Genomic DNA, 57,671 nt, shown 5'->3' with positions numbered 1-57,671 from the left:
GTTCTGGCAGGAGACCACGATGCCGGTCGGGATGTGCGTGATGCGCACCGCCGAGTCGGTGGTGTTGACGCCCTGGCCGCCCGGGCCGGAGGCGCGGTAGACATCCACGCGCAGCTCGGACTCGTCGATGTCGACGTGGTCGGACTGCTCGACGACCGGGAGCACCTCGACGCCCGCGAAGGACGTCTGGCGGCGGCCCTGGTTGTCGAACGGGGAGATGCGGACCAGGCGGTGCGTGCCCTGCTCCACGGAGAGCGTGCCGTAGGCGTACGGCGCCTTGACGACGAAGGTGGTCGACTTGATGCCGGCCTCCTCCGCGTACGACGTCTCGTAGACCTCCGTGCCGTACCCGTGGCGCTCGGCCCAGCGCAGGTACATGCGCTGGAGCTGCTCGGCGAAGTCGGCGGCGTCGACGCCGCCCGCCTCGGCGCGGATGTTGACCAGCGCCTCGCGCTCGTCGTACTCGCCGGACAGGAGGGTGCGCACCTCCATCTCGTCCAGCGCCTTGCGGACGGACTCCAGCTCCGCCTCGGCCTCGGCGCGCGCGTCGGCGTCGCCCTCGGCCTCGGCGAGCTCGAAGAGGACCTCGAGGTCGTCGATGCGACCGCGCAGTGCCTCGGCCTTGCGCACCTCGGCCTGGAGGTGCGAAAGCCTGCTCGTGATCTTCTGCGCCGCCTCCGGGTCGTCCCACAGGGACGGGGCCGCGGCCTGCTCCTCGAGCACGGCGATGTCTGCCCTCAACTTGTCGAGGTCCAGGACGGCCTCGATCGACCCCATGGTCGAGGAGAGGGACTTCAGCTCTTCGGATACATCGACGACTGCCACGACACCAGCGTAACGGCTGCGTGCGACACCCCGGCCCGCCCGGCGGGACCTAGGGGGTGGAAGGGGCCGACTGGCGGGAGTCGCGGGGCGGCGCGGTGTCGTCGTCGCCGCTGGTCACCACGTACCCGCCGACCCCGGCGGCGGCCACCAGCGCGGCGGCGGCGATACCGAGCGTGATGCGGCGCTTGCGCACGGCCTCGGAGCGGTGGCGGGCCGAGCCGGGGCGCCGGCCGCCGGCCGGGCGGGGCGCGCGGGCGGTGCCCAGGGGCCCGCCGGAGAGCTCGTCCGGGGCCGGGACCCGCATGGAGGTGTGGGTGTCGCGGTTGGAGTCGGGGGACGAGCCCGGCACCAGGGGCACGGCGGCGCGGCGCGGCGCGTCGGTGAGGGTCGGGTAGGGGTCGTCCTCGTACGGCTCCGCGGACGGGTCGGCGTCCGGCTCGTCGACGTCCAGCGGCGGCATGCCGGCCACGAGCGGCAGCAGGTCGTGGAGGCGGGCGGCGAGCTCGGAGGCGCGCAGGCGGGAGGCCGGGGCCTTGGCCAGGCACTGGACGATCAGCTGCCACAGCTCGTCCGGGATGCCGGGGAGCGGGACGACCGTCTCGGTGACGTGGCGGCGCAGGACGGCCCCCGGATGGCCGCCGCCGAACGGCGTGAAGCCGGCGAGCAGCTCGTACAGGACGGTCGCGAGGGCGTAGATGTCGACGGCCGCGCGGGGCGGCAGTCCCTCGACGATCTCGGGGGCCACGTAGTCCGGCGTGCCGATGACGCGCGTGGTCCTGGTGCGTCCGGGGGTGTCGATCAGCTTGGCGACGCCGAAATCGGTCAGCAGGGCGGGGTGGGCGCCGCCGGGGCCGAGCGGGCCCTCCATGTCGAGCAGGATGTTCTCGGGCTTGACGTCGCGGTGGACGATCCCGGCGGCGTGCGCGGCGGCCAGCCCCTCGGCGACGTCGGCGGCGATCGAGACGGCCGCCTCGGGGGCGAGGCGGCGCTCGCGGTCCAGACGGGTGCGCAGGTCGGTGCCGCGCACCAGGTCCATGACGAGGGCGAGGTCCTTGCCGTCGACGACCAGGTCGCGGACGCCCACCACGCGCGCGTGGTCCAGCCCGAGCAGGGCGGTGCGCTCCTGGACGAAGCGGCCGACGAGTTCCTGGTCGGAGGCCAGGTCCTCGCGCAGCAGCTTGATCGCTACGGGGCCCTCCGGGCCCTCACCGAGCCACACCGTGCCGGCGCTGCCCCGCCCCAGGATCTGGTGGGCCGTGTACCGGCTGCCGATTTTCCGTGCCAAGACTGCTCCCTCAGCGGCTGGCGTTCCCGACCAAGTTACGCGGACGCGGGCGCCGGTACTCACTTCCGGGGGGAAATCGCCCCCGGAAGTCGACAAATCGGCAGAGTTACTGGGCGGGGGTCGAGGGCGGCGTCGGCGTGCCGCCGTCCCCGCCGAGCTGGGAGATCCAGTCGGTGACCGCGGACACGGCGTCCCCGATGGCCTGCCAGTAGCTCTTGCCCTGGGCGATCCAGTCCTGCAGCGGGGTCAGCTCCCAGATCAGCCAGCCCGCCACGAAGAGCAGGACGAGCGTGAACAGGCACCCCTTGAGGCAGCCCAGGCCGGGGATGCGCATCGGGTTGGCGCTGCGCCGGCGCGGCTCCCGCGGCGGGCGCGGGGCCTGCTGCGGGGGCTGCTGCGGCTGCGGGTGACGCGGCTGCGGCTGGTGGTGCTGCGGGGGCTGGGGTGCGTACTGCTGCTGCGGAGGGGGCGGCGGCGCGTACTGCGGGGGGCGCTGCGGCGGCCGCTGCTGGGGCTGGTGCTGCGGCGCGTACGGCTGCGGCTGCTGCTGGGGCGGCTGCGGCTGCGGGCGGCGCTGGGGGCGGCGGCGCAGCGGGTCCTGGCCGGGGTCGAGGTACTGGACCTGCGTCTGCTCGTTGCGGTCCCGGGCCGCGCGCAGCTGGGTCTGCCAGGGGTGCGGCTCCTCCGGCCGCGGCGGGCCGTCGGGGCCCGGCGGGACCGGCGGCATGACGGTGGTGGGGTCGGCGCCGCCCGCGCCGCTGGTCGGCATCACGCTGGTCGCGGCGTTGGGGTCGTACCGGCCCGCATCGCTCGGCAGCACCTGCGTGGGGTCGGCGGCGCCCGGGGTCTGCGGGACGGGGGCCGGCGCCGGGTCGGGCGCGAGCAGCGCGCCGACGCCCTCCGCGGCCTCGATCTGCGCGGGCGTGGCGTGCACGCCGATGCCGGCGGCGACCACGCGCAGGCCGCGGGCGAGGTTCTCGGCGCTCGGGCGGCGGTCCGGGTCCTTGCTCAGGCAGCGCTCTATCACCGTCCACAGCGGTCCGGGGACCGTGGAGGGCCGGCGCGGCTCCTCGCTGAGGTGGCGGTGCAGGACCTCCAGCGCGGTGCCGCCGGCAAACGGCGGGCGGCCGGTGACCAGCTCGTACAGCAGGATGCCGGCGCCGTAGATGTCCACGGCGGAGGTCTGCGGGCGGCCCTCGGCGGACTCGGGCGCGACGTACGCGGGCGTGCCGACGAATTCGTGCGTACGGGTCAGGCCGGGGCTGTCGGCGAGGCGCGCGATGCCGAAGTCGGTGAGCATCGGGTGCATCCGGCCGTCCCGCTCGGCCACCAGCACGTTGGCCGGCTTGAGGTCGCGGTGCACGATGCCGTCGGCGTGGCTGGCGGCGAGCGCGTCGGCGATCTGCGCGGTGAGCAGCGCCGCGGCGACCGGGGTGAGCGGGCCGTTCTCGCGGATGTAGCGGTGCAGGTCCGGGCCCTCGACCAGGTCCATCACGAGCGCGAGCAGGTCGCCCTCGACGACGAGGTCGCGGGTGCGGACGATGTTGGGGTGGGTGAGGCGGAGGAGGACGGAGCGTTCCCGCAGGAAGCGCATCACCACGTCCGCGTCGTTCGCGAGCTCCTCCTTGAGGACCTTGATCGCGACGGTCTCGCCGGGCTGGCCCGGCACGGCGGCCTCGGCGCCCGCCGTCTCCCTCTGGCGGGCTCGCCAGACGGTGCCCGTGGCGCCGCGCCCGAGCGGCTCCTCGAGCAGGTACTTGCTGCCTACCGGCCGCACGTCATGCGCTCCCTGCGATCGTGGTCCTTGCCTGGCCCGTGCCTCCCTCTCGGGCCCGCCCGGGTGTCCGACCCACTGTAGTGCCGCGGGGCGGCCCACCGGTCGGTCGTCTTCCGGTCTCGTACGGTGCCGAAGACGCACTCTTCCCGTCCATGGTTGCCACACATGATCCCAAGGCGGGCGCAAGCTGGCATTTTCCCGACCGGGGGTGAGCATTCAAGATCATTTGATGCCGGTTCCCGGGCGTGTTGTCCGTCGCAGGTGCGAGGATGCACCCAGCACTGAACCGGACGACGCGTCCGCAGTGGAGGGGGACGCCGGGCCGCTCCCTTCTCCTTGCCGGGCGCGCCGCGCAGAAGGGACCGCTGACGGCGATGCAGATCCGGCTGACCGTCCTCGCGGCGCCGCTCGGCGGCCAGACCGCGGGACGCGCCTGCGACGTGCTGGTCACCGCCCCGGCGGGGACCGCGCTGGCCGCCGTGGCCTCCGGGCTGGCCGCCGCCGTCGCCGGCCCCGACGTCTCCGGGTCGGTCGTGCTGTACGCGGGCGGGGAGCGGCTGGACGCGCAGCGCCGGGTGCTGGGCGAGCCGCCGCTGGTGGACGGCGCGGTGCTCTCCCTCCAGGCCCCGGCCGAGGACCACGCCCCCGCGGACGGCGCCGCGGTACGGCTCCACGTGGTCGCCGGACCCGACGCGGGCGGCGTCCACCTGCTGCACGGCGGTCAGATCCGCATCGGCCGCTCCGCCGACGCGGACGTCCCGCTGGACGACCCGGACGTCTCGCGCCTCCACTGCGCGGTGACGGTCGCCGAGGACGGCCGCGTCACGGTCGCGGACCTCGGCTCCACGAACGGCACCTCCCTCGACGGCACGGCCGTCGGCTCCCGCCCGGTCCCGCTGCGGCCGGGCGCCCTGCTGCGGCTCGGCGAGTCCACCCTGCGGCTGAGCGCGGGCGCCCCGGCGACCGCGCCGCTCCCGACCGCCCCCGACGGCGAAGGACACCTCCGCGTCCCGTCGCGCACGGCCCCGGCGCCCAGCGCCGGCTCCCCCGGTCCCGCCGCCGCGCCGGTCGGCGCTCCGTCCGCCGCGGCCGCTGCGCCCGCAGGGCCGGGCGGTCCTCCCGCCGCGATCGCCGGCCCCACCCGCAGTGCCGGCGCCCGCCCGGACACCGCGGAGCACGGCCCCCAGGCCCCGGCCGGCGGCGCCGGGCAGGCACCCGCCGGGGCGACCGGCCCGGCGGGCGGGGGCGACACCGCCACCCACGGGCAGGGCGCCCGCTTCCCGCACGCGCCCGCCGGCGCCGGGCCCGCCCCCGGGCAGGCGCCGACCGGCCCGGACGGCCTCCCCGGGGACGGGCGCGACACGGAACCGGCCGCCGGCAGGGGGGCCCGCAGACGGGGCATAGGCGCCTGGGCGCGGCGGCTCGCGGGCGGCCGCGGTGACGACGCCGCGGGCGCCGCGGCACCCGGGCTTCCCGAGGCGCGGGGCTCCCGCGCCGGCGGCGGCGAGACGTGGCCCGACCCCTCCGCCGTGCTGCTCACGGCGCTCGGCCCCGGGCCGAGGCTCTGGGAGCGGGGCCCCGGGCACCCCGAGGAGCTCGTCATACGGCTCGGCACGACCGACCGGGCCGACCTGCCGTCCGTACCCGTCACGGTCGGGCTGCGCGAGGCGGGGTCCCTCGCGCTGGCCGGGCCCCGGGCGCGGCTCATGGGCCTGGCCCGCTCCGTCGTGGCGCAGCTCGCCGCGCTGCACGCGCCCACCGATCTGGAGATCGTGCTGATCGGCAGCGCCGCCCGCAAGCGCGACTGGGCCTGGCTCGGCTGGCTGCCGCACCTGCGGCCGGCCCACGGGCAGGACTGCCGGCTGCTGCTGGCGTACGACCGGGAGCAGGCGGCCGCCCGCGCCGCCGAGCTGACACGGCGCCTCGACGACGGGCCGCTCGGTCCGGGATGGGCGAGCGCGGAGCGGAGGGCGGTCGCGGAGGCGGCCGAGCGGTACGACGGGCCGCGCACGGTCGTGATCGTCGACGGCGACCCCGGCTCCGCGGCGCTGCGCGAGACGTCCGCCCGGCTGGCCGGGGCGGGCGCGGCGGCCGGCATCCACCTCGTCTGTCTCGCCGAGACCCCGGCGGCCTCACCGCTCTCCCCGGTCGGCGCCACCTACGAGGCGGCGTGCGCCGCGTCCCTCGCCTTCCGCGAGTGCGGGGCCGTCGCCCTGCTGTCCGGTGATGTGGCGACCGCGCTGCGGCTGATGCGGACGGCGGGCGGGCAGCCCGCCGGGCACGGCACCGTCGGCACGGTCGACGCCGTCTCCCCCGCCTGGGCGGAGCGCTTCGCGCGGGCGCTGGCGCCGCTGCGCACCGAGGGGGCCGCGCCGCGGGGCCGGGCGGCCGCCACGGCGCTGCCCCCGTCGGCGCGCCTCCTCGACGAGCTGGGCCTGGCCCGCGCCACGCCCGCGTCCCTGCTGGCCCGCTGGGCGTCGGCGCCCGACGGTACGGCCGTGCTGGGCACGGGCCCGCGCGGCCCGCTCACCGTGGACCTCACCGCCGAGGGCCCGCACCTGCTGGTCGAGGGCCCGGCCGGCAGCGGCCGTACGGAGCTGCTGCGCGCGGTCGCCGCCTCGCTGGCCGCCGCCTCCCGGCCCGACCGGCTCGCGCTGCTGCTGGTCGACGGCGCGGGCGGTGAGCGCGGCGAGGGCCTCGCGCCCTGCATGGAGCTGCCGCACGCCACGGAGCACCTGGTGGCCGCGGATCCGGTCAGGATGCGGGCGTTCGCCCAGGCGCTCGGGGCGGAGCTGAAGCGGCGGGCGGAGCTGCTGGGCCGCCAGGAGTTCACCGAGTGGCACACCCAGCGGGAAGTGGCCGACCGCCTGATCGGTCCGCGCCGCCCCGCGGACGGCGAGCAGGCCGCCCGGGAGCCCCGCGATCCCCGCCCGGCCGACCGCCGGCTGCCCGACCCCCGCGCCGGCGACCCCACCACCGCCGACCTCGACGCCGCGGCGACGGGCGGCACCCTGCGCCTGCGTCCCACCGCGCGCGGCGGCGGGAACCCGGCGGACGTACCGCCCCCGCTGCCGCGCCTGGTCGTCCTGGTCGACGACTACGACGCGCTGGTGGCGCCGGCGCTCGGCAGCCCCGGCCGGCCGGCCGCCGGTTCGGTGGTCCGGGCACTGGAGGCGGTGGCCCGCGACGGCCACCGGCTCGGCGTGCACCTGGTGGCGTCGTCCGCCCGCCCCGACCGCACGGCGGACACGGAGCTGGCCCGCCGCGCCCGGCTGCGTGCCGTGCTGGACGCCCCGCCCGCCGCGCCCGGCCCCGACGACCCGGCGCCGGGACGCGGCCGGCTCGGGCACCCCGACGGGCGGGTGACGCCGTTCCAGACGGGCCGGGTCACCGGCCGCATCCCGCGCACCGCGACCCAGCGGCCGACCGTCGTCCCGCTGGACTGGGAGCGGATGGGCGACCCGCCGACCCGCCGGCCGGTGCGCGAGCTCGGCAACGGGCCGACCGACCTGGCGCTGCTCGCCAGCGCGCTGGACCGGGCGGCCCGCTCGCTCGACGCGGCCCCGATACCGCCACTGACGACTCCCAGCCATCGCTGACGTGACGTCACGAGCCGATCACGATGCGGCTCTTGACACGGCAGGCGGTATTGCGGCACCCGTGCACCCGGCGTAGACCTGACCTCACGGGACGCGTACGCGCACGGGTAAGTGCACGCAGGAGACGGGGCAGTGATGCGCACAACTCTTCGCACGAGCACACGCACGGCACGGACGACACGCACGGCACTGACGGCGCTGGTGGCCGCCGGAGCCCTCGCCCTCGCGGGCTGCGGCGACGGGGGCGGCGGGAAGGACGCCGGCCCCGGCGGGAGCAAGGCCCCGGGCGAACCGGCGGCGACCGTCGAACTGCCGAGGCTCGACGGCCGAAAGCTCCAGGTCGTCGCGGTCTGGACCGGCCCCGAGCAGGCGGCCTTCACCAAGGTCCTCGACGCGTTCGAGAAGCACACCGGCGCCGAGGTCGCGTACGTCCCGACACAGGACGCGATGCTCAACTACATCGGCACGAAGATCGCGGGCGGCGCCCCGCCGGACGTGGCGATGCTCCAGCAGGTCGGCGCGCTCCAGCAGGCCGTGGAGCGGAAGTGGGCCAAGCCGGCCGGCCCCGGGGCGAAGGCCCAGCTGGCCAAGAACTACTCCCGCGGCTGGCAGGACCTGGGCGCGGTCGACGGCACCCAGTACGGCGTGTACTTCAAGGCCGCCAACAAGTCGCTGATCTGGTACAACACCGCCGTCTTCGAGAACGCCGGCGTCTCGGAGCCGAAGACCTGGAAGGAGCTGCTCACCACCGCCGAGACGGTCTCCGCCTCCGGTGTGACGCCGTTCTCGGTCGGCGGCGCGGACGGCTGGACCCTCACGGACTGGTTCGAGAACGTCTACCTCTCGCAGGCCGGGCCGGAGAAGTACGACCGGCTCGCCCGGCACGAGATCAAGTGGACCGACCCGTCCGTGCGGCAGGCCCTCACCACCCTCGCCGAGCTGTTCGGCAAGCCGGCCCTGATCGCCGGCGGCGCGGACGGGGCGCTGCAGACGGAGTTCCCGGCCTCCGTGACGCAGACGTTCACCGGCGGCGACCGGCCCAAGGCCGGCATGGTCTTCGAGGGCGACTTCGTCTCGATCAACATCGCTCAGACCGATGCCAAAATCGGTACGGATGCGAAGGTGTTCCCCTTCCCCGCGGTCGGCGCCGAAGCCCCGGTGGTCACGGGCGGCGACGTGGCCGTCGCGCTGACCGACAACCCCGCGGCGCAGGCCCTGCTGACGTTCCTCGCCTCACCCGACGCGGCGCGGATCTGGGCGGGCGAGGGCGGCTTCATCTCCCCGAACAAGTCGCTGGCCCCGTCGGCGTACCCGAACGACGTGCAGCGCGACATCGCCAAGGCGCTCATCGCGGCGGGCGACGACTTCCGCTTCGACATGTCGGACCAGATGCCGCAGTCGTTCGGCGGCACCCCCGGCAAGGGCGAGTGGAAGGCGCTGCAGGACTTCCTGAAGAACCCGAAGGACATCGCGGGCACCCAGGCCCGCCTGGAGGCCGACGCGGCCAAGGCGTACCAGAACAAGGGCTGAGGCCATGGCAGCGCCCGCCACCGCCCCGAAGCGCACCCCCGCCCCCGGGCCCGCCCCCGGCCGCAGGAGCGTGACCGGCACCCGCAGGCTCGTCGCGGCCGGCTTCCTGCTGCCCGCGCTGCTGCTGCTCGGCGCGCTCGTGGTCTACCCGATCGCGTACTCGGTCCACCGGTCGTTCTTCGACCGCTCCGGCGACTCCTTCGCCGGGCTCGCCAACTACGTGGAGATCTTCACCGACGACACGATCCTCACCGCCGTGAAGAACAACGCCGTGTGGGTGGTGGTGGCCCCGACCGTCGCCACCGCCCTCGGCCTGATCTTCGCCGTGCTGACGGAGCGGGTCCGCTGGGGCACGGCCTTCAAGCTGGTCGTCTTCATGCCGATGGCGATCTCCATGCTCGCCGCGGGCATCATCTTCCGGCTGGTGTACGAGCAGGACCCCGACCGCGGCGTCGCCAACGCCGTCTGGGTGGGCGTGCACGACACGTTCGCCGAGTCGGCCGGCTACCCCGGGGCCCGCCCCCTGCCGGTCCACCCGCTCGAGGCGGCGGACGGCGGGGCGTTCGTCACGGACCGGCCGGTACGGGCCGGCACACCGGCCGAGCTGCCGCTGGTCGGCGTGGCACCCGCCGACATGCCGCAGGACGCGGAGCCCGCGACGGCGCCCCCGCCCGCCGCGGACGGCCGGGTCACCGGCACCGTGTGGCTGGACTTCACCCGGGGCGGCGGCGGCACGCCCAACGCCATCGACGCCCGGGAGCCCGGCCTGCCCGGCATCGAGGTGGAGGCCGTCAAGGACGGCCGGGTCGTCGCCACGGCCACGGCGGCCGCGGACGGCACCTTCAGCCTCCCCGCCGAGGCCGACGGCTCCCGTCTGCGCCTGCCCGGGTCGAACTTCCGCGAGCGCTACAACGGCGTCGACTGGCTCGGCCCGTCCTTCGTCACCCCGGCCATCATCGGCAGTTACGTGTGGATGTGGGCGGGCTTCGCGATGGTGCTGATCGCGGCGGGCCTGGCGGGCCTGCCGCGCGAACTGCTCGAAGCGGCCCGGGTGGACGGGGCCAACGAGTGGCAGGTCTTCCGCCGCATCACGGTGCCGCTCCTCGCACCGGTCCTCGCGGTCGTCCTCGTCACCCTGATGATCAACGTGCTGAAGATCTTCGACCTGGTCTTCATCATCGCGCCGGGATCCGTCCAGGACGACGCCAACGTCCTGGCGCTCCAGCTCTACCGCTCCTCCTTCGGCACGGACGCCCACCTGGGCGTGGGCAGCGCCATCTCCGTCCTCCTGCTGCTGCTGGTGATCCCGGTGATGTGGTTCAACATCCGGCGCATCCGGAAGGAGACGCGGCGATGAGCGGCCGTACCCGGCAGAGCCCGGCCACGCGCATCGCGGCCCGCGCCGCCGGGGGCGGGCTGCGCGTGTTCCTCGTCCTCGTCGGGCTGTTCTGGCTGATGCCGACCGTCGGGCTGCTGCTGTCCTCGCTGCGCGACCCGTCCGACATCAGCTCCTCCGGCTGGTGGCGGGTGTTCACCGCGCCCGCGCAGCTGACCACCGACAACTACGCCTCGCTGCTCGACAACGACACCATCACCGGCTCGCTCCTCTCCACCGTCCTCATCACCGTCCCGTCGACGGTCCTCGTCATCGTCATCGGGTCGTTCGCCGGGTACGCCTTCGCCTGGATGGAGTTCCCCGGCCGGGACTGGTGGTTCCTGCTCGTGGTGGGCCTGCTCGTCGTGCCCGTCCAGGTGGCGCTCGTCCCCGTGTCGGAGCTCTTCGGCGAGATCGGCATCTTCGAGACGACGCTCGGCGTGGTCCTCTTCCACGTCGCCTTCGGCCTGCCCTTCGCCATCTTCCTGCTGCGCAACTTCTTCGCGGAGATCCCCCGCGAGCTGCTGGAGGCGGCACGGCTCGACGGCGCCGGCGAGATACGGCTGTTCACGCGGGTGGTCATGCCGCTCGGCGGCCCGGCCATCGCCTCGCTGGGCATCTTCCAGTTCCTGTGGGTGTGGAACGACATGCTGATCGCGCTGATCTTCGCGGACTCCGGCTCACCGCCGATCACGGTCGCGCTCCAGCAGCAGGTACGGCAGTTCGGCAACAACATCGACGTCCTCGCGCCCGGGGCGTTCGTCTCGATGGTGATCCCGCTCGCCGTCTTCTTCGCCTTCCAGCGCCAGTTCGTGTCGGGGGTGATGGCCGGGGCGGTCAAATGACGTACAGGTCAGCGGCCGTACACCCGCATGTCCCCCGTATGCCACGGGACGCGTAACCCGGTCGGTCCACCGGAAGTTCCCGGGCCATGCCCCGGTTCAGCGTCATCGTCCCCGCGTACCACGTCCAGGCCTATCTGCACGCCTGCCTGGAGTCGGTGCTCTCCCAGTCCTGCGACGATCTCGAACTGATCGCCGTGGACGACTGCTCGCCCGACGGCTGCGGCGCGATCATCGACGAGTTCGCCGCCCGTGACCGCCGGGTCATCGCCGTCCACCTGCCGGAGAACTCCGGCCTGGGCCCCGCCCGCAACGCCGGACTCGCCCACGCCACCGGCGACTACCTGGTCTTCCTCGACGGCGACGACACCCTCGCCCCCGGTTCCCTCCGGGCCGTGGCGGACCGCCTCAAGGAGACCGGCGACCCGGACGTGCTGGTGTACGACCACGTCCGTACGTACCCCACCGGCGAGGTCGTCCCCAACGAGTTCCGCGCCCACCTCGCCGAGTCCGGCCCGGCGCCGTTCGTGCTCGCCGACCGCCCCGGGCTGCTGAAGGTGCTGATGGTGGTGTGGAACAAGGCGTACAAGCGGGAGTTCGTCGCACGCGAGGGCTTCACCTTCCCGCCCGGGTTCTACGAGGACACCCCGTGGACCTACCCGGCGCTGATGGCCGCCGGGTCGATCGCCACCCTCGACCGGGTGTGCGTGCACTACCGCCAGCGCCGTACCGGCTCCATCCTGAGCACCACGAGCCTGCGCCACTTCGATCTGTTCGACCAGTACGAGCGGCTCTTCGCGTTCCTCGACACGCGCCCCGAGCTGGCGTGCTGGCGCCCGGTGCTGCGCCGGCGCATGGCCGACCACTTCACCTCCGTCTTCATGGCCCCCGGGCGGCTGCCGCGCGGCACCCGCGCCGCCTTCTTCCGCCGCGCCAGGGCCCACTACCGCCGCCACCGCGCGGCCGGTGCCGCTCCGGCCCCGGCCGCCCGCGCGATCGCCGTCCCGCGGCTCACCACCCGCCTGCGCCACGCCCTGGTGCGGTTCGGCAGCCACCGCACCTACCGCGCGCTGATGGCCGCGCGCACGGCGAAGCGGCGCGCCGCGGCGGGCGGCCGCCGGGTCGCGGGGGCGGTGTGCGGCGCGCTGCTCCAGCTGCACTACCGCATCCAGCGGTGCCTGCCGGTGCGGGACGACCGGGCCGTCTTCAGCGCCTACTGGAGCCGCGGCTACGCGTGCAGCCCGGCCGCGATCGAGGAGCGGGTGCGCGAGCTGGCCCCGCACGTGCGCACCGCCTGGATCTGCGCCCCTGCGCACGCGCACACCGTGCCGCCGGGCACGCGCAGGGTGCGGCCCGGTTCGGCCGCGTACTGGACGGCCCTGGCCAGGTCCAAGTACCTGGTCAACAACGTCAACTTCGACCGGCGGATGGTCAAGCGGCGCGGACAGGTGGTCGTGCAGACCCAGCACGGCACGCCGCTGAAGCACATGGGCCTGGACCTGATGCACCGGCCGGCCGCCGCCCGCGGCATGGACTTCGCCGGGCTGCTGCGCGCCGTCGACACCTGGGACTACCTCGTCTCCCCCAACCGCCACGCCACGCTCGTGTGGGAGCGGGTCTACCCGGCCGGCTACCGCACGCTGGAGTACGGCTGTCCGCGCAACGACGTGTTCCAGCGGGCGGGGGCCGCCGACGTCGCCCGGCTGCGGGAGACGCTCGGCATCCCCGAGGGCCACACGGCGGTCCTGTACGCGCCCACCCACCGGGACTACGTGACGCCGCAGCCGCGCCTGCTCGACCTCGAGCGGGTGCTGCGGGCGCTCGGCCCGGGGTTCGTGATCCTGGCGCGCCCGCACCCGACCCACGGCGACGGTCCGCCACCGCCCGCCCACCCGCGGGTCATCGACGTCTCGGCCCACCCCTCGGTCGAGCAGCTGTGCCTGGCGTCGGACGTGCTGGTGACGGACTACTCGTCGCTGATGTTCGACTACGCCAACCTGGACCGGCCGATCGTGGTGCACACCGAGGACTGGGCGGCGTACGAGGCGGCCCGCGGCACCTACTTCGACGTGAGGTCCTTCCCGCCGGGCGCGGTGGCCCTCTCCGAGGACGAGCTGATCGACATCTTCGTCACCGGGCACTGGCGGGGCTCGCGCTCGGCGCAGCTGCGCGCCGCCTTCCGGGCGCGGTTCTGCCCGTACGACGACGGCGGTGCGGCCGAGCGGGTGGTGCGGCACGTGTTCCTGGGCGAGGACCCGCAGCGGCTGGCACCCGTCGTCCCGCTGGAGGAGCGCCGCCCGGCCCCGTCGATGGGCGAGGCGGTGTCGGCGCTGTTCCCGGCGCCCCGGTAAGGGCGCGCGACCCGGGCCCGGGCTCTCCCCGGGGGACCCGGTGGTGTGCTCCCGTCCCGCCGCCCGGCCGCCCGGCCCGGGGTCACGCCGCCCACGGCGACCCGGGCCTGGTCCGGGCGGCCAGGGACGCCTTCACCTCGTCGATGTCCACCACCCTCACCGTCAGCGCCATCGGGGTTTTCGCCGCAGCGCTCCTCACCGTGGTGGTCATGCGCGGCGGCCGGAACGCGGTCCCCGCCGAGCAGGCGCCGCAGGCCCCGGAGAAGGAGGCCGTACCGGCCGCGTGACCGGGGGCGTCACCTCTCTTCCGCACACACCGTTCCGCGCCGGAGGCCGGCACCCGCCCAGGGTGCCGGCCTCCCGCATAAGACAGCTCCTAGCCGCGTACGAGTGCCCGGGCGACCCGCCGTACCGCGCTGCGCCGCACCACCGGGGCCAGCAGCCGCCCCACGCTGCCGGCGGGCCGCCACCGCACCTGCAGCCGCCCCGCGCCGCGCCCCTCCGGCTCCACGGTGATCCGGTGCCGCGCGGGCCCCGTCACCTCGAACGGCGTGAAGTCCGTCGGCGCCAGCAGCACGCCCGTGCGGCTCGCACGCCCGTCCGTCACCTCCAGCACCGGGTGGCGCACGCCCCAGAAGCCGTGGACGGGCAGGGCCACGGCCGACAGGTCGAGCCGTGCGGTGCCCTCGAAGACGCCGCGCCCGGCCGGGTCCAGCCGTACCGGCACGGTCGTGCGCCGCCCGCCCGGCGCGAGGTGCAGGGACGCGGGCTGCGGCGCGAGCGGCAGGCGCAGCCCCGGGTCGTACGTCCGCACCGCCAGCTCCACGGCCGTGCCCGCGTGGACGAGCCCGGTGATCTCGTGCCGGAACCGGGCGGCGGCGAACGGGCAGCCCTCCAGGTCCAGTTCCGTCACGTCCAGGTCCTCGCGCGCCGCCGCGCCCACCGGCAGCGCGCTGCCCCAGTAGGTGCGGCCCCGCGCGGGATCCGTCACCGTCCCGCGCGGCCCCACGCCGTGGCCGAGGCCCCGGGCGGCCAGGCGCGCCTCCTCGTACCGGCCCTCGCGCAGCAGCCCGATCACGACCCGCTCGTCGCGGCCCAGCCGCGCGTACGCGGCGGCGCACAGCCCGTCCAGGTAGGGCACGGTCTCGGCGGCGAACCCGGCGACCCACGCCGGCTCGCGGTGGGGCAGGTCCCCCGCGTACAGCCGGAAGTCGTGCGAGAGGAACTTGAAGTCCTTCTCCTCCCGGACGGCCGCGGGGACGCCCTGCCCGTCCAGGAACGCGTCGATGAGCCGCGCGATCCGGATCCGGTCGCGCACGTTGGACATCAGGTGCCGCCGGTTGGAGATGGTCGCCGCCTCGCGGTCGGCGTGGGGGGCGATGTACCAGCGGTAGACCGGTTCGGTGATGACGGTGAAGGCGCGGGCGAGGGTGTACGCCTGGGCGGAGAAGAGCTGGTCCTCGTAGTGCAGGCCCTCGGGGAAGCGCAGGTTGTGCCGGTCGAGGAACTCCCTGCGGTACATCTTGTTGGTCGACAGCGGCTCGAAGAGCATCCGCGGCTCCTCCGCGATGCCGCGGACCGTGCGCCGGCGGCCGAAGAGCGGCGCCATCCAGGTGGAGGTGGCCCCGGTGTCGGTGCGCACCCGTTCCACGGCGCCCATCGCGAAGTCCGCCTCCGTCTCCCGGTGGGCGGCGAGCAGCAGTTCCACCGCCCGCGGGGGCAGTTCGTCGTCGCTGTCGAGGAACATCAGGAACGGGGCGCGGGCGATCTCCAGGGCGCGGTTGCGCGGCGCGGAGCAGCCGCCGCTGTTCTGCTCCAGGCGCAGCACGCGGATCCGGCCGTCCTTGGCGGCAAGCGCGGCCGCGACCTCGGGGGTGGCGTCCGTGGAGTGGTCGTCGCTGATGACGATCTCCAGGGCGCGGTGGGTCTGGGCGCGCACGGAATCGACGGCGCGCGGCAGCCGTGCGGCGTCGTTGTGGACGATGACGGTGACGGTGACGTCGGGGACGGTGGTCGTCATCGGCGCGCGGCCTCCTCGGGGGTGGGGGCGGGGGTGCGCCGGCCGACCGGCAGCACGGGCGGCAGGCCCTCCTCGCCCTCGCCCAGGAAGACGCGGCGTACGACGCGCTCGGCGGCGTGCCCGTCGTCGTACTCGCAGAACCGCAGCCGGAAGTCGTGGCGCTGTTTGCGGGCGGTCTCGTCGCACCAGGCGGTGGAGGTGAGGATGTCGGTGAGGTCGGCCTGGCCGCGGGCGACGGGGCCCGGGGCCTCGGCCGTCAGGTCGAAGTAGACGCCGCGGACGCGGGTGTACGTCTCCCAGTCGTCGGCGTGGATGACGATGGGCCGGTCGAGGTTGGCGTAGTCGAACATCAGCGACGAGTAGTCGGTGAGGAGGGCGTCGGCGGCGAGCGCGAGCTCCTCGACGGGGTCCCAGCCGGTGACGTCGAGCACCCGGGCGTGGCGCGCGCCGCCCGGCAGCCGGTCGTGGAAGTAGTGGCCGCGGACGAGCAGCACGGTGTCGTCGCCGAGCCGGTCGGCCAGTTCCGGCAGGTCCAGGCGGGGTGTCCAGCCGGCCTCGTGGTCGCGGTGGGTGGGGGCGTACAGGACGGCCCGGCGGCCGGGTTCGATGCCGAGGCGTGCGCGGGCGGCCAGGACGTCCTCGGCGGTGGCGCGGTAGTAGACGTCGTTGCGGGGATAGCCGTAGTCGAGGGACCGGTAGCCGGAGGGGTAGGCACGGGCCCAGGTCTCGGTGGAGTGGCTGTTGGCGGAGATGCTGTAGTCCCAGCGGTCGATGCGCTCCAGCAGCGACTCGAAGTTGAGGCCCTGGGCGGCGGCCGGGTGGTCGCGCTGGTCGACGCCCATGCGCTTGAGCGGGGTGCCGTGGTGGGTCTGGACGTGGACGCTGCCCGGCCGCTTGACCACGTCGTTCGGGAAGTTGACGTTGTTGACCAGGTACTTGGCGCGGGCGAGGACGTCCCAGTAGCGGGCGCTGCCGGGGACGACGTGGTCGGTGCCGGGCGGCAGCAGCGGGACGCGGTCCTCCTCGGTGATCCACACCTGGCGGATGTCGGGGGCGAGTTCGGCGAGCTCGGCGGCGATGGCGGCCGGGTTGCAGTGCACGCCGCGGCCCCAGTACGCGGAGAAGACCACGAGGTCCTCGTCCAGGCGGCGGCGCAGGGCCCGGTGGTAGCGGCGCCGGGCGCGTACCGCCGCGAGCCGCTCGGTCCCGGCCGCGAGGGTGGCCCCGGCGGCACGGCGCCTGTCGTTGGCGGCGCGCAGCGCCCGGTAGGGCAGGGCGGCGTTGCGGGCCAGGAGGTGGTGGCGCACGCCGTCGAGACCGCGCGGGAGGCGGTGGCCCTCGGGACGGAGGCGGGCCGCGTGGTCGGCGGCACGGCGGAAGTACTCGGGGACCAGGGCGGGGGGCAGTTCGTCGCGGCGGGCGAGCGTGGTGAGGTAGTCGCCGGTCATCCGGTCGTAGAGTCGGCCCAGCACGGCGGGCGGCGCGTCGCGGGCGATGGCCAGCCGGTGCAGCCGCTCGTACTGGGCGAAGGCGGCGAAGTGCCGCTCGGGGCCGGCGGCGCGCCGCTGGACGGGGCGGTCCTTGCGGTGGGTGAGCGCCACGGTGTCGCAGCAGGCGACGCCGCGGGCCGGCACCAGTACGGCGTACGCCAGGTACAGCTCGTCGTGGCCCTCGGTGGCGAGGAGTTCGGGGTGTGCGCCGAGGAGCCGGGCGCTGACGAGCCGGGCGCCGAGCACGGGCGCCAGGTCCAGCAGCGCGGGTTGCTCGGCGAGGCGGGCGGGGCCCGCCAGGCGGATGAGGAGCTCGGTGTCGCCGCTGGGTGCGGCGTCGTCCCACCAGTGCGCCACCCGGTGGTCGCACACCAGCACGTCGGGCGCGTCCGGCCCCTCCGCGGGCAGGCGCGCGGCGAGCGCGGCCGCCGCCCCCTCGGGCAGCAGGTCGTCGGGGTGCAGGAACTGCAGGTACGCCCCGGTCGCGGCCCGCGCCGCGGCGGCCCGGGCGGCGGCCGCGGGCGCGTGCGGCGAGACGGGCACCACGGTGACGCGCGGGTCGCGCATCTCGTGGGCCTCGGCGAGCGCGCGGGCCGGGGTGTCGTCGAGCGGGACGGTCACGACGACGTCGAGCTGGGCGTACGACTGCGCGGTGACGCTCTCCAGGCAGGCGCGCAGCCGGCTGAGCGGGGCGCGGCCGGACACGACGACGCTGAGACGGGCCATGGAGTCCTTCCGGGGCTGGGGCCTGTCCTCCGGATCAGGCCGGACCGGTGGGCGGGTCTGGAAGACGGGCCGCAGGGGCTGTCCTGTCGATCAGGCCGGAGCCCGGCGTGATCGACAGTGGCGGGCTAGTTCCGCTGGCCGGCGAAGACCGTGATGAGGCCGATCACCACGAGCAGCGAGCCGGCCCAGGTCCACGGGGAGGTCCGCTCGTGCAGCAGGGTCGAGCCGGCCAGCACGATCAGCAGATAGCCGAGGGCGTTGAAGGGGTACGCGACCGACAGCGGCACCCGGGCGAGGGTGGACATCCACGCCACGGCGGACACCGCGAAGACGGTGAGGCCGAGCACCACCCACGGGGTGGTCGCGGCGCGGACGGCGAGGGAGCCGCCGGTCCGCTCGACGGTGGCGGCGGCGGCCCGCATGCCGTGCTTGAGCATGATCTGCCCGGCCGCCGAGGAGAACACCGCGAACAGCAGCAGCAGGAGGCTGGCCGGGGTCAACGCCCCCCTCTCAGACGCCGACGCGATCGGTGCGGGCGGCCGCACCGGCCGCGCCGATCGCGTCGGCGGGGATGAACTGACGGTTGAGGATGTCCTGGACATCGATGTGCTCCCCAGCGATGATCGTCCGCGCCGCATGCGGGGTGAGCAGTGCGACGTACTGGTAGCCGAAGAGGGTGGGCCGGATCCGGGTCAGCAGCTTCGACAGACCGCCGAGCGCCCGGGCGGCCGGTCCGCCGCCGAGCACCGACCAGAAGGGCGCGCCGGTCGAGCGGATCGACAGCACGTCGTAGCCGGCGGAGCGCACGGTGCGGCGCAGGCTGGCGCGGCTGAAGAAGCGCAGGTGCGTCTCGTCGAGGATGCCGCGACGGTCGTAGTCGAAGACGCCGAGCGCCACGCGCAGGCGCGAGTACCAGTGTCCGAAGTTCGGTACGGACAGCAAAACGTGCCCGTCGGGGCGCAGGACGTCGCGCAGCTGGGCGAGCAGCCGCTCGGGGCGGGAGAGGTGCTCGATGACGTCTCCGGCGACGACGTAGTCGTACCCGTCGCCGATGCCGTCGGGCAGGCCCTCCTCCAGGTCGGCGAGGAGGAAACCGCCGGAGCACCGGTCGCGGACCCCCTCTACCTCGACGCGGTCGACGCCGGTGACCTGGTGGCCGAGGGCTTCGAGGCGTTCGGCGAACAGGCCGCCGGAGCAGCCGACGTCGAGGACGCGGCCCGGGGGGAGGGCGCGCATCCGGTCCAGGATGGCGGCGTGCGAGGAGCCGTCGCCCTCCTTGAAGGCGTACTCGACCGGCTTGGGGATCCAGTCGCAGGTGCCGAAGCCCTTCTTGGCCAACCGGTATTCGAGGACGTCCTTGACGACGTCCTTGGCGTAGCGCAGGCCGTTGACGTAGCAGATCTCGTCCCCGTAGTAGGTGGGGATGGGGATCTCCTTGATGCGCATCCCGGCGTCGGCCATCTGCACGATGATCTGGGTGTCGAAGTCGAAGGCGTCGGTGTTGCGCTCGATGGGGAGCCGGCGCAGGGCGTCGACCCGGTAGGCGCGGTAGCCGGAGTGGAACTCGGTGAGGGAGGAGCCGAGGAGTCTGTTCTCCAGCCGGGTCAGGATGCGGTTGCCGAGCCACTTGTAGGCGGGCATGCCGCCGCGCAGGGCGTCCCGGGGGCGCATCATGCGGGAGCCGAAGACGGCTTCGCACTCGCCGCGTTCGAGCGGCTCGACCATCTGCGGCAGCAGCTCGGGGGCGTACTGCCCGTCGCCGTGCAGCAGGACGATGATGTCGAGGCCGCGCTCGGCGGCCAGGGCGTACCCGGCCTTCTGGTTGCCGCCGTAGCCGAGGTTCTTGGTGTGGCGCATGACGACGGTGGGCGGCATGCCGGCGAGCTGGGACCAGCGGCAGCCGGCGGTGAAGGTCGCGTCGTGGCTGGCGTCGTCGAGGATGAGGATCTCGGCGATCCTGGGCCGGAAGTCGGCGGGGATGCGGTCGAGGGTCTTCTCCAGGGTGGACTCGGCGTTGTACGCGACGACGAGGATGCCGATGCGGGGGCCGGCGGCGGGGCTGTCGGGACTGACGGCACTCACGGGACTTCTCCACTCTCGGGTGTCGGGGCACACGGGGTCAGGTGGCTGAGGGGGCCGACCGCGTCTCCGTACGCGGCTTGGCGATGTCCACCGCGGGGACCGGGCCGGGGGGTTCGGCCCCGCTGAGGAGGCGGTGGACGCCGGTCGCCACGCACACCACGAGCACGGCCCACCCGAGGGCGCCGAAGGCCATCTCGGTGTCGGTCCAGTGGACGGGCCGCTGCCCGGAGTAGACGGAGGCGGTCACGCCGCCGACGACGACGCCGTACGCGATCCCCTGCCACAGGCCGATGACGAAGAGCCCGGCGGCGGGCCAGGCCAGGTACTGCACACCGGACGCGGTGCTCAGCGCGAGCAGCAGGCCGAGCGAGACGGCGACGGCGACGGGCGTGTCGGCCGGGCGCCGCCAGGCGAGCCACGCGCCGGCGGCCATGATGGCGGCCACGATCAGGAAGTGGCCGTCACCGCGGACGAGGGCCACGTACGGCTCCGGCACCCCTGCCCAGCGGGCGAAGCGGATGATGCCCCAGAAGCTGAAATTGCCGCCCGCGTACTCCAGCACGTTCGCCTTGAGCGCGCCGGGCACGGTGGCGAGCACCGGCCCCCAGATCACGAGGAACACCGCCGAGAAGCCGGCCGTGAAGCGGAGCAGGACCGGGCGCCCGGCGCGCAGGGCGGCGACGAACAGCAGCGGCACCGCCACGACGGGGACGATCTTCACGCTGACGCAGAGCGCCGCCGCCACCCCGGCGGCCTTCGGCATCCTCCGGTCGGTGAGCAGGTACGCGGCGGCGAAGGCGAACAGGACGGCGACCGAGTCGGTGTTGCCGTGGTAGCCGGAGGTCGCCACCAGGACCGGGCACAGGGCCGCGCCCAGCGCGCAGGCGACGGCCGTCCGCAGCCGGGCCCGCCTCCGTACGATCTCGAACACCAGCAGCACGGTGACGAGGTCGGCCAGGCAGGCCGGGAAGCGGATCAGCGGCCGCCACGGCACCCCGTGCTGCGCGAGCCACTCCATGCCGAGCAGCATCCAGCTCGCCAGCGGCGGGTGGTTGTAGACGGGCAGCCACGGGAGCGGTTCGGCGTAGACGCGGATGGGGTCCGTCCGGGCGATGGCCCGCGCGAAGCCCCAGAAGAACCGCACATCGGCGGGCCCGCGGGTGGACGCCGCGAGCGCGACCTTCGAGACGAACGCGACCGCCGCGACGACGAGGACGACGATCCGAGCCTTTCGCACATCCCATGACAGAGACGACATTCGTCCGTTCATGGTGGACGAACGTAGCAATACTAGCGGTACGACGCGAAGCACCTATAAACACACTTAAACCACACTAGAGTTCACATTACCCACATCACCGCCTCAAAAGGGATTTAATGAATCACACGTATGGCTCACGGCCGGACGTCATTCGTGGCGCCCAACTCTCGTGCGCACCCCGCACCTTGTCACCGCCCAGCTGAGGCAGGCCCAGTGAAAGCACTCGTACTCTCCGGAGGAGCCGGCACCCGGCTGCGCCCCATCACGCACACCTCCGCCAAACAGCTCGTGCCCGTCGCCAACAAACCGGTGCTCTTCTACGGGCTCGAATCGATCGCCGCCGCCGGGATCCGGGACGTCGGGATCATCGTCGCGCCCGACACGGCCGGGGAGATCCGGGACGCCGTCGGCGACGGCGCGCGCTTCGGCCTCCGGGTGACCTACCTCCCGCAGCACGCGCCGCTGGGCCTCGCCCACGCCGTGCTGATCGCCCGGGACTTCCTCGGCGACGACGACTTCGTGATGTACCTGGGCGACAACTTCATCGTCGGCGGGATCACCGACCTGGTCGAGGAGTTCCGCTCCACCCGCCCGGACGCGCAGATCCTCCTCACCAAGGTGCCCGACCCGCGCGCCTTCGGCGTCGCCGAGCTCGACATCGACGGGCGGGTGGCCCGCCTGGAGGAGAAGCCGGCCCACCCGCGCAGCGACCTCGCGCTGGTCGGGGTGTACCTGTTCTCCCCCGCCGTGCACGAGGCCGTCCGCGCGATCCGGCCGTCCGCGCGCGGCGAGCTGGAGATCACCCACGCCCTGCAGTGGCTCATCGACGCACGGCGCACGGTCAAGTCGACGATCGTCTCCGGCTATTGGAAGGACACCGGGAACGTCGAGGACATGCTGGAGGTGAACCGTTCCGTCCTGGAGCTGCTCACCCCGGCCAACGAGGGCTCGGTCGACGCCGCCACCGAGATCATCGGCCGGGTCCGCATCGGCGCCGGTGCGAGCGTGCGCGGCTCGCGCATCGTCGGCCCGGTCGTCATCGGGGCGGGCACGGCGGTGGAGAACTCCTACATCGGCCCCTCCACGTCGATCGCCGAGAACTGCCGGGTGACGGACAGCGAGATCGAGTACTCCATCGTGCTCAGCGGCTCGTCGCTGCACGGCGTGGGGCGCGTGGAGGCGTCCCTCATCGGCCGTAACGTCGAAATCACCCCCGCCCCGCCCATCCCGGCCGCCCACCGCCTGGTGCTCGGCGATCACAGCAAGGTGCAGATCTCCTCATGACCACCCCCGTCACGCGCCTCCTGGTGACCGGCGGCGCCGGATTCATCGGCTCGCACTACGTCCGTACGCTGCTGGGCCCCTCCGGGCCGGGCCACGCCGAGGTGACGGTCCTCGACCGCCTGACCTACGCCGGCAACCCCGCCAACCTCGACCCGGTCCGCGACCACCCCGGCTTCGCCTTCGTGCACGGCGACATCCGGGACGCGGACCTGGTCGACAAGCTCGTCTCCGAGCACGACGGCATCGTCCACTTCGCCGCCGAGTCGCACGTGGACCGCTCCATCCTCGGCGCCGCCGAGTTCGTCCGCACGAACGTGCTGGGCACGCAGACGCTGCTGGACGCGGCGCTGCGCCACCGCCTCCCCCGCTTCGTCCACATCTCCACGGACGAGGTGTACGGCTCGATCGAGGCGGGCTCGTGGACGGAGGATTCGCCCGTACGGCCCAACTCCCCGTACGCCGCCTCCAAGGCGTCCAGCGACCTGATCGCCCTCGCGTACCACCGCACCCACGGCCTGGACGTGCGGGTCACGCGCTGCTCGAACAACTACGGCCCGTACCACTTCCCCGAGAAGGCCGTCCCCCGCTTCCTCACCCGCCTCCTGGAGGGCGGCCGGGTGCCGCTGTACGGGGACGGCTCGCACGTCCGGGACTGGCTGCACGTCGACGACCACGTGCGCGCGGTCGAACTGGTCCGGACGCGGGGCCGCGCGGGCGAGGTCTACAACATCGGCGGCGGCACGGAGCTGTCCAACCGCGAGCTCGCCGGCGCGCTGCTCGACGCGTGCGGCGCCGAGTGGTCCCGGGTGGACCACGTGGAGGACCGCAAGGGCCACGACCGGCGGTACTCCGTCGACTGGAGCAAGATCCGCGACGAGCTGGGCTACCGGCCGGCCAGGGACTTCGCGACGGGCCTGGCCGAGACGGTCGCCTGGTACCGCGAGAACCGCTCCTGGTGGCGGCCGCTGCTGACCCGGGCGGCGCTGTGACCTGGCTGGTCACGGGCGCGGGCGGCATGCTCGGGCAGGACGTGCTGGCCTGCCTCGGCGGCGCGGGGACCGGCCTCACACGCCGTCAGCTGGACCTGCGCGACCGGCCGGCCGTACGGGCCGCGCTGTCGGCCCTGCGCCCGGCGGTGGTGGTCAACTGCGCGGCCTGGACGGCGGTGGACGACGCCGAGGCGCACGAGGCGGAGGCGCTCGCGGTGAACGGCACGGGGGTGCGGCACCTGGCCGAGGCGTGCGCCGCGGCGGGCGCACGGCTGCTGCACGTCTCCACGGACTACGTCTTCGACGGCCGCGCGCGCGTGCCGTACGCCGAGGACGCGGCGCCGGCCCCGCGCACCGCGTACGGCCGCACCAAACTGGCGGGCGAGCGCGCCGTCCTGGAGGTGCTCCCCGAGGACGGCTACGTGGTGCGGACGGCCTGGCTGTACGGCGCGGGCGGCGCCAGCTTCGTCCGCACCATGCTCCGGCTGGAGGCGTCTCGCCCCTTCGTGGACGTGGTGGACGACCAGCGCGGCCAGCCGACGTGGAGCGCCGACGTGGCGCGGCGCCTGGTGGCCCTGGGCCGCCGCGGCGCTCCCCCGGGCGTCTACCACGCGACGAGCTCGGGCGACGCCACCTGGTACGACCTCGCCCGCGCGACGTTCCGGCTGCTGGGCGCCGACCCCGGGCGCGTCCGCCCCGCGCCGAGCACGGCCTTCCCCCGCCCGGCGGCTCGTCCCGCGTACAGCGTGCTGGCCCACGGGCGGTGGCGCGAGGCGGATCTGACGCCCCTTCGGGACTGGCGGGAGGCGCTGGCGGAGGCGCTGCCCTCGCTGCTCGCCCGGCCGGTGCCGGGGGTGCGGACGCCGCGGGGGACCCCGGCCGAACACGCTTAACACTGCCGTACATCCATACGACCGTCTCGTACGTCTTGTATCGGGGCCCGCCTACCGGCCCGGCCCCTCCTCGACGTGACGAAACGGGAGCATTCCCTTTGATATCGACCCGAACCGGCGTGCGCCGCGCCGCCACTGTCGCCCTCACCAGCGGTCTGCTGCTCACGGCCTCGCCGCTCGCCTCGCCGGCGCAGGCGGCCCCCGCGCCGACCATCAGCGCCTCGGGCGGCTACCTGATGGACCAGTCGAACGGCGCGGTGAAGTACACCAAGGCCGCGGACACCCGCCGCCAGATGGCCAGCACCACGAAGATCATGACCGCCGCGGTCGTGCTCGGCACCCCGGGCGTGGACCTCAACCGCAAGGTCACCATCAAGCAGGCGTACCGGGACTACGTCACCCGCAACGGCGCGAGCACCGCCGACCTGCGCACCGGTGACAAGGTCACGGTCCGTCAGCTGCTGTACGCCACGATGCTGCCGTCCGGCTGCGACGCGTCGTACGCCCTCGCCGACACCTTCGGCACCGGCACGACGGCCGCGGCCCGCACCAAGTCGTTCATCGCCAAGATGAACCAGAAGGCCGTCGCGCTGGGCCTGAAGAACACGAAGTTCGACTCGTTCGACGGCATCTCGTCGGCCGGGAACAACTACACCACCCCGCGCGACCTGGCGAAGATCGCCCGGCACGCCTACGCGAACGCCAACTTCAAGGCGATCGTCAAGGCCACCTCGTACAAGAGCACGGCCACCACCAGCACGGGCGGCACCCGCACGTACACCTGGTACAACACCAACAAGCTGCTCGGCTCCTACAGCGGCGCCAACGGCATCAAGACCGGCACCGGCACGGCCGCCGGCCCGTGCCTCGTCTTCGCCGCCACCCGCGGCACCAAGACGTACATCGGTGTCGTCCTCAACGGCACCGACCGTTACCGCGACGCCGCGAAGATGCTCGACTACGGCTTCGGCTCCACGACCGCCGCGACCATGAAGCTGCGGTCGCTCCCGGTCGGCGCGCAGCGCGACTGATCCCGCCTTCCGTGCCGTGCGGGCGCCCCTGCGGTGCCCGCACGGCACGGGAGATCCCGGCCCGCCCCAGGGGCGATTTCTCCTGGAACCTCCGCTTCCGTCCCCGTGCGGGTGGCTGCCCTCAGCGGCCGGCCGGTACGCGCGGCCGGCCGTCCGTCCGGGACGCCCGAAGCGCCGCGTACCAGGCGGCGCACTCCTCGTACGACGGCAGCAGGCCCGCCCGTTCGGCCTCCGCGAGCGCGGGAGCGGCCGCGTCCTTGTCCGACAGGACGGGCGCGAGGCCGTCCGGCCACGTGATGGCGAGGTCCGGGTCGAGCGGGTGGATGCCGTGCTCGCGGGCGGGGGCGTAGCCGCGGGAGCAGAGGTAGACGACGGTCGCGTCGTCCGTCAGCGCCATGAAGGCGTGGCCGAGCCCCTCGGCGAGGTACAGGGCCCGGTGGTCGCGGTCGTCCAGCCGCACCGCCTCCCAGGCCCGGTAGGTGGGCGATCCGGTGCGGATGTCGACGACGACGTCCAGGACGGCGCCGCGCACGCACGTCACGTACTTGGCCTGCCCCGGGGGCACGTCGGCGAAGTGGATGCCACGCAGGGTGCCGCGGCTGGACACCGAGCAGTTGGCCTGCGCGAGGCCCAGCCCGTGCCCGGCGGCCCGGTGGAGGTCCGGCGCCCGGAACCACTCGTGGAAGCTGCCCCTGCTGTCGTGGAACACCCGCGGCTCCATGACCCACGCACCGTCGATGTCGAGCGCACGCACTGTCGGCCCACCGTCCTTTCGTGACGGCAGGCTCAACCGCCCCCGGCGCCCGGCGTCACTCCCCGGGCGGCCGAGCGGGTGACGGGCCCTCCCGGGAGGTGAGCGCCGCGACCGCCGCCGCGGCGAGGTCGTCCAGGTAGCCCTGCGGGAGCGGGGAGCGGACGACGACGAGCCGCCAGTACAGCGGCCCGATGATCAGGTCGAGCGCGCGGTCCGGGTCGGCGTCCCGCGGCAGCTCGCCGCGCGCCACCGCGTCCCGCACGACCGCCGCGGCCACGCCCTGCTGGCTGTCCAGCAGGGCGGCCCGGACGGCGTCGGCGATCTCGGGGTGGCGGGCCGCCTCCACCAGCAGGTCGGGGATGACCTGCGAGGCGACGGGGTGGCGCAGGGCGTGGGCCGCCACCTCCAGGAGGGCGCGGACGTCCCCGTACAGCGACCCGGTGGCCGGGGCGGGGAGGCCGCGCGCGGCGAAGGCGGTCAGCAGGTCGAGGACGAGCGACAGCTTCGACTTCCAGCGCCGGTAGACGGCGGTCTTGCCGACGCCCGCGCGCCGGGCGATGCCCTCGATGGACATGCGGGCGAAGCCGACGGCGGCGAGTTCCTCGAAGACGGCGGTGCGGATCGCCTCCGTCACGTCCTCGCGGAGCACCGCGGCCCCCGCGGGGGCGCGGCGGGGGCTGCCGGGGGGCGGCGGTGGAGTCATGCCCCGGATCATAGCGCGACAGGTTCGTCACGACGGGACGGTTGCGTTCCGACGTAAGAGCGACCTACCCTCCCCGTAACGACGATACGGTTCCGTTCCGACCCGAGGGGCCCGAGTGACCACGTACACGGCCGACCTGCGGTCCCCGACCGCACCCGCACCGCCCGGGGGCACGCGCCCCGCGGGCGCCGCGCCGCACCCGGCCGCCCGGGCGCCCGTGCCCGAGGAGGACCTGCGGCAGCTCGCCCTCGCCCACGGGCTGACCGTCAGCGGCGCCCGGCCGCCCCTCGCCGAGTACGCCCGCCGGCTGTGGTCGCGGCGCCACTTCATCACCGCCTTCGCGACGGCCCGCCTCACCGCCCAGTACAGCCAGGCCAGGCTCGGCCAGGTGTGGCAGCTGATGAATCCGCTGCTCAACGCGACCGTCTACTTCTTCATCTTCGGCGTGCTGATGAACACCCGGCACGGCGTTCCCGACTACGTCCCGTTCCTCGTCACCGGCGTGTTCATCTGGACGTTCACCTCCAGCTCGATCACCGCCGGCACCCGCGCCATCAGCGGCAACCTCGGCCTGGTCCGCGCCCTTCACTTCCCCCGCGCGAGCCTGCCGATCTCCCTCGCGCTCCAGCAGCTCCAGCAGCTGGCGTTCTCCCTGGGCGCGCTCGTCGTCATCCTCTTCTGCTTCGGGGTCCGCCCCGGCTGGTCCTGGCTGCTCGCCGCGCCCGTCCTGCTGCTGCAGTTCCTCTTCAACACGGGCGTCTCGATGACGATGGCCCGCCTCGCCGCCCGCACCCCCGACATCGCCCAGCTCACGCCGTTCGTCCTGCGCACTTGGATGTACGTGTCGGGCGTGATGTGGAGCATCGACAAGGTCCTCGCCGACGAGCGCGTGCCGCACGCCGTCGGCGTGGCCCTCCAGTACAACCCCGCGGCCGTCTACATCGACCTCGTGCGCTTCGCGTTCATCGACAGCTTCACCGCCGACCGCCTGCCGCCCCACGTCTGGGCCGTCGCGGCCGGCTGGGCGCTGCTCGCCTTCGCGGCCGGCTTCATCTACTTCTGGAAGGCAGAGGAGACCTACGGCCGTGGCTGACACCGCCAGGACCCCGACCGTCGTCGTGGACGGCGCCCACATCACGTACACCGTCCAGGGCGCGGGCGCCGGGAGCACGGGCGCGCCCGCGGGGAGCCCCCTGCGGCGCCTGCTGGGCCGCCGCCGGGCGGCCCCGGGCACCCGTACCGTCCACGCGGTCAAGGGCGTCAGCTTCGCCGCGTACAAGGGCGAGGCCATCGGGCTGATCGGGTCCAACGGCTCGGGCAAGTCGACCCTGCTGAAGGCGATCGCGGGGCTGCTGCCCACCAGCCGCGGCCGGATCTACACCCAGGGCCAGCCATCCCTGCTCGGGGTGAACGCCGCACTGATGGGCGACCTGACCGGCGAGCGCAACGTCATCCTCGGCGGCCTCGCGATGGGCATGTCGCGCGAGGAGGTCCGCGCCCGCTACCAGGAGATCGTCGACTTCTCCGGCATCAACGACAAGGGCGACTTCGTCTCCCTGCCCATGCGGACGTACTCCTCCGGCATGGGCGCCCGGCTGCGCTTCGCCATCGCCGCCGCCAAGAGCCATGACGTGCTGCTCATCGACGAGGCGCTGGCCACGGGTGACGCCAGGTTCCGCGCCCGCAGCCAGGAGCGCATCAACCAGCTCCGCGCCGAGGCCGGCACGGTGTTCCTGGTCAGCCACAGCAACTCGACCATCAAGCAGACCTGCGACCGCGCCATCTGGCTGGAGTCGGGGACGGTCCTGATGGACGGGCCCTCGGCGGAGGTGGTCGACGCGTACGAGGCGTACACGAGGAGGAAATAGGTAAAACAGCCACACAATCGGCATAAAGTGCGGTGCGATGACGACCACGTACCGGACCGGCGCCGCTGGTCGCACCGCACGCACCCCTGCCGCCCCGCTCGCCCTGACCGCCGTGTGGGTCCTCACCCGCGCCGGGATGCTCCTGCTGCTGTGGCGCGACACGCTCGGCATCGGCGGCGTCGGACGCGAGGTGTACGTCCTGTACCGGCACTGGTACGACCTGCTCGCGCTCGGCGCCTTCCCGCCGGACGACGTCACCTGGCAGTACCCGCCCGGCGCCGGCCTGGTGCTGCTCGCCCCCGGCGCGGTGCCCGGGCTGACGTACTACCAGGCGTTCGTGGCGCTCACGCTCGCCGCGGACGCCGCGGTCACCGTCGCGCTCGCCCGGTCGGGCGGCAGGTGCGAGGGCGGCGGCCTCGGGGCGGCCGGCGCCTGGCTGTGGACCTGCGGCCTGGCGCTCCTGCTGCACCTGCCGCTCGCCCGGTACGACGTCCAGGTCACCGCCTTCGCGGTGTTCGCCCTGCTGGCCCTCGCCGCCCGGCGGCCGAAGCCCCGGCTCGGCGGCGCGCTCGCCGGACTGGGCGCGCTGGTCAAGGTGTGGCCGGTGCTCGCGCTGCTGGGCACGCCCCGCGGGCGCGCCACCCGCCGGGCGTGGACGACCGCCGCGCTCACGGCCGCCGCACTGCTCGGGGCGCTCGTGCTCGGCTTCTCGCACACCCTCGGCTTCCTGCGCCAGCAGGGCAGCCGCGGGGTGCAGGTCGAGTCGCTCGGCGGCACCGCGCTCTCGCTGGCCCGGCTCGCCGGATGGCCGGGAGCGGTCCAGTACCGCTACGGGGCCTTCGAGCTGACAGGCCCTCACGTGGCGAGCGTGGCGCACACCGCGCTCGCCCTCACCGCCGCCGCCTTCGCCTGGCTGGTGTTGTGGCGCGTCCGCTCGCGCCGCTGGTCCCCGGCCACCCCGCTGGACGCGGCCCTGGCCGCCGTGCTCCTCTTCACGGTCACCAGCCGCGTGATCAGCCCCCAGTACATGGTGTGGCTGGTGGGCCTGGCGGCGGTGTGCCTCACCTCCCGGCACACCCGGCAGCGGCCCGTCGCCCTCCTGCTGCTGCCCGCCGCGGCGCTCAGCGCGCTGGCCTACCCCGTTCTGTACGACGAGGTCATCGCCGTCACGCCGCTCGGCTGCGGGGTGGTGGCCGTCCGCAACGGGCTGCTGGTCGCCGCGGCGCTGCTGTCCTGCCGCCGGCTGTGGACGTCGACCGTCCCGACGTGACATCCCGTCACGGCCGGCGCCTCCCTGCTGGGATCATGAACGTATGACTATCGTTCTGCGTCGCGTCTGTGCGGTGATCGTGCTGGTCACCGGGGCCGCCCTGGGTTTCTGGCTCGTCTTCGGAAGTCCGCATGACTGGGAGGGCGCCCTGCGGCTCGGCCGCCTCGCCCTGGGGCTCACGTCGATGGGCCTGATCAGCGCCAGCGCCTGGCTGATGTTCCCGGGCAGCCCCGAGGACGACGAGGAACCGGCGCACGACCCCGCCCCGGCCCCCGGCCCCCTGGACGTCTGAGCACCCCGGAACCCGGCACACGCCCGGGGCACCCGGCACACCGCGGCGGCGGACACGCCCGAGGGGCGCCCACCGGCCGGAACCGGTGGGCGCCCCTCGCGTCCGCTTCGCCGCGACGGCGGCTCAGCTGTGCTGACGCAGCAGCGTCCGCATCGTGCGCATCGCCACCGACAGGTTCGCCAGGTCGAAGTCCTCCGAGCTCTGGATCTCCTCCAGCGTCGTGCGCGCCCGGCCGAGGATCGCGGCGTTCCTCTGCTCCCAGGCCGCGAACCGCTCCTCGGGCGCCGCCGTGCCGTTCCCGGCCGACAGCACGTCCGCGGTGAGCGCCGCGTGCGCGGCGTACAGGTCCTCGCGGATCGAGGCACGGGCCATCGACTGCCACCGGTCGCCACGCGGCAGCTCGATGATCCGGTCCATCAGCTGGGTGATGGACAGCCGGTCCGCCAGGTCGTAGTAGACCTCGGCGACCGCCATCGGGTCCTTGCCCGTCCGGTCCGCGATCGCGACGATGTCGAGCGTCGGGAAGGCCGACGAGAACCCGGCCACCCGCAGCGCCAGCTCGTCCGGGACGCCCGCCGTGGTCAGCTCCTCGACGATCTGCTCGTACCACTCCAGGTCCGCGCCGCGCAGCATCTTCGGCAGCTGCGCCCAGACCAGCTCCACGCGCTCGGCGAAGAACTCGATGGTCTCGGCGAGCTGGAGCGGCTGCGGCCGGTTGTTGAGCAGCCAACGCGTGCCGCGCTCGACCAGGCGGCGCGAGTGGAGCCGGATCCGGGTCAGGACGTCGGCCGGGACCGTGTTGTCGAGCGCCTCGACGGCGTCCCACACCGAACCGAGCCCGAAGATCGCGCGGGCGGCGGTCTGCGCGCGGACGATCTCCTCCGTCGACGCGCCCGTCTCCTCGCGGAGGCGGTGCAGGAAGGTCGAGCCACCGGTGTTGACGGTGTCGTTGACCATCACCGTCGTGATGATCTCCCGGCGCAGCGCGTGCGCGTCGATCTGCGCCGGGAACTCCTCGCGCAGCTTCGACGGGAAGTACGCGTGCAGCAGCTCGCGCAGGTACGGGTCGTCGGGCAGATCCGTGTGGATCAGCTCCTCCGCCACCGTGATCTTGGTGTAAGCCAGCAGCACGGCCAGCTCCGGCTGGCTCAGGCCCTGCTTGTTGCCGAGCAGCTCGCGGATCTGGCGGTCGTTGGGCAGGAACTCCAGCGCCCGGTCCAGGTGCCCCTCGCGGCTCAGCCGGCGCATGAAGCGCTGGTGGGCGTGGAGGAGGGACGGGGACTGCTCGACCGCGTTGGCCAGGGCCACGTTCTGCGCGTAGTTGTTGCGCAGCACCAGCGCGCCGACCTCGTCCGTCATCTCGGCGAGGATCTTGTTGCGCTGCTTGACGGTCATGTCGCCGTCCGTGACGAGCGCGTTCAGCAGGATCTTGATGTTCACCTCGTGGTCGGAGGTGTCCACGCCCGCGCTGTTGTCGATGGCGTCGGTGTTGATCCTGCCGCCGAGTCCCTCGGGCCCGCCCTTGCGGGCGAACTCGATGCGGCCCAGCTGGGTCAGGCCCAGGTTGCCGCCCTCACCGACGACCTTGACGCGCAGGTCCTCGCCGTCGACACGGATGGCGTCGTTGGCCTTGTCACCGACGTCGGCGTGCGTCTCGGTGACGGCCTTGACGTACGTGCCGATGCCGCCGTTCCACAGGAGGTCCACCGGGGCCTTGAGGATCGCCTTCATCAGCTCGGCCGGGGTGAGCTTGGTGACGCCGTCCTCGATGCCGAGGGCCGTGCGCATGTGCGCGTTGACCGGGATCGACTTGGCCGTACGGGGGTGGATGCCGCCGCCCGGGGACAGCAGCTCCTTGTTGTAGTCGGCCCAGGAGCTGCGCGGCAGCTCGAACAGGCGTCGCCGCTCGGCGTACGAGACGGCCGCGTCCGGGTTCGGGTCGATGAAGATGTGGCGGTGGTCGAAGGCGGCGACCAGCCGGATGTGCTCGCTGAGCAGCATGCCGTTGCCGAACACGTCACCGGACATGTCACCGACGCCGACGACCGTGAAGTCCTGCGTCTGCGTGTCGTGGCCGAGCTCGCGGAAGTGGCGCTTGACCGACTCCCAGGCACCGCGGGCCGTGATGCCCATGCCCTTGTGGTCGTAACCGGCCGAGCCGCCCGACGCGAAGGCGTCGCCGAGCCAGAAGCCGTACGCGACCGCCACCTCGTTGGCGATGTCGGAGAAGGTCGCCGTGCCCTTGTCGGCCGCGACGACGAGGTAGGTGTCGTCCTCGTCGTGCCGCACGACGTCCTGCGGCGGCACGACCTCGCCTCCGACGAGGTTGTCGGTGATGTCGAGCAGCGCCGAGATGAAGGTGCGGTAGCTGGCGATGCCCTCCGCCATCCACGCGTCGCGGTCGACGGCCGGGTCGGGGAGCTGCTTGGCGACGAAGCCGCCCTTGGCGCCGACCGGCACGATCACGGTGTTCTTCACCATCTGCGCCTTGACCAGGCCGAGGATCTCGGTACGGAAGTCCTCACGCCGGTCCGACCAGCGCAGGCCGCCGCGGGCGACCTTGCCGAAGCGCAGGTGGACGCCCTCGACGCGCGGCGAGTACACCCAGATCTCGAACGCCGGGCGCGGCGCCGGCAGGTCGGGGATGGCCTGCGGGTCGAACTTCATCGACACGTACGCGTGCGGCTCGCCGTTCTGCGCCTTCTGGAAGAAGTTGGTGCGCAGCGTGGCCTTGATGACGGTGAGGAAGGAGCGCAGGATGCGGTCCTCGTCCAGGCTCGCGACCTGGTCGAGCGCCCCGTCGAGCTCCTCCATCAGACCGTCGATCAGCTCCGTGCCGGCGCGCTGCCGCTCCGGTGCCATCCGGGCCTCGAAGAGCGACACCAGCAGCCGGGTGGTGTGGACGTTGTTGCGGAGGGTGTCCTCCATGTAGTCCTGGCTGAAGGTGGAACCGGCCTGGCGCAGGTACTTGGCGTAGGCGCGCAGCACCATCGCCTCGCGCCAGTTCAGCCCGGCGCTCAGCACGAGCGCGTTGAACCCGTCGTTCTCGGCGCGGCCGGTCCAGGTCGCGGCGAACGCCTCCTGGAACCGCTCACGCGCGTCGTCGGCGAGGTAGTCGCCGCCGTTGGCGGTGGACTGCGGCATGCGCAGCCCGAAGTCGTAGATCCACGCCTGCGTGCGGTCCGCGCAGCGCAGCTCGTACGGGCGCTCGTCGACGACCTCGACACCGAGGCGGTTGAGGACCGGCAGGACGGCGGAGAGGGAGACCTGCGCGCCCGTCTTGTAGATCTTGAAGCGGCGCTCGCCGGGGCCCGCGCCGACCGGCTCGTAGAGCGAGAGGGCGAACTCCTTCTCGCCCCCGACGAGCTGCTCCAGCTGGCTCAGGTCGGCGACGGCCGCCCGCGGCGAGTGGTCGGCCTTGTAGCCCTCGGCGAAGGCGTTGCCGTAGCGGCGCAGCAGCTCGGCGGCGCGCTCCTCGCCCATCTCGGCGTTGAGCGCCTCGGCGAAGCCGTCCTCCCAGGAGCGGGCGGCGTCGACGAGCCGGCCCTCGATGCGCTCGACGTCGGCGTCGGTGAGCGGGGTCAGCTCGGTGCCCTGCGGGACGCGGACGACGAAGTGCAGCCGGGACAGGATCGACTCGGTGTTCCAGGCGGTGAAGTCGACGCTGGTGCCGCCGAGCTCCTCCTTCAGGATGTCGATGATCCGCAGCCGGACGGTGGTGTTGAAGCGGTCGCGCGGCAGGTAGACGAGGGCGGAGTAGTAGCGCCCGTACTCGTCCTGGCGCAGGTACAGCCGCAGCCTGCGGCGCTCCTGCAGGTACAGCACGCTGGTGGCGATCGCCTCCAGCTGGTCGACGGGCGTCTGGAAGAGCTCGTCGCGCGGGTACGTCTCCAGGATCTGGAGCAGGTCGCGGCCGTCGTGGCTGTTGGGCGAGAAGCCCGCCTTGTCGAGGACCTCGGCGACCTTGCGGCGGATGACCGGCACGCGGCGGACCGACTCGGTGTACGCGGCCGACGAGAACAGGCCCAGGAAGCGCCGCTCGCCGATGACGTTGCCCTGCTCGTCGAACCGCTTCACGCCGACGTAGTCCAGGTACGACGGGCGGTGCACGGTGGCGCGGCTGTTGGCCTTGGTGAGGATGAGGAGCTTGTGCTCGCGGGCCTTGGCGCGCGCGTCGCGCGGCAGGCGGTTGAACGACGGCGAGACGGGGTGGGACTCGTCGGTGCTGTGGTGCGGGTCGGAGCGCAGGATGCCGAGGCCGGTGCCGGGGACGGCGGCCAGCGCGTCGTCCTCGGTGAGCGAGTACTCGCGGTAGCCGAGGAAGGTGAAGTGGTCGTCGGCCAGCCACCGCAGCAGCTCGCCAGCCTCTTCGATCTCGGTGCTGCGCAGGTCGTCGGCGACCGGCTCCCGGGGGAGGTCCTCGGCGATGCGCAGCGCGGCGTCGCGCATCTTCTCCCAGTCCTCGACGGCCTCGCGGACGTCGGACAGGACGCGCAGCAGGTCGGAGCTGATCTGCTTGAGGTCGGCGCGGTCGGTCTCGCGGTCGATCTCGACGTGGATCCAGGACTCGGTGAGGGCGTCGTGCGGGAGCGCGTCGCGGGACCCGGGGGTGAGGATCTCGATCAGCTGGCCGGTGAGGTCACGCCGGACGAGGACCTGCGGGTGGATCACGACGTGGATGCCGCGGCCCTGCCGGGACAGCTCGTTCGTCACGGAGTCCACGAGGAACGGCATGTCGTCCGTGACCACCTCGACGACCGAGTGGCTGCACGTCCACCCGTTCTCCTCCACGGTGGGCGTGTGGACGCGGACGCTCGCCGTCCCCTGGGGGCGGTTCTCGGCCAGCCGGTAGTGGGAGAGGGCCGCGCCGAAGACGTCGACCGGGTCCCGGTCCGTGAGGTCCTCGGGAGCGGTGTGCAGGTAGTAGCGCTGGAGGTAGTCGAGAACGATGTCCTGGTCCGGACGCTTCCCGCTCTCGGACCCGATCGCGAGTTGCCCCCCGACCGGGCTGTTCTCAGCTACCCGGGCAGCCCGTTCGAGCAGCTCGGCCTTTGCTTCGTCCAGCTTGGTCTGCATGTCCTCTGGCTCCTGTCGCGCGCCGTTGCGTGACGTAGGTGAAAGAAAAGGTGACACAACGCCACGACGCGGGGTATCCCGTACGAGGCGACGTTATGCCGTGATGAGAGGTGTCCGGGCCGTTATTGGCCAATTCTGGCGAGCGGGCCGGATGGCAAGAATCAGCGCTCGCCCGGGCCCTGGGGCGCACCGGGCGCAGGCCGGGGGCTTCGCTGCCCCCATGGCGTATAGCGCTGATCACGGGTCCAGGCTATCGCCCTTCACCCCGGGCCCGTCATGAGCCGTATGTGTACAAAACCCGGTGCCGAAGTTTGACACTCTGGACAGCGACACGTGTCCTTCCGGCAACCACTCCCACCAGAGGCAGGCAGTGATGACCCTGAAGATCCTCATCGTCACCGGCGACGCGGCGGAGTCCCTCGAGGTGCTGTACCCCTACCAGCGACTGCGTGAGGAGGGGTACGAGGTCCACATCGCCGCCCCCTCGCGCAAGCAGCTCCGCTTCGTGGTGCACGATTTCGAGCCGGGTTACGACACCTACACCGAGAAGCCCGGCTACACCTGGCCGGCGGACCTCGCCTTCTCGGAGGTCGAGCCGAGCCAGTACGCGGCGGTCGTCGTCCCGGGCGGCCGTGCGCCGGAGTACCTGCGCAACGACCCCGAGCTGCGCAAGATCCTCAAGTCCTTCTTCGACGCGGACAAGCCGGTCGCCCAGATCTGCCACGGTCCGCTCCTGACGGCCGCCGTCGGCGCCCTGGAGGGCCGCCGGGTGACCGCCTACCCGGCGCTGGAGCTCGACATGCAGGCGGCGGGCGCCACGTTCCAGGACACCGAGGTGGTCAGCGACGGCACCCTGGTCTCCTCCCGCGCCTGGCCGGACCACCCCGCCTGGATGCGCGCCTTCCTGGAGCTGCTGCGCACGCGGACGGCCGAGGCGTAGGCCCGGCGGCCCGGTGCGCCCGCCGGCGGCAGCGCGCCGGCGGGCGCACCGGCAGCGGTGGAGCGGGCGGGGTGCCCCCGGAAGCAAGGTGCCCGCCAGGAGAGGGTGCCGCTAGGCCACCAGGTCCTCCGCGACCGCCACCGCCTCCGCGAGCGTGTCCACGACCGGCACGCCCACCGCCTGCAGGCTCGCGCGGCTGTGCGAGCCCCCGGTGTACAGCACCGCCTTCGCTCCCACGTGCGCCGCCGCCACCGCGTCGTCCGCGGCGTCGCCTATGACGACGACCCGCTCCGGCGACGACGTCACCGTCGGGCCCAGCTCCATCAGGTGGCGCACCATGTGCGCGGCCTTGCCCGCCGTGGAGGTGCCGACGCGCCCGTCCACCCGGACGAACCGCTCCTCGATGCCGTGCCGCCGCACGATCGGGACGAGCTGCTCGTGCGGCGCCAGCGAGAGCAGCGACTGCGTCGACCCGGCCTCCTGCCGCGTCGCCAGCAGCTCCGCCGCCCCGGCCGCCAGCCCGCACGCCTCCGCCCGCACCCAGTAGTGCCGGTGGAAGGTCCCGTCCATCAGGGCCCATTCCTCGTCCGTGGGGAGCCGGCCCAGCAGCCGCTCGTAGAAGAGCGGTACGGGCACGCAGTACAGCTCGCGGTACCGGGCGAGGGTGATCGGCTCCATGCCTATCTCCTCGAACGCGGCGTTCGTCGCCCCGATGACCGCGTCGATGTCATCGAGCAGCGTGCCGTTCCAGTCCCACACCAGGTGCGTGTCGCGTTTCCCCATGCCGAAAACCGTACCGGGAGCCGCCGACAATCGTCCCCGGCCTGCTGCTCAGCCCAGCAGCGCGGGGATCTCCTGCACCCCGAACCACAGCAGTTCGTGGTCCTCGGCCCCGTCCACGGTGAACTGCGCGTCCTCGTCCCCGTGGTCCGCCGCGCCCAGTGCGTCCGCCGCGGCCGACACGTCCGCCTCCGCCTCGGAGGAGTCGGCGTGCACCGCGGCGGCCTTGGCCAGCGCCACCGGTCCGGCGATCCGCACCTCACCGACCGACGACGGGTCCAGTCCCGCGTCGGGATCGGCGCTCACGGCCTTGTCCGGTACGTCGAAGGCGACGACGATCCGGCGCCGCGCGGCGCCGGGGTCACCGGCGATGAGCCGCAGCGACGCCGCCGCGGCACGGTTCAGCGCGGCGTACTCGAGCTCCTCGATGTCGTCGGAGACGTACCACTCACGCAGTCCGGGTGTCACGGCGTAGGCGGTGAGCGGGCCGGGCCCGATCTCGCCCGCCTTGTACGCCTGGGCGAGACCGGGGAGCGTCAGGGGGACGTACACACGCATGGGAGGCCGCTTTCTCGTCGACGGACGCCCTCAGGATACGTGCGGTGTCCTCTTTCGGGTCCGGCTCCCGCCCGGTCGCTCCGTCAACCCGGGTCCGCGGCACCCGCCGCGGGGGCCCGTGGTGACCGCGCCCCAGCACCCGGATAGGTGATGCGTGCCCGGCTCCAACCCGCCGCCCCGCTTCCGTTGCGGCCGCCCTCACCGTCCCCGTACAAGATCCCCAACCGAAGTTACCGCCCGGTAGACCACCGGGTCCGACGGAACGGGGCCGCCATGACCACCGCCGCACCGCGCACCGCGCGCACGACGACCCACCCCGGGACCACCCGCCCGGCCGGGCGCCACGACCAGCGCCGCCCCGCGACGGTCCGGCCCCGCCGGCCGCTGCCGCCGCACGCCGTGTTCGCCGAGCGCCTGCTGGCGGTGCTCAGCGGTGAGCGCCCCGTCCACTGGATGCTCGGCCAGACCGTGGGCGAGGCGTACGAACAGCTCGTGCACCTGGCACCCGGCACGCCCCTGCGCGCGCGGGACGGGCATGCCGCACGGCCCGTGCTCCGCAGGGTCGGCGTCTTCCCGCTGCGGCCGGGAGTGGTCGAGGCGTTCGCGACCATCGCGACGGGGGACCGGGTCCGGGCGATGGCGTTCCGCCTGGAGCAGGGCCCGGACCGCAAGTGGCGCTGCGCCGCCGTCGAGCTGGGCGGTGACCGCATCTGACCTGGGTCGCGCAGTCCGGGGGTCCGGTGTCCGGGGACCGGCGACCGGCGTGGGGTTCGGCGTGCGCCCCCCGGCGCGCCCGCAACGGAAAGGGGGCCGGGCACGTCTCCACGTACCCGGCCCCCCTCAGCGGCCTGCCTCACCGGCCGCCGCTCGGCGGCTCGGCGGCCTCGCGGCGGCGGCGTACCGCCGTCACGGCCTACTTCTTGCGGCGACGCCCGCCCTTCTGGGCCTTGCGCCGCTCCGCGCGGGTCATGCCGTCACCGTCCGGCCGGCCCGCCGCGTCACCGTTCTCGAAGTCGCCCTCGATGATGTCGCCCTCGCCGTCGACCTTCGGCGCGGTGAAGTGCAGCCGGTCGGGGCGCCTCGGCGCCTCCAGGCCCTTGGCCCGGATCTCCGGACGCGCCTGCGCCGGCACGGCGTCCTCCTTGGCCAGCGAGGTCTTCTCGGCCGCGTCCTGCACCGGGACCTCCTCGACCTGCTGCTCGACCTGGACCTCCAGGTTGAACAGGTAGCCGACGGACTCCTCCTTGATGCCCTCCATCATCGCGGTGAACATGTCGAAGCCCTCGCGCTGGTACTCGACCAGCGGGTCCTTCTGCGCCATCGCGCGCAGGCCGATGCCCTCCTGGAGGTAATCCATCTCGTAGAGGTGCTCGCGCCACTTGCGGTCCAGCACGGAGAGCACCACGCGCCGCTCCAGCTCGCGCATGATCTCCGAGCCGAGCTGCTTCTCGCGCTCGTCGTACTGCCGGTGGATGTCTTCCTTGACCATCTCGGCGATGAACTCGGAGGTGATCCCGGCACGGTCGCCGGCCGCCTCCTCCAGCTCCTCGATGGTGACGCTGCACGGGTAGAGCTGCTTGAACGCGCCCCACAGCCGGTCGAGGTCCCACTCCTCCGCGAAGCCCTCGACGGTCTCCGCCTGGATGTACGCGTCGATGGTGTCGTCCATGAAGTGGCGGATCTGCTCGTGCAGGTCCTCGCCCTCCAGGACGCGGCGGCGCTCGCCGTAGATGACCTCGCGCTGCCGGTTGAGCACCTCGTCGTACTTCAGGACGTTCTTGCGGGTCTCGAAGTTCTGCTGCTCGACCTGCGACTGCGCGGACGCGATCGCGCGCGTGACCATCTTGTTCTCGATCGGCACGTCGTCGGGGACGTTCGCCATCGCCATCACGCGCTCGACCATCTGCGCCTTGAACAGCCGCATCAGGTCGTCGCCCAGCGACAGGTAGAAGCGCGACTCGCCCGGGTCGCCCTGACGGCCGGAACGACCGCGCAGCTGGTTGTCGATACGCCGCGACTCGTGCCGCTCGGTGCCCAGCACGTACAGGCCGCCGAGCGCCTTGACCTCGTCGTTCTCGGCCTTGACGGCGAGCTCGGCCTTCTCCAGGGCGGCGGGCAGCGCCGCGGCCCACTCCTCCGGGTTGTCGACCGGGTCCAGGCCGCGCTGGCGCAGCTCCGCCTCGGCGAGGTCCTCGGGGTTGCCGCCGAGCTTGATGTCCGTACCGCGGCCGGCCATGTTCGTGGCGACCGTGACGGCGCCCTTGCGGCCGGCCTGGGCCACGATCGTCGCCTCGCGGTCGTGCTGCTTGGCGTTCAGCACCTCGTGCGGGATGCCGCGCTTGGACAGCTGCTGCGACAGGTACTCGGACTTCTCGACCGACGTCGTACCGACGAGGATCGGCTGGCCCTTCTTGTGCTTCTCCTCGATGTCGTCGACGACCGCGGCGAACTTGGCGACCTCGGTGCGGTAGATCAGGTCCGACTGGTCCTTGCGGATCATCGGCTTGTTCGTCGGGATCGGGACGACGCCCAGCTTGTAGATCTGGTGGAACTCCGCGGCCTCGGTCATGGCCGTACCGGTCATGCCGGAGAGCTTGTCGTAGAGGCGGAAGAAGTTCTGCAGGGTGATCGTGGCGAGCGTCTGGTTCTCGTCCTTGATGTCCACCCCTTCCTTCGCCTCGATCGCCTGGTGCATGCCCTCGTTGTAGCGGCGGCCGGCGAGGATACGGCCGGTGTGCTCGTCGACGATCATGACTTCGCCGTCGATGACGACGTAGTCCTTGTCCTTCTTGAAGAGTTCCTTGGCCTTGATGGCGTTGTTCAGGTACCCGACGAGCGGGGTGTTGACCGACTCGTAGAGGTTGTCGATGCCCAGCCAGTCCTCGACCTTCTGGACGCCGGACTCGTGGATGGCGACGGTGCGCTTCTTCTCGTCGACCTCGTAGTCGCCGGTCTCCTCGATGCCCTTGAGGGGGTTCCCGGGCTCGCCCCTCTTGAGGCGGGTGACCAGCTTGGCGAAGTCGCCGTACCACTTCGTGGCCTGGTCCGCGGGGCCGGAGATGATCAGCGGCGTACGGGCCTCGTCGACGAGGATGGAGTCGACCTCGTCGACACAGGCGTAGTTGTGGCCGCGCTGGACGAGCTCGTCCTTGGACCACGCCATGTTGTCGCGCAGGTAGTCGAAGCCGAACTCGTTGTTCGTGCCGTAGGTGATGTCGCAGTGGTACTGCTCGCGGCGCTGGGCCGGCGTCATGTTGGCCAGGATGCAGCCGACGCTCAGGCCGAGGAACTTGTGGACCCGGCCCATCATCTCGGAGTCGCGCTGGGCCAGGTAGTCGTTGACCGTGATCAGGTGGACACCCTTGCCGGACAGCGCGTTGAGGTACGCCGGGAGCGTGCCGACGAGGGTCTTGCCCTCACCGGTCTTCATCTCGGCCACGTAGCCGAGGTGGAGCGCGGCGCCACCCATCAGCTGGACGTCGTAGTGGCGCTGCCCGAGGACGCGCTTGGCCGCCTCGCGGACGGTGGCGAACGCCTCCGGAAGCAGGTCGTCGAGGCTCTCGCCGTCGGCGTACCGCTGCTTGTACTCCTCGGTGAGCGCCCTCAACTCGGCGTCGGAGAGGTTGACGAAGTCCTCTTCGATGGAGTTGACCTGGTCCGCGATGCGGTGCAGTTTGCGCAGGATCTTGCCTTCGCCTGCACGCATGAGCTTGTTGAAGACGGACACTGAGGTTGGTCTCCTTGCCGGTCGGGCCTGGCACTGGGTCTTGTCATGGACACTGGCACGGGCACGGCAGGTGGGCCCCACCGCAACGGCCATCGTAAGCGAGGACGCCGTCACGTCGGGAGGTCTGCCGCCACGGGGATGCCGACGGCCGCACCGACCGCCGTCCGCAAGGAGAACGCACGGGACGCGCCTAAGGTGCCGCTGAACCCGAAAAGTGTTCGCCCCACGCCACTGCGTAGCAGCAGAATCCCGTCATGGAGCCCCTCGCCCTCACCACCGGACGCCTGCTGCTGCGCCCCTTCGCCCCGGACGACACCGACGCGGTGCACGCCGCCTGCCAGGACCCCGCCATCCAGCGCTGGACGAACGTCCCCTCCCCGTACGAACGGCACCACGCCGAGCAGTGGACCGGCGTGGTCGTACCGGAGGGCTGGCACACCGGCCGGTCCCTGGACTTCGCGGTGGTGACCCCCGCGGACGGTGCCCTGGTGGGGGCCGTCGGGATCCGCGGGGAGGGCCCGGTGCGCGAGGTCGGCTACTGGACGGCCGCGGAGCACCGGGGCAACGGCTACACCCTCGAAGCCGTCACCGCCCTCGCGCGGTGGGCCTTCACCGAGCAGGGGTGCGGCCGGCTCGAATGGCGGGCCGAGGTGGGCAACACGGGCTCGCGCGCGGTCGCGGAGAAGGCCGGCTTCCGCCTGGAGGGCGTGCTGCGGGCGGCGCTCCCCCACAAGGGCACGCTGCGCGACTGCTGGGTCGGCGCGCTGCTCCCCTCGGACCTGGGTCTGCCCGGCGCCGACCCGTACCTCCCGGCCGGGGACTGACTGTCAGTGCCGCCGTCTATCGTGCCGAGCATGACGACCGTGCGGACCATGACGCCCCTGCCGCCTCCGACCGCCGAACTCTCCGCCGACGAGGCCCGTCGTATCGCCCTGCGCGCCCAGGGGTTCCTGGGTGCGCCGGACCGCCGGGCCGGCGTGCGCGGCGTCCTGCGCCGGCTCGGGGCCGTCCAGCTCGACACCATCTCGGTCCTGGCCCGCTCCCACGAGCTCATCCCGTACGCACGCCTCGGCGCGGTCGGCCGGAAGGCGGTCGAGGAGGCGTACTGGACGGAGGGGCACGCCTTCGAGTACTGGTCGCACGCGGCGTGCATCCTCCCCGTCGAGGAGTGGCCGCACTTCGCCTTCCGCCGCCGCGCCTACCGTGCCCGCCCGCAGTGGTACCACGACCTGCCGGACGGCGCGTACGACGCGGTGATCGCGCAGCTGCGCGATCAGGGCCCGCTGACCGCGACGGAGCTCGGCGGCGCGAAGAACGGCGGCGAGTGGTGGGACTGGTCCGAGTCGAAGGTCGCGGTCGAGCGGGCGCTGATGTACGGGGAGGTGGTCTGCACCGAGCGGCGCGGCTGGAAGCGGGTGTACGACCTGGCGGAGCGGGCCGTCCCCGGCCATCTGCTCCATGACGAGCTGGACGACGCCGAGTGCCTGCGCCGTCTGGTGCGGCTCGCGGGGGAGGCGCTGGGCGTGGGCACGCGGGCGGACATCGCCGACTACCACCGGCTCAAGGGCGAGCAGTTCGACGCGGTGGTGGCCGACTCCGGCCTGGTGCCGGTCCGGGTGGAGGGCTGGGACAAGCCGGCCTGGGCGGACCCGGCGGCGCTGGCGAGCGAGCCGCGCGGCCGCCACCGTACGACGCTGCTGTCGCCGTTCGACTCGCTGATCTGGGAGCGGGCGCGCACGGAGCGGATCTTCGGCTTCACGCACCGGCTGGAGGCGTACGTCCCCAAGCAGAAGCGCATACACGGCTACTTCGCCATGCCGCTGCTGGCGGGCGGGAAGCTGCTGGGCCGGGTCGACCCGGCGCGCGAGGGGACGACGCTGGTGGCCAGGCAGGTGTCGCTGGCCTCCCCCAAGGCCGTCGGCCCCATGGCGCAGGCGCTGCGGGAGGCCGCCGAGTGGGTGGGCTGCGACGCGGTACGGATCGAGCGCGTCGACCGCCCGGAGCTCGCCACCGCACTGGTCGCGGCCCTGGACGGCTGATCACCTGATCTCGAGGATCTTCTCCCGCATCGCGTAGACCACCGCCTCCATCCGGGAGTGCAGCTGCAGCTTCTCCAGGATGTTGCGGACGTGGTTCTTCACGGTGTTCTCCGAGATGAACAGCTCCTTGGCGATGTCCTTGTTGTTCATCCCGGTGGCGACGAGCTTGAGGACCTCCAGCTCGCGGTCGGTCAGCCGGGGCGCGGGCACGAGCCGGCGCTCGTCGGTGCGCTGGATCATCGACTTGAACTCGGTGAGCAGCTTGGACGCCATGGAGGGGCTGATCTGCGACTGCCCGTCGGCGACCGCGCGGATCGCGGTGGCCACCTCGTCGGTGGAGATCTCCTTGAGCAGGTAACCGGTCGCGCCCGCCTTGATGGCGTCGTAGAGGTCGGCCTCCTCGTCGCTGATCGTCAGCATGATGATCTTGGCGCTGGGGGCCACCTCCTTGATGGAGGTGCAGGCCTCGATGCCGCCCCGCTTCGGCATCCGCACGTCCATCAGGATGATGTCGGGCAGCAGGTCGGCGGCCTTGTCGACGGCTTCGGCGCCGTCGCCCGCCTCCCCCACCACCTGGATGTCCTCCTCCTGCGCGAGGACGATCTCCAGGCCGCGCCGGAAGAGCGCGTGATCGTCCACCACGAGCACCCTGATGGGCTCCTTGCGATACGTGGACGCACCGCCGCCGTCCGCGGTCCCGTCACCCGGGCCGCTGCCGGCATCCGTCCCGCCCGCCGGGGCGTCGGAGCCGCCCGGGTGGTGCACCGGGCCGAAGCTGTCCGCCATCGTTCCTCCCCCTGAAGGCCTGGACCGGAGTCCATGTTCGGTCCGCCAACCGCAGGTCGCAGAGCACCGGTTGGCGTAGGACGCCATGATTTCATGCCCGGGGGGCGACGTGGTGCTCCCGCAGTCGCACAGTGGTGCCCCTGGGGGCGCACGGGGCGCTCCAGGGGCACCATCTGGGGACGGGACCGGCTACCGGTCAGCCGCCGAGCGCGCCACCGGCGCCGCCCGCCTCGGAACCGGCCAGCGGGTCGCTCTCGAGCTGGATGACGCCGTAGTCGTACGCGTGGCGGCGGTACACCACACTGGGCCGCTTGGTCTCGGAATCGACGAACAAGTAGAAGTCGTGCCCGACCAGCTCCATTTCGTAGAGCGCCTGGTCGAGCGGCATCGGAGCGGCCTTGTGCACCTTCTCGCGCACCACCAGGGGCCCCTCGCCGCGCACTTCGAGCGGCCCGACCTTGGTGGTCGGAATCTCGTCCTCCCGCTCCTCGGTGGCGGTGGCACCGTTCCCGTTCAGCCGGGCCACGCCCGGGACGGCGGTGGGCACCTCGGCTGCGGACAGGCGGCCGCTGCCCCGGCGGGTGAAGCGCTTGTCGTGCTGCTTGCGCAGCCGCGCCTCCAGCTTGCTCGTCGCGAGATCAAGCGCTGCGTACGGGTCGCCGGCTGCTGCTTCCGCCCGGATCACCGGGCCGCGGGAGCGGAGCGTGATCTCCACGCGGTCGGACCGGTCGGCCTGCCGCGGGTTGTGCTCCTTGGACACCTCGACGTCAAGGCTGATCACCTTGCTGTCGAGCTTCTGGATCTTCTCCGGATTCAGCTTGTCGGCCACGTGCTTGCGGAACCGCTCGGGCACCTCGGTCTTGCGGCCCTTGACGACGATGTCCACGCAGAACTCCGTTCCCGGATCGCTGCGCCGGCTCACCGGCCGGCGAGCATCTCCCTTTTGCACCAGACCCCGGTGAGCACCGGAGTCTCGGACTTCGCGACTTTCACCTCCTCCTCCCCCGTGAACGAGCTTCCCACCCCACCGAATTTCGACGTCCTGCCGATTTTCCGGGCGCGGTCCGGAAAATCGGCCGTGCATGCGGTGAAACGTGGCTGCCGCCCATTCCTCACAACCGAACATAGCTCGCTCGGACGGATGTCGGCACCCGCTACCAGCACGTACGTCCGATCGGGTGCTTTTCTTCCGTCACTGACTGCAACGAGGCGGAACGCCGGTCAGTTCCTGATCGCTTCGGCCACTTCGGCCACTTCGGCCGCTTCGAACGCCGACGGCGGCGCCGCGATCACGGCGGCCCCCACGTTTCCCGGCAGCGCCCGGGCCGCTTCGACGAGCGAGGCCCCGGTCGTCATGAGATCGTCGACGAGTACGGCCCGGCCCTCCGCCAGGACGCCGCCCGCCCCCGCCGCCACCTCCAGCGCACCTGCCATGTTGACCAGCCGCTGCCGGGCGTCCAGCCGCGACTGGTCCGACACCGCCCGCCGCTGCCGCAGCACCGGCAGGGCCCGCGCGACCGTACCCGTACGGCGCAGCTCCCCGGCCGCCGCCAGCGCGATCCGCCGCGTCGCGTCGTGGCCACGCGCCCGGACCGCGCGCCGCGAGGACGGCACCGGTACCAGGAGCAGCGGTCCGGCCGCACTCCCCGCAGAGGGCGCGGCAGCCGCCCTCACGGCCCCCGCCAGGGCGACGCCGAGCGGCTGCGCCAGGCCCAGCACCCCGCGCTCCTTGTGTCCCAGCAGCATCGCCCGTACGGCGTCGGCGTACGGCGCGGCCGCATGCACCACCGGCAGGCCCGGCGGCTCGGGCACCGGCCGCACCCTCCGGGGACGGGCGCAAAGGGCCCGGCCGCAGTCCTCGCACAGCGGTGTCCGCGGACGGCCGCAGCCGCCGCAGGCGACGGGCAGCACGAGCCCGGCGATCTCCCGCCACCATCCGCGCATGACGACCACTGTGCCGCCCGCCGCGGAGCACCCGCCAGCCCTGTGGACAACCACGGGCCACGGTCCCGTACGTGCCCGCCCGCGCCGGTGTCAGCCGGGGTAGACCGGCGCGCTGCCCTTGGCCATCGGCTGCCAGTTGCCGCCCGGCTGCAGGCGCACGATCCCGTCGTCGGACGCCGCCACCAGCGGCACCCGGTCGTCGTTGGCCGCCGCCACCGCCTTGACCTGGTTCAGCCCGGGGAGCCCGGCGGTCGAGGTGGAGCCGTCCGTCTGGAGGTAGCGCACCTGCTGCACGCCGCCCGCCAGCTTGCCCAGCATCACCAGCCGGCTCGGCCCCGCCCAGGAAACCGAGTCCACCGCCTCCATCCGCGGGGCGACGGACTGCAGGTCCACCACGGCGGCCGACTGCTGGGCGCCCGAACCGTGCCGCTGGACCCGGCCGATGTGCAGGGTGGTCTTGCCGTCCTTCTCCAGGAGCAGCGCCATCCGCACCCCGTCCTCCGAGACCCGCAGCGCCTCGATCCGCACCCCGTCGGCGAGCCACGGTGCCGTGACCGTCAGGGGCTGGCCGGAGCCTCCCGGGACCAGCAGCAGCCGGGCCCTCGCCCGGTCGCGGTCGGCGACCCACAGGTCACCGCGCCCGTCCCAGGTCGGCGCGGACAGCCGCTCCTCCGGGCCGGCGCCCCGGCTCTCCACGAGCGGTTCCGGCAGCTCGGTGTCGGAGACGATCGACGCCACCCGCAGATGCCGGCCGTCCTGCGACACCCCGGCCGCGTACCGCTCGTCCCGGGCGACCGCCACCACGCCCACCTTCGTCGCACCGCTGCCGAACGGTCCGGGCACCCGCTGCGGATCGCCGACGTCCTTGGCCGTGACGTCCAGCCTCGCCAGCTGGCCGGCCGCGTCGATGAAGTACGGATTCTTCGGTACGGGCGCGGTGGGATCGGCCATGAAGTCCTCCTTCTGGCTCTCCCCGAGCACGCACAGCCGCGAACCGTCCGACCGCTGGAGCTCGACCTGTTCCACCCGAGTGGACGCCAGGTCCCCGACGGTGAACAGCAGTTGCGCCGCCATCTTGCGGCACTGGTCCTGCCCGACGTTGTCGGCCTTCTTGTTGAGCGGCACCTTCAGCGTGTTCTGGTCGTCGGGAGTCAGCGACTTCACGTCCTCCCGCAGCGCCGTACCGGTCGGGAAACGCGAGTCGACCACCGGCTTCAGCCAGTTCGTCGGCCCTTCGAGCAGCGCCGTGACGGTCTGCGCCACGGGGTCCATCCGCGTCACCGGGTCCTGCCGCTGCCAGATGTACACCGGGTCGGCCACGACCCACTTGCGGCCGGAGGCGAAGTAGTACTTGTTGACGGAACGGTAGTTGCGCAGAAAGTCCGACTCGCTCAGCACCAGGCCCGGCGGCAGACTGTCGATGCGCCACTCCTTGCCCTTGCCCTCCGCGGCGGGGACCTGCACCAGGCGAATCGTTCCCGTGTACTCGGTCGGAGCCACCGGCTGGTAGGCGTGCCGGCTGTCGACGGCCGCGATCTGCTGCCCGAACAGCGGGTAGAGCAGCCCGGGAGCATCCCGCTTGCCGGGGCTCGCGGGCTGCTGCGGTTCGGGCGCGCCGGCGAGCACCGTGGTGTGCTCCTCCGGCTTCCAGGTCCGCGCCGCCTCCTTGGTCAGGTACTTGCGGGCCGTCGCGAAGCCGGGGTCGTCACCGGTCATCGCCTCCAGGAACCCGTCGACGATCTCGCCCGGCTGCGCCTTCTCCCGGGGCGCCACCGGATACACCCGCACCTGGGAATCACCCTGGTGGGTGGCCTTCACCGCGGACACATCGCCGCTGTCCGGCATCGACGCACAGCCGGCCGCCAGCGCGGCGCACCCCAGCAGCGCCGCTCCCCGGCGCGTACGCCCGCGTACGTACCGACGACGCTCAGCGCCCACGAGCCGTGCCCTCCCGATCCGCATTGCGATCCTGATCCGCTTCCTGTGCCGGTACGGGGCTTTCGCCCGCCCGGTCGCCCGCCTGCCGTGCCACCACCCGGGCACCGCTGCCGGGCAGGGCCGTCGGATCCGCGGCCGGCTGGCTCGGTCCCGGCCGCGGCGGTATCTGCCCGCCCGGGGACAGCGGCGGGTGGCCCGCGCTCCCCCGGCCGGGCACGGCCTTCGACCGGGCGGCGTCCTGCATCTCGGCGGCCCGTCCCTCGGCGGCCGCGCGCTCGCGGTTGCGCCGGGAGTCGTCCGGCTCCAGGGGTATCGGGGAGCCGCGCAGCGGCTCGTCCGCCGTACGCGGCAGGGTCAGCCGGAACTGGGAGCCGCCACCGGGTTCGCCCCAGGCCTGCAGCCAGCCGCCGTGCAGCCGCGCGTCCTCCAGCGCGATGGACAGGCCGAGTCCCGTGCCGCCGGTCGTCCTGGCCCGCGCCGGGTCGGCCCGCCAGAACCGGTTGAACACCCGCGTCGCCTCGCCGGGCTTGAGCCCCACACCGTAGTCACGCACCGCGATCGCCACCGCGCCGCCCGCGGCGGCCATCCGGACCACCACGTCCCGGCCCTCACCGTGCTCCACGGCGTTGACGACCAGGTTGCGCAGGACGCGCTCGACACGCCGCGGGTCGGCCTCGGCGACGACGGGCTGCTCGTCACCGACGACGACGATCCGGCCGCCCTTGCGCTCGGCCAGCGGCTCGGCCCCGCCGATGACCCGGCGCACGACCACCCGCAGGTCTATCGGCTCCGCGTCCAGCGCGGCCGCGCCCGCGTCGAACCGGCTGATCTCCAGCAGGTCGGACAGCAGCGACTCGAACCGGTCCAGCTGGTCCCCCAGCAGCTCCGCCGAACGCGCCGTCACGGGGTCGAAGTCCCCGCGCGCCTCGTAAATCACATCGGCCGCCATGCGCACGGTGGTCAGCGGTGTCCGCAGCTCGTGCGACACGTCCGAGACGAACCGGCGCTGCATCCGCGACAGGTCCTCCAGCTGCTGGATCTTGAGCTGGAGGTTCTGCGCCATCTTGTTGAAGGCCTCACCGAGCCGGGCGATGTCGTCCTCACCGGTGACCTTCATCCGCTCCTGCAGCCGGCCCGCCGACAGCCGCTCGGCGATGCCCGCCGCCATCCGCACCGGCGTCACGACCTGCCGCACCACCAGCCAGGCGATCGCGCCCAGCAGCACGACCACGAACAGCCCCGCCGTCGCCAGCGTCGTCTTGACCAGGGAGAGCGACTCCTCCTCCTGGGTCAGCGGGAAGAGGTAGTACAGCTCGTACGAATTGCCCTCGACGTCGTTGAGCCGCTTGCCGAGCACGAGCCCGGCCTCGGACGCCTTGCCGTCGGTGTAGTGGATCCGGGTGTACGTCTGGAATGTGCCCGTGCCCTGCGCGACGAAGTCACGCAGTCCCGCGGGGATGCTCGTCGCCGGCTCCACCCCGCCCGAGGCGCGCGCACCGCGGCTGGGAGCCGTACCCGCCGAGTCGGAGCTCAGCGCCACCACGTTGAAGGCGCTCTGCCCGCCGCTGGCGAGCTGCACCACCAGGTCGGAGCGCCAGTTCAGCGACGACGGCGCGGTCGCGCCGCCCTCGCCACTGCCGACCTGCCCGTCGGGCTGCGAGCTCGCCTGGTCCTGCGCCGCGGAGAAACCGCCGGCGGCCTGGCTCTGGGCGGCCTTCTCCTTGGCGTCCAGCAGACCGTTGCGCACCTGGCCGATGACGACGATCCCGAGCAGCAGCACCACGCCGAGCGACATCAGCAGCGTGCCGGCGACCACCCGCAGCTGGATGTTGCGCCGCCACAGGCGCAGGGCCGGCAGCAGCGGCCGCCGCACCCAGCGCATGAGGAGCCGGAGCACCGGGCCACCCGGCGTCCCGTCCTGGAGCAGCCGGTTGACGCGCGAGGGCCCCCGCCCCGGACCGGCAGCCCGCCCCGCACGGACTCCCGGCTTCCCGGGCTTCGGAGCAGCACTGCCACGGGACATCTCAGCTCGGTCCTGCCTTGTAACCGACACCACGGACGGTCACGACGATCTCCGGACGCTCCGGGTCCTTCTCGACCTTGGAGCGAAGCCGCTGGACGTGCACGTTCACCAGCCGCGTGTCCGCGGCGTGGCGGTAACCCCAGACCTGCTCCAGCAGCACCTCACGGGTGAAGACCTGCCACGGCTTGCGGGCCAGCGCGACCAGCAGGTCGAACTCGAGCGGCGTGAGCGCGATCGACTGTCCGTCGCGCTTGACCGAGTGGCCCGCCACGTCGATGACGAGATCACCGATGGTGAGCTGCTCCGGAGCGGGCTCCTCCGACCTCCGCAGCCGGGCCCGGATGCGGGCGACCAGCTCCTTCGGCTTGAACGGCTTGACGATGTAGTCGTCGGCACCGGACTCCAGCCCGACCACCACGTCGACGGTGTCGCTCTTGGCGGTGAGCATCACGATCGGCACCCCGGACTCCGCCCTGATCAGCCGGCAGACCTCGATACCGTCCCGGCCGGGCAGCATGAGGTCCAGCAGGACCAGGTCCGGCTTGACCTCCCGGAATGCAGCAAGGGCCTTGTCGCCGTCCGCTACGAACGACGGCTCGAAACCTTCACCACGCAGCACAATCCCGAGCATCTCGGCCAGTGCGGTGTCGTCGTCGACGACAAGGACGCGTCCCTTCATAATCGACATCATCCCATTAGCTAATCGTTACCTGGCGTGACCTGGCACACAGCTCGGCAATTCCTCCTGCGGTCACCGGCGAGACGGCGCCCTCCTCGGTGACGATCGCCGTCACCAGCTCGGGCGGCGTGACATCGAACGCGGGGTTGTACGCCTGCGTTCCGAGCGGGGCCACCGGAAGCCCGCCACCCGTCACACCATGAGCCATCATGACCTGCGGCGGGGCAGTGAGCTCCGTCACTTCCTGCCCCGACCGCTGCTCCACCTCTATCGACGCCCCGTCCGGAGTGCCCGGATCGATCGTCGTGAGAGGCGCGACCACGATGAACGGCACATGGTGGTACTTGGCCAGCACCGCCAGCGGATAGCTGCCGATCTTATTGGCCACCGACCCGTCGGCGGCGATGCGGTCCGCGCCTATCAGCACGGCATCCACCTCCCCGGCCGCGAACAGCGAGCCGGCGGCGTTGTCGGTGAGCAGCGTGTACGCCAGCCCGTGCCGGGCCGCCTCGTACGCGGTGAGCCTGGCGCCCTGCAGCAGCGGGCGCGTCTCGTCCACCCACAGGCGCCGCAGCCGGCCCGACCGGTGCGCGGCCAGCGCCACGGCGAACGCCGTGCCCTCGCCGCCCGAGACGAGCGCCCCGGTGTTGCAGTGCGTCAGGATCCGATGGCCCCCTCCGGGCAGCAGTTCGTCGACCAGCGCCAGCCCGTGCGCGGCCATGCGGGCGCTTGCCTCGGCGTCCTCCCGGTGCAGCGCCCGCGCCTCGGCGAGCGCCGCCGCGGCCGCCTGTTGCCTGTCGGCACCCTTCTCGAGCGCCGCCCGGTACGCACCGGCCACCCGTCGCACCCCGTGGCCGAGGTTCACGGCGGTGGGCCGCGCCTCCGCCAGCAGGGCCGCGGACTCCTCGACGTCGAACCCCCGGGCGGCGGCGAGCGCCACCCCGTAGGCGCCGGCGATGCCCAGCAACGGCGCGCCGCGCACGGCAAGGGTCTGGATGGCCCGGACCAGGGCGTGCACGTCCGTACAGACCAGCTCGACCTCCTCGGCGGGCAGCCGCGTCTGGTCGAGGAGGACGACCACCGGGCCCTCCGGGGGTTCCTCCCACCGCAGGGCGGGCAGCGCAGGCGGCTCGGTACCGGACGGTGTCTGTGCGTACTGATCAGCCATCCGCCCAGTCTGCCCGTTGATGCACCGACAATGAAGGTGCCGACGAGATCCGGGCCCCCGCCCGGCGGCGGACGGCGCGTGGCACGATGGCTGCCAACCTGCCGCCCCACCGGGCGGCCCGGCACCGTGACCGAGCCGGCTCGACGAGCCGGCCCCGCGACGAATGCACGAGGTGGACGACCGTGAACAACACTCCGGGCTGGGCCTCGCCCGGATCCTCCCCCTCCGACGAGCAGGGCGCCGGCGTCCCGCGCCCCGCGCAGCCCGCCGACGGGCAGGGCACGGGCCCGCAGTGGTCCAAGGAGCAGCCGCCCGCCGGCCAGTGGTCGCCGCCGTCCCCCTCCGGCCCGGCCGGGCCCGTTCCCCCGGCACCCGGCTGGGGCGGAGGGCAGCACCAGGGCGGCTGGGGCCGGCCACCGGTGGCCAAGCCCGGAGTGATCCCGCTGCGCCCGCTCGGTGTCGGAGAGATCCTGGACGGCGCGGTCTCCACCCTGCGCGCCCACTGGCGCACGGTGCTCGGTCTCACGATCACCGTCTCCGTCCTGATCCAGATCGGCGACATCCTCGTCCAACGCTTCCTGGTCCCGCGGGTACCCGAGGTCGAGCCCGACGCGACCCCGGCCGAGGCGCTGGCGCAGTCCGTCGACGCGGCCCAGGCGAGCCTCATCGGTCTGTTCCCGACCATGATCCTCAGCCTCATCGGCACGCTCGTCACCACCGCGCTGCTCACCGTCGTGATCAGCCGCTCCGTCCTGGGGCGGCCGGTGACCCTCTCCGAGGCCTGGGCCGAGGCCCGGCCGAGGCTGCCTCAGCTCCTCGGGCTGACGCTGCTGCTGCCCCTGATGAGCGCCGGGATCATTGCGGTGGGCCTGGTCCCCGGACTGCTCACCGGCTCGGCCCCGCTCGCCGCCCTGGGCGGCTTCGCGGCCTTCGTGGTCATGATCTGGCTGGTGATCCGGTTCAGCCTCGCCTCGCCCGCCCTGATGCTGGAGCGGCAGGGCATCGCCCCGGCCCTGCGCCGTTCGGCGAAGCTCGTCCGCGGCGCCTGGTGGCGGGTGTTCGGCATCCTGCTGCTGACCGTCCTGCTGCTGTTCCTGGTCTCCATGATCATCGCCATTCCGTTCAGCATGATCGGCCTGGCGGTCGACGGCGAAGGCATCGGCGGTCTGCTCACCGGCAGCCAGCCCGAGTTCGGATGGGCATTCCTGATCATCACCGGAATCGGCGCGGTGATCTCCTCCGCGATCACGTACCCGATCTCCTCCGGTGTGACGGTCCTGCTCTACGTGGACCAGCGCATCCGACGCGAAGCCCTCGATCTCGAACTGGCCCGCGCCGCGGGGCTGTCCGCATACGGCTCCGCGCCCGGCGACACCACGCCCGGGAGCTGATGCGGTGCTCACCACGGGGGGCCCGACGACGGCGCGGCTGCTGAGCCGTGCCACCGACGACGTACCGGTGGACATCCCCCGCGTCCCCGCCCGCGAGGCGGCGGAGCGGGAGTTGTCCAAGCCGATGTACCACGAGAACGACCCGAACCTCCTCCAGCGCGCCCTCGACCGCTTCTGGGAGTGGGTCGGCGACATCTTCGACTCCGCGTCCGCGGCCACACCCGGCGGTCTGCTCGGCATCGCGGTCATCGCTCTGGTCGTCGTGGCACTCGTCGGCGCCCTGTGGTGGCGGCTCGGCACCCCGCACCGCACCGCCGCCCCCGCGGCATCCCTCTTCGACGACCGGCCTCGCAGTGCCGCGGAGCACCGCGCCGCGGCCGAGAAGCACGCCGCGGCCGGCCGCTGGAACGAGGCCGTCCAGGAGCGGATGCGCGCGATCGTCCGCTCCCTGGAGGAACGCACGTTCCTGGAGCCGCGCCCCGGCCGCACCGCCGACGAAGCCGCCGCCGAGGCAGGCCGCCCCCTCCCGGCCCACGCGGACGAGCTGCGCTCCGCCGCCCGCACCTTCGACGACGTGACGTACGGCGGCCGCACGGCCGACCCGTCCGCGTACCAGCGCCTCAAGCAACTGGACAGCGCATTGGAGCGGGCGAAGCCCCAGCTGACCGGCGCCGGGCGGGGAGCAGCGGACGGAGCAGCGGAATGACCGGCGCCACCCCCACCTCCCTGTCGCTGACACCGCGCCACATCTGGTCCCGTACACGCGGACTGCTGCTCGCGGTCGCCATCCTCATCACGGCCGGCATCGTCATGGCCCTGGTCCGCTCGGGCGATCAGCACGGCCGGCTCGACCCACGCTCCGCCGACCCCAACGGCAGCCGCGCCGTGGCCGAACTCCTCGACGGCCAGGGGGTCACCACACGCGTGGTCACCACACTCGACCAGGCCACGGCCGCCGGCAACGCGGACACCACCGTCCTCGTCACCAACCCCGACCTCCTGACCGGACATCAGCAAACCATTCTCCGCAGCGCCTTGGACGCCTCCAGTACGCGTACCGTCCTCGTCGCCCCTGGCCAGGCCTCGCTCGACACCCTGGCGCCCGGAGTGAGCGCCGACAGCCGCGCCCCCGTCGAGACACGGGCCCCGCAGTGCACCCTGCCCATCGCCCAGCGCGCCGGCAGCGCCGAGATGGGCGGCGAGCGCTACACCACCGACCTCCGTGACACCGACAGCTGTTACCTCAGCGACGGACTTCCCACCCTGCTCCGCGTCCAGGGGCACGCGGACAGCGACACGGTCCTCCTCGGTGCTCCCGACATCCTCCACAACGAGCGTCTCGCCAAGGAGGGCAATGCATCGCTCGCCCTCCAACTCCTCGGTTCCCGTCCCCATCTCGTCTGGTACCTCCCTTCGCTGAGTGACCCTTCTGCCGCCGAGGGCGGTGGCGACGGAGAGAACGACCGCCGCGGCGGTGACACCGCCTTCGTCGACCTGGTCCCCTCCGGCTGGCTCTGGGGCACGCTCCAGCTCGCCGTCGCCGCCCTCCTCGCTGCCATCTGGCGCGGCCGCCGCCTCGGCCCCCTCGTGACGGAACGTCTCCCGGTGGCCATCCGCGCCTCCGAAACCACCGAGGGCCGCGCCCGCCTCTACCGCAAGGCCGGCGCCCGCGACCGCGCGGCAACCGCCCTGCGCACGGCGACCCGTACCCGACTCGCCCCCCTGCTGGGCGTGCCTCCCACAGCCGCCCATAACCCCGACTCCCTGCTGCCCGCCGTCTCCGCCCGCCTGGCCGGCGCGGGCGCCACCACGGAGGCGGCCCTCAGCACGCTTCTCTTCGGCCCGGCCCCCGCGGACGACGCCGCTCTCATCCTTCTGGCAGACCAACTCGACGCCCTCGAAAGAGAGGTACGCACCTCATGAGTGCCCCGACCCCCGAGACCCCTGAGAACTCGGACAGCGCCCGCGCTTCCCTGGAGGCCCTGCGCACCGAGATCGCAAAGGCCGTGGTCGGGCAGGACCCCGCTGTCACCGGTCTTGTCGTCGCCCTGCTCTGCCGGGGCCACGTCCTCCTCGAAGGCGTCCCGGGTGTCGCCAAGACGCTGCTGGTCCGCGCGCTCGCCGCATCCCTCGAACTCGACACGAAGCGCGTCCAGTTCACCCCCGACCTGATGCCGAGCGACGTCACCGGTTCGTTGGTCTACGACGCCCGCACCGCCGAGTTCTCCTTCCAGCCCGGCCCGGTCTTCACCAACCTGCTGCTGGCCGACGAGATCAACCGGACACCCCCCAAGACGCAGTCCTCCCTCCTGGAAGCGATGGAGGAGCGCCAGGTCACGGTCGACGGCACTCCGCGCCCGCTGCCGGAGCCCTTCCTCGTCGCCGCCACCCAGAACCCCGTCGAGTACGAGGGCACCTATCCCCTGCCCGAGGCACAACTGGACCGGTTCCTGCTCAAGCTGACGGTGCCTCTGCCCACGCGCGACGACGAGATCAGCGTCCTGACACGCCACGCGGAAGGCTTCAACCCCCGCGATCTCAAGGCCGCTGGAGTACGGCCCGTCGCCGGCCCCGCCGACCTGGAAGCCGCCCGGGCGGCCGTCGCGAAGACCTCGGTCTCTCCCGAAATCGCCGGCTACGTCGTCGATATCTGCCGCGCCACCCGTGAGTCCCCCTCCCTCAGTCTCGGCGTCTCACCGCGAGGCGCCACCGCCCTGCTCTCCACCGCACGCGCCTGGGCCTGGCTCACCGGCCGCGACTACGTCATACCCGACGATGTGAAGGCCCTGGCCCTTCCCACCCTGCGCCACCGCATCCAACTGCGCCCGGAGGCCGAGATGGAGGGAGTCACCGCAGACTCCGTGATCACCTCGATCCTGGCCCACGTGCCCGTTCCCCGATGAGGCGGTGACCCGTGGCCCTCACCGGACGAACCGCGCTCCTCGCCGCCATCGGCTCACTCCCCGTCGGCATCCTGGCCCCGAGCTGGACCGGGATGCTGGTGGTGAACGCGCCCCTCTCACTCGCAATTCTGTGCGACTACGCTCTCGCCGCGCCAGTACGAACGCTCCGATTCACCCGAAGCGGTGACACAAGCGTTCGACTGGGTGACGGTGCGGAGATTCAGCTGACCATCGCCAACCCCTCCCGTCGCCGGCTGCGCGCCCAGCTGCGCGACGCCTGGCCGCCCAGTAGCTGGCTGCCCGGCACCGAACAGTCCGCGTCACGGCAGACATTGATGATCCCGGCCGGCGAACGGCGACGTCTCACGACCGTCCTGCGCCCCACGCGCAGGGGCGACCGGCACGCCGAGCGCATCACCGTGCGCTCCTACGGTCCTCTCGGTCTGGCTGCGCGCCAGGGCAGCCACCGGGTGCCCTGGACCGTGCGGGTGCTTCCGCCCTTCACGAGCCGCAAGCACCTGCCCTCCAGGCTCGCCCGCCTCCGCGAGCTGGACGGCCGTACCAGCGTGCTCACCAGAGGCGAGGGCACGGAGTTCGACAGTCTCCGTGACTACGTCCCCGGCGACGACACCCGCTCCATCGACTGGCGCGCGACCGCGCGCCAGACCACGGTCGCCGTACGGACCTGGCGTCCCGAGCGGGACCGCCACATCCTCATCGTTCTCGACACGGGCCGCACCTCGGCCGGTCGTGTGGGTGACGTTCCGCGCCTCGACGCGGCGATGGACGCAGCGCTCCTCCTCACCGCGCTCGCGGCCCGGGCCGGCGACCGGGTCGACCTGATCGCCTACGACCGCCGCATCCGCGCGCGCGTCCAGGGCCGCTCCGCCTCCGACATCCTCCAAGCTGTCGTGAACGCGCTTGCCCCGCTGGAGCCGGAGCTCGTGGAGACAGACTCCCGCGGTCTCAGCTCCACAGCATTGACGCATGCACCCCGCCGCTCGCTCATCGTCCTGCTGACGAGCCTGGAAGCGGCCCCGATCGAGGAGGGCCTCCTCCCGGTCCTGCCACAGCTCACGCAGCGCCACACCGTGCTGGTGGCCTCGGTCGCGGACCCGCACACCGAGCAGATGACGCGTGCCCGTGGTTCCATCGACGCCGTGTACGAAGCCGCGGCGGGCGCTCAGGCGCAGGCACAGCGCCGCCGCACGTCCGAACAGCTCCAGCGCCACGGTGTCACGGTCGTGGACGCCACCCCGGACATGCTCGCGCCGGAATTGGCGGATGCGTATCTCGCGCTCAAGGCTGCAGGGCGCCTCTGATGGACGACGGCACATCGTAAGGGGATGGGCCTGGCTGCGGCCAGGTTTACCACCGGGCCCGGAACGCGGAAAAGCCCCGCACCATAACGGTGCGGGGCTTCCCCACAAGAATTGTTCGGCGGCGTCCTACTCTCCCACAGGGTCCCCCCT

44 protein-coding genes (1 of these 44 running past the window's edge) are annotated in these 57,671 nt (G+C 73.0%); 23 read left to right on the top strand and 21 right to left on the bottom strand.

Annotation, left to right across the window (positions count from 1 at the left end):
* The 3 genes from prfB to ACIA79_RS31245 all read right to left on the bottom strand — a co-directional run.
* Window positions 1-825, bottom strand: the 5' portion of a protein-coding gene (gene prfB, locus ACIA79_RS31255) for a peptide chain release factor 2 (RefSeq protein WP_399431765.1). Its footprint begins 288 nt before the window's first position; the window shows 825 of its 1,113 coding nt (coding positions 1-825); its start codon is at window positions 823-825; its stop codon lies beyond the left edge, outside the window.
* A gap of 49 nt (window positions 826-874) precedes the next feature.
* Window positions 875-2,110, bottom strand: a complete 1,236-nt coding sequence (locus ACIA79_RS31250; protein WP_399431764.1) for a serine/threonine-protein kinase — start codon at window positions 2,108-2,110, stop codon at window positions 875-877.
* Window positions 2,111-2,216: 106 nt separating this feature from the next.
* Window positions 2,217-3,887 carry a serine/threonine-protein kinase gene (locus tag ACIA79_RS31245; RefSeq protein WP_399431763.1) on the bottom strand — a complete coding sequence of 557 codons (1,671 nt, stop codon included), beginning with the start codon at window positions 3,885-3,887 and terminating at the stop codon, window positions 2,217-2,219.
* 374 nt (window positions 3,888-4,261) lie between these two features.
* Here ACIA79_RS31245 and ACIA79_RS31240 point away from each other — a divergent pair, with 374 nt between their 5' ends.
* The 6 genes from ACIA79_RS31240 to ACIA79_RS31215 all read left to right on the top strand — a co-directional run bounded on the left by ACIA79_RS31240 (window position 4,262) and on the right by ACIA79_RS31215 (window position 13,871).
* Window positions 4,262-7,486: an FHA domain-containing protein gene (locus ACIA79_RS31240; RefSeq protein ID WP_399431789.1), complete on the top strand. Its 3,225-nt coding sequence runs from the start codon at window positions 4,262-4,264 to the stop codon at window positions 7,484-7,486.
* Window positions 7,487-7,621: 135 nt separating this feature from the next.
* Window positions 7,622-9,016 (top strand): ABC transporter substrate-binding protein, encoded by a 1,395-nt coding sequence (locus ACIA79_RS31235; protein WP_399431762.1) that lies wholly within the window; start codon window positions 7,622-7,624, stop codon window positions 9,014-9,016.
* Window positions 9,017-9,020: 4 nt separating this feature from the next.
* A complete protein-coding gene (locus ACIA79_RS31230; RefSeq protein ID WP_399431761.1) occupies window positions 9,021-10,373 on the top strand; it encodes a carbohydrate ABC transporter permease in 1,353 nt (450 codons plus the stop codon).
* Entirely contained in the window at window positions 10,370-11,236 is an 867-nt protein-coding gene (locus ACIA79_RS31225) for a carbohydrate ABC transporter permease (protein WP_399431760.1), read from the top strand. Before ACIA79_RS31230 ends, ACIA79_RS31225 begins: the two co-directional genes overlap by 4 nt.
* A gap of 86 nt (window positions 11,237-11,322) precedes the next feature.
* Window positions 11,323-13,584 carry a CDP-glycerol glycerophosphotransferase family protein gene (locus ACIA79_RS31220; protein WP_399431759.1) on the top strand — a complete coding sequence of 754 codons (2,262 nt, stop codon included), beginning with the start codon at window positions 11,323-11,325 and terminating at the stop codon, window positions 13,582-13,584.
* A 143-nt stretch (window positions 13,585-13,727) separates the two neighbouring features.
* The gene (locus tag ACIA79_RS31215) at window positions 13,728-13,871 is read left to right on the top strand and encodes a hypothetical protein (RefSeq protein WP_399431758.1); all 144 of its coding nucleotides are present in this window, start codon (window positions 13,728-13,730) and stop codon (window positions 13,869-13,871) included.
* Window positions 13,872-13,960: 89 nt separating this feature from the next.
* Here ACIA79_RS31215 and ACIA79_RS31210 read toward each other — a convergent pair whose 3' ends face one another.
* From ACIA79_RS31210 to ACIA79_RS31190, 5 genes are all read right to left on the bottom strand, one after another.
* Window positions 13,961-15,604: a glycosyltransferase family 2 protein gene (locus tag ACIA79_RS31210; protein ID WP_399431757.1), complete on the bottom strand. Its 1,644-nt coding sequence runs from the start codon at window positions 15,602-15,604 to the stop codon at window positions 13,961-13,963.
* Window positions 15,601-17,820, bottom strand: a complete 2,220-nt coding sequence (locus ACIA79_RS31205; protein WP_399431756.1) for a CDP-glycerol glycerophosphotransferase family protein — start codon at window positions 17,818-17,820, stop codon at window positions 15,601-15,603. The genes ACIA79_RS31210 and ACIA79_RS31205 overlap by 4 nt, the downstream gene beginning before the upstream one ends.
* A 125-nt stretch (window positions 17,821-17,945) precedes the next feature.
* Window positions 17,946-18,320 carry an SMR family transporter gene (locus ACIA79_RS31200; protein ID WP_399431755.1) on the bottom strand — a complete coding sequence of 125 codons (375 nt, stop codon included), beginning with the start codon at window positions 18,318-18,320 and terminating at the stop codon, window positions 17,946-17,948.
* Between the two features lie 10 nt (window positions 18,321-18,330).
* Window positions 18,331-19,902 carry a methyltransferase domain-containing protein gene (locus tag ACIA79_RS31195; protein WP_399431753.1) on the bottom strand — a complete coding sequence of 524 codons (1,572 nt, stop codon included), beginning with the start codon at window positions 19,900-19,902 and terminating at the stop codon, window positions 18,331-18,333.
* Between the two features lie 37 nt (window positions 19,903-19,939).
* The gene (locus ACIA79_RS31190) at window positions 19,940-21,139 is read right to left on the bottom strand and encodes a glycosyltransferase family 39 protein (protein WP_399431752.1); all 1,200 of its coding nucleotides are present in this window, start codon (window positions 21,137-21,139) and stop codon (window positions 19,940-19,942) included.
* A 237-nt stretch (window positions 21,140-21,376) separates the two neighbouring features.
* On the opposite strand from ACIA79_RS31190, the gene ACIA79_RS31185 reads away from it, so the two are divergent.
* From ACIA79_RS31185 to ACIA79_RS31170, 4 genes are all read left to right on the top strand, one after another.
* Window positions 21,377-22,447 (top strand): glucose-1-phosphate thymidylyltransferase, encoded by a 1,071-nt coding sequence (locus ACIA79_RS31185; protein WP_399431751.1) that lies wholly within the window; start codon window positions 21,377-21,379, stop codon window positions 22,445-22,447.
* Window positions 22,444-23,436, top strand: a complete 993-nt coding sequence (rfbB, locus tag ACIA79_RS31180) for a dTDP-glucose 4,6-dehydratase (protein WP_399431750.1) — start codon at window positions 22,444-22,446, stop codon at window positions 23,434-23,436. Before ACIA79_RS31185 ends, rfbB begins: the two co-directional genes overlap by 4 nt.
* Window positions 23,433-24,329, top strand: coding sequence for a dTDP-4-dehydrorhamnose reductase (gene rfbD / locus ACIA79_RS31175; protein ID WP_399431749.1), 897 nt, complete (start codon window positions 23,433-23,435; stop codon window positions 24,327-24,329). Before rfbB ends, rfbD begins: the two co-directional genes overlap by 4 nt.
* Window positions 24,330-24,448: 119 nt before the next feature.
* Entirely contained in the window at window positions 24,449-25,360 is a 912-nt protein-coding gene (locus ACIA79_RS31170) for a D-alanyl-D-alanine carboxypeptidase family protein (RefSeq protein WP_399431788.1), read from the top strand.
* A gap of 121 nt (window positions 25,361-25,481) precedes the next feature.
* Here the strand turns inward: ACIA79_RS31170 and ACIA79_RS31165 are convergent, their stop codons facing one another.
* Together ACIA79_RS31165 and ACIA79_RS31160 are read right to left on the bottom strand one after the other, a co-directional pair.
* Window positions 25,482-26,114 (bottom strand): dTDP-4-dehydrorhamnose 3,5-epimerase family protein, encoded by a 633-nt coding sequence (locus ACIA79_RS31165; protein WP_399431748.1) that lies wholly within the window; start codon window positions 26,112-26,114, stop codon window positions 25,482-25,484.
* Between the two features lie 55 nt (window positions 26,115-26,169).
* Window positions 26,170-26,829, bottom strand: a complete 660-nt coding sequence (locus tag ACIA79_RS31160; protein WP_399431746.1) for a TetR/AcrR family transcriptional regulator — start codon at window positions 26,827-26,829, stop codon at window positions 26,170-26,172.
* A 205-nt stretch (window positions 26,830-27,034) separates the two neighbouring features.
* Between ACIA79_RS31160 and ACIA79_RS31155 the strand changes: the two genes are divergently transcribed.
* From ACIA79_RS31155 to ACIA79_RS31140, 4 genes are read left to right on the top strand one after another with little or no spacing between them, the layout of a single operon-like run.
* On the top strand, window positions 27,035-27,910 hold the full coding sequence (locus ACIA79_RS31155) for an ABC transporter permease (RefSeq protein WP_399431787.1): 876 nt from the start codon (window positions 27,035-27,037) through the stop codon (window positions 27,908-27,910).
* Window positions 27,903-28,685, top strand: a complete 783-nt coding sequence (locus ACIA79_RS31150) for an ABC transporter ATP-binding protein (RefSeq protein WP_399431745.1) — start codon at window positions 27,903-27,905, stop codon at window positions 28,683-28,685. Before ACIA79_RS31155 ends, ACIA79_RS31150 begins: the two co-directional genes overlap by 8 nt.
* Before the next feature lie 37 nt (window positions 28,686-28,722).
* Window positions 28,723-29,955 (top strand): glycosyltransferase 87 family protein, encoded by a 1,233-nt coding sequence (locus ACIA79_RS31145; RefSeq protein ID WP_399431744.1) that lies wholly within the window; start codon window positions 28,723-28,725, stop codon window positions 29,953-29,955.
* Window positions 29,956-29,998: 43 nt separating this feature from the next.
* Complete coding sequence (locus ACIA79_RS31140; protein ID WP_399431743.1) at window positions 29,999-30,247, top strand: hypothetical protein; 249 nt, start codon at window positions 29,999-30,001, stop codon at window positions 30,245-30,247.
* Window positions 30,248-30,370: 123 nt separating this feature from the next.
* Here the strand turns inward: ACIA79_RS31140 and ACIA79_RS31135 are convergent, their stop codons facing one another.
* Complete coding sequence (locus ACIA79_RS31135) at window positions 30,371-35,323, bottom strand: NAD-glutamate dehydrogenase (protein WP_399431742.1); 4,953 nt, start codon at window positions 35,321-35,323, stop codon at window positions 30,371-30,373.
* A 373-nt stretch (window positions 35,324-35,696) separates the two neighbouring features.
* Here ACIA79_RS31135 and ACIA79_RS31130 point away from each other — a divergent pair, with 373 nt between their 5' ends.
* The gene (locus ACIA79_RS31130) at window positions 35,697-36,263 is read left to right on the top strand and encodes a DJ-1/PfpI family protein (protein WP_399431741.1); all 567 of its coding nucleotides are present in this window, start codon (window positions 35,697-35,699) and stop codon (window positions 36,261-36,263) included.
* A gap of 111 nt (window positions 36,264-36,374) precedes the next feature.
* On the opposite strand, the gene ACIA79_RS31125 is transcribed toward ACIA79_RS31130, so the two are convergent.
* Both ACIA79_RS31125 and ACIA79_RS31120 read right to left on the bottom strand, forming a co-directional pair.
* Window positions 36,375-37,046: an HAD family hydrolase gene (locus ACIA79_RS31125; RefSeq protein ID WP_399431740.1), complete on the bottom strand. Its 672-nt coding sequence runs from the start codon at window positions 37,044-37,046 to the stop codon at window positions 36,375-36,377.
* Between the two features lie 48 nt (window positions 37,047-37,094).
* Window positions 37,095-37,601, bottom strand: coding sequence for a DUF6912 family protein (locus ACIA79_RS31120; protein ID WP_399431739.1), 507 nt, complete (start codon window positions 37,599-37,601; stop codon window positions 37,095-37,097).
* Between the two features lie 273 nt (window positions 37,602-37,874).
* On the opposite strand from ACIA79_RS31120, the gene ACIA79_RS31115 reads away from it, so the two are divergent.
* Window positions 37,875-38,315, top strand: a complete 441-nt coding sequence (locus ACIA79_RS31115) for an Rv3235 family protein (protein WP_399431738.1) — start codon at window positions 37,875-37,877, stop codon at window positions 38,313-38,315.
* A gap of 199 nt (window positions 38,316-38,514) precedes the next feature.
* On the opposite strand, the gene secA is transcribed toward ACIA79_RS31115, so the two are convergent.
* The gene (secA, locus tag ACIA79_RS31110) at window positions 38,515-41,328 is read right to left on the bottom strand and encodes a preprotein translocase subunit SecA (RefSeq protein WP_399431737.1); all 2,814 of its coding nucleotides are present in this window, start codon (window positions 41,326-41,328) and stop codon (window positions 38,515-38,517) included.
* A 254-nt stretch (window positions 41,329-41,582) separates the two neighbouring features.
* On the opposite strand from secA, the gene ACIA79_RS31105 reads away from it, so the two are divergent.
* Window positions 41,583-42,152 carry a GNAT family N-acetyltransferase gene (locus tag ACIA79_RS31105; RefSeq protein WP_399431736.1) on the top strand — a complete coding sequence of 190 codons (570 nt, stop codon included), beginning with the start codon at window positions 41,583-41,585 and terminating at the stop codon, window positions 42,150-42,152.
* A 48-nt stretch (window positions 42,153-42,200) separates the two neighbouring features.
* Window positions 42,201-43,367 (top strand): winged helix-turn-helix domain-containing protein, encoded by a 1,167-nt coding sequence (locus ACIA79_RS31100; RefSeq protein ID WP_399431786.1) that lies wholly within the window; start codon window positions 42,201-42,203, stop codon window positions 43,365-43,367.
* Here the strand turns inward: ACIA79_RS31100 and ACIA79_RS31095 are convergent, their stop codons facing one another.
* From ACIA79_RS31095 to mtnA, 7 genes are all read right to left on the bottom strand, one after another.
* The gene (locus tag ACIA79_RS31095; protein WP_399431735.1) at window positions 43,368-44,153 is read right to left on the bottom strand and encodes a response regulator; all 786 of its coding nucleotides are present in this window, start codon (window positions 44,151-44,153) and stop codon (window positions 43,368-43,370) included. It lies immediately after the preceding gene.
* A 196-nt stretch (window positions 44,154-44,349) separates the two neighbouring features.
* Window positions 44,350-45,039: a ribosome hibernation-promoting factor, HPF/YfiA family gene (gene hpf, locus ACIA79_RS31090; RefSeq protein ID WP_399431734.1), complete on the bottom strand. Its 690-nt coding sequence runs from the start codon at window positions 45,037-45,039 to the stop codon at window positions 44,350-44,352.
* A 335-nt stretch (window positions 45,040-45,374) separates the two neighbouring features.
* The gene (locus tag ACIA79_RS31085; RefSeq protein WP_399431733.1) at window positions 45,375-46,097 is read right to left on the bottom strand and encodes a ComF family protein; all 723 of its coding nucleotides are present in this window, start codon (window positions 46,095-46,097) and stop codon (window positions 45,375-45,377) included.
* A 90-nt stretch (window positions 46,098-46,187) separates the two neighbouring features.
* Complete coding sequence (locus ACIA79_RS31080; RefSeq protein ID WP_399431732.1) at window positions 46,188-48,035, bottom strand: LpqB family beta-propeller domain-containing protein; 1,848 nt, start codon at window positions 48,033-48,035, stop codon at window positions 46,188-46,190.
* Window positions 48,025-50,058 carry an MtrAB system histidine kinase MtrB gene (gene mtrB / locus ACIA79_RS31075; protein ID WP_399431731.1) on the bottom strand — a complete coding sequence of 678 codons (2,034 nt, stop codon included), beginning with the start codon at window positions 50,056-50,058 and terminating at the stop codon, window positions 48,025-48,027. The genes ACIA79_RS31080 and mtrB overlap by 11 nt, the downstream gene beginning before the upstream one ends.
* A 1-nt stretch (window position 50,059) precedes the next feature.
* Entirely contained in the window at window positions 50,060-50,749 is a 690-nt protein-coding gene (mtrA, locus tag ACIA79_RS31070) for a two-component system response regulator MtrA (protein ID WP_199819794.1), read from the bottom strand.
* A 4-nt stretch (window positions 50,750-50,753) separates the two neighbouring features.
* The gene (gene mtnA, locus ACIA79_RS31065; RefSeq protein WP_399431730.1) at window positions 50,754-51,905 is read right to left on the bottom strand and encodes an S-methyl-5-thioribose-1-phosphate isomerase; all 1,152 of its coding nucleotides are present in this window, start codon (window positions 51,903-51,905) and stop codon (window positions 50,754-50,756) included.
* Window positions 51,906-52,087: 182 nt separating this feature from the next.
* Here mtnA and ACIA79_RS31060 point away from each other — a divergent pair, with 182 nt between their 5' ends.
* From ACIA79_RS31060 to ACIA79_RS31040, 5 genes are read left to right on the top strand one after another with little or no spacing between them, the layout of a single operon-like run.
* Window positions 52,088-53,296 carry a glycerophosphoryl diester phosphodiesterase membrane domain-containing protein gene (locus ACIA79_RS31060; RefSeq protein ID WP_399431729.1) on the top strand — a complete coding sequence of 403 codons (1,209 nt, stop codon included), beginning with the start codon at window positions 52,088-52,090 and terminating at the stop codon, window positions 53,294-53,296.
* 4 nt (window positions 53,297-53,300) lie between these two features.
* The gene (locus ACIA79_RS31055) at window positions 53,301-54,002 is read left to right on the top strand and encodes a DUF4129 domain-containing protein (RefSeq protein WP_399431728.1); all 702 of its coding nucleotides are present in this window, start codon (window positions 53,301-53,303) and stop codon (window positions 54,000-54,002) included.
* Window positions 53,999-55,219 carry a DUF4350 domain-containing protein gene (locus ACIA79_RS31050; protein WP_399431727.1) on the top strand — a complete coding sequence of 407 codons (1,221 nt, stop codon included), beginning with the start codon at window positions 53,999-54,001 and terminating at the stop codon, window positions 55,217-55,219. The genes ACIA79_RS31055 and ACIA79_RS31050 overlap by 4 nt, the downstream gene beginning before the upstream one ends.
* A complete protein-coding gene (locus ACIA79_RS31045) occupies window positions 55,216-56,199 on the top strand; it encodes an AAA family ATPase (protein WP_399431726.1) in 984 nt (327 codons plus the stop codon). Before ACIA79_RS31050 ends, ACIA79_RS31045 begins: the two co-directional genes overlap by 4 nt.
* Window positions 56,200-56,210: 11 nt before the next feature.
* A complete protein-coding gene (locus ACIA79_RS31040; RefSeq protein WP_399431725.1) occupies window positions 56,211-57,521 on the top strand; it encodes a DUF58 domain-containing protein in 1,311 nt (436 codons plus the stop codon).
* Window positions 57,522-57,671 lie beyond the last annotated feature (150 nt).

Origin of the sequence: Streptomyces sp. NPDC051310 (genome assembly GCF_044455245.1) — a bacterium.
GTDB lineage: Bacteria > Actinomycetota > Actinomycetes > Streptomycetales > Streptomycetaceae > Streptomyces.
This window is presented reverse-complemented; position numbering and strand designations above follow the sequence as displayed.

Bases quoted from the DNA above. Each gene is read 5' to 3' on its own strand.
- ACIA79_RS31240 (WP_399431789.1), top strand. From the start codon at position 4,262: ATGCAGATCCGGCTGACCGTCCTCGCGGCGCCGCTCGGCGGCCAGACC.
- ACIA79_RS31235 (WP_399431762.1), top strand. From the start codon at position 7,622: ATGCGCACAACTCTTCGCACGAGCACACGCACGGCACGGACGACACGC.
- ACIA79_RS31230 (WP_399431761.1), top strand. From the start codon at position 9,021: ATGGCAGCGCCCGCCACCGCCCCGAAGCGCACCCCCGCCCCCGGGCCC.
- ACIA79_RS31225 (WP_399431760.1), top strand. From the start codon at position 10,370: ATGAGCGGCCGTACCCGGCAGAGCCCGGCCACGCGCATCGCGGCCCGC.
- ACIA79_RS31220 (WP_399431759.1), top strand. From the start codon at position 11,323: ATGCCCCGGTTCAGCGTCATCGTCCCCGCGTACCACGTCCAGGCCTAT.
- ACIA79_RS31215 (WP_399431758.1), top strand. From the start codon at position 13,728: ATGTCCACCACCCTCACCGTCAGCGCCATCGGGGTTTTCGCCGCAGCG.
- ACIA79_RS31210 (WP_399431757.1), bottom strand. From the start codon at position 15,604: ATGACGACCACCGTCCCCGACGTCACCGTCACCGTCATCGTCCACAAC.
- ACIA79_RS31205 (WP_399431756.1), bottom strand. From the start codon at position 17,820: ATGGCCCGTCTCAGCGTCGTCGTGTCCGGCCGCGCCCCGCTCAGCCGG.
- rfbB (WP_399431750.1), top strand. From the start codon at position 22,444: ATGACCACCCCCGTCACGCGCCTCCTGGTGACCGGCGGCGCCGGATTC.
- ACIA79_RS31160 (WP_399431746.1), bottom strand. From the start codon at position 26,829: ATGATCCGGGGCATGACTCCACCGCCGCCCCCCGGCAGCCCCCGCCGC.
- ACIA79_RS31145 (WP_399431744.1), top strand. From the start codon at position 28,723: ATGACGACCACGTACCGGACCGGCGCCGCTGGTCGCACCGCACGCACC.
- ACIA79_RS31140 (WP_399431743.1), top strand. From the start codon at position 29,999: ATGACTATCGTTCTGCGTCGCGTCTGTGCGGTGATCGTGCTGGTCACC.
- ACIA79_RS31135 (WP_399431742.1), bottom strand. From the start codon at position 35,323: ATGCAGACCAAGCTGGACGAAGCAAAGGCCGAGCTGCTCGAACGGGCT.
- ACIA79_RS31130 (WP_399431741.1), top strand. From the start codon at position 35,697: ATGACCCTGAAGATCCTCATCGTCACCGGCGACGCGGCGGAGTCCCTC.
- ACIA79_RS31125 (WP_399431740.1), bottom strand. From the start codon at position 37,046: ATGGGGAAACGCGACACGCACCTGGTGTGGGACTGGAACGGCACGCTG.
- ACIA79_RS31120 (WP_399431739.1), bottom strand. From the start codon at position 37,601: ATGCGTGTGTACGTCCCCCTGACGCTCCCCGGTCTCGCCCAGGCGTAC.
- ACIA79_RS31115 (WP_399431738.1), top strand. From the start codon at position 37,875: ATGACCACCGCCGCACCGCGCACCGCGCGCACGACGACCCACCCCGGG.
- ACIA79_RS31105 (WP_399431736.1), top strand. From the start codon at position 41,583: ATGGAGCCCCTCGCCCTCACCACCGGACGCCTGCTGCTGCGCCCCTTC.
- ACIA79_RS31100 (WP_399431786.1), top strand. From the start codon at position 42,201: ATGACGCCCCTGCCGCCTCCGACCGCCGAACTCTCCGCCGACGAGGCC.
- ACIA79_RS31095 (WP_399431735.1), bottom strand. From the start codon at position 44,153: ATGGCGGACAGCTTCGGCCCGGTGCACCACCCGGGCGGCTCCGACGCC.
- ACIA79_RS31085 (WP_399431733.1), bottom strand. From the start codon at position 46,097: ATGCGCGGATGGTGGCGGGAGATCGCCGGGCTCGTGCTGCCCGTCGCC.
- mtrB (WP_399431731.1), bottom strand. From the start codon at position 50,058: ATGTCCCGTGGCAGTGCTGCTCCGAAGCCCGGGAAGCCGGGAGTCCGT.
- mtrA (WP_199819794.1), bottom strand. From the start codon at position 50,749: ATGATGTCGATTATGAAGGGACGCGTCCTTGTCGTCGACGACGACACC.
- mtnA (WP_399431730.1), bottom strand. From the start codon at position 51,905: ATGGCTGATCAGTACGCACAGACACCGTCCGGTACCGAGCCGCCTGCG.
- ACIA79_RS31050 (WP_399431727.1), top strand. From the start codon at position 53,999: ATGACCGGCGCCACCCCCACCTCCCTGTCGCTGACACCGCGCCACATC.
- ACIA79_RS31045 (WP_399431726.1), top strand. From the start codon at position 55,216: ATGAGTGCCCCGACCCCCGAGACCCCTGAGAACTCGGACAGCGCCCGC.